The sequence below is a fragment of the Stenotrophomonas indicatrix genome (assembly GCF_002750975.1).
GTDB classification, from domain to species: Bacteria; Pseudomonadota; Gammaproteobacteria; order Xanthomonadales; family Xanthomonadaceae; genus Stenotrophomonas; species Stenotrophomonas indicatrix.
Genome location: NZ_PEJS01000001.1, coordinates 2,553,490 through 2,609,843, shown reverse-complemented (window position 1 = coordinate 2,609,843; position 56,354 = coordinate 2,553,490). Strand labels below are relative to the sequence as shown.

Annotated in this window: 54 protein-coding genes (2 of these 54 only partly in view); 26 read left to right on the top strand and 28 right to left on the bottom strand. The window is 66.8% G+C overall.

Translation table 11 applies throughout. From position 1 onward, the window contains the following. Positions 1–119 carry the 5' end (the start) of a cytochrome ubiquinol oxidase subunit I gene (locus tag CR918_RS12130; protein WP_032978752.1) on the bottom strand. Its footprint begins 1,465 nt before the window's first position, so 119 of the gene's 1,584 nt are visible here — the first part of the coding sequence; its start codon is at positions 117–119; the stop codon falls past the left edge of the window. Positions 120–347: 228 nt separating this feature from the next. Here CR918_RS12130 and cydD point away from each other — a divergent pair, with 228 nt between their 5' ends. Next, a complete protein-coding gene (gene cydD, locus CR918_RS12125) occupies positions 348–2,093 on the top strand; it encodes a thiol reductant ABC exporter subunit CydD (protein WP_099843082.1) in 1,746 nt (581 codons plus the stop codon). Next, positions 2,090–3,769, top strand: coding sequence for a thiol reductant ABC exporter subunit CydC (cydC, locus tag CR918_RS12120; protein ID WP_099843080.1), 1,680 nt, complete (start codon positions 2,090–2,092; stop codon positions 3,767–3,769). The genes cydD and cydC overlap by 4 nt, the downstream gene beginning before the upstream one ends. Positions 3,770–3,819: 50 nt before the next feature. On the opposite strand, the gene CR918_RS12115 is transcribed toward cydC, so the two are convergent. The 11 genes from CR918_RS12115 to ccmA all read right to left on the bottom strand — a co-directional run bounded on the left by CR918_RS12115 (position 3,820) and on the right by ccmA (position 12,264). Beyond that, positions 3,820–4,164, bottom strand: a complete 345-nt coding sequence (locus tag CR918_RS12115; RefSeq protein WP_099843078.1) for a DUF1294 domain-containing protein — start codon at positions 4,162–4,164, stop codon at positions 3,820–3,822. Beyond that, positions 4,164–5,276: a homoserine O-acetyltransferase MetX gene (gene metX, locus CR918_RS12110; RefSeq protein WP_099843077.1), complete on the bottom strand. Its 1,113-nt coding sequence runs from the start codon at positions 5,274–5,276 to the stop codon at positions 4,164–4,166. Before metX ends, CR918_RS12115 begins: the two co-directional genes overlap by 1 nt. A 153-nt stretch (positions 5,277–5,429) precedes the next feature. Next, on the bottom strand, positions 5,430–6,419 hold the full coding sequence (locus tag CR918_RS12105) for a tetratricopeptide repeat protein (RefSeq protein ID WP_099843075.1): 990 nt from the start codon (positions 6,417–6,419) through the stop codon (positions 5,430–5,432). After that, complete coding sequence (locus CR918_RS12100) at positions 6,413–6,871, bottom strand: cytochrome c-type biogenesis protein (RefSeq protein ID WP_025876467.1); 459 nt, start codon at positions 6,869–6,871, stop codon at positions 6,413–6,415. The genes CR918_RS12105 and CR918_RS12100 overlap by 7 nt, the downstream gene beginning before the upstream one ends. A gap of 4 nt (positions 6,872–6,875) precedes the next feature. Further along, complete coding sequence (locus CR918_RS12095) at positions 6,876–7,493, bottom strand: DsbE family thiol:disulfide interchange protein (protein WP_025876469.1); 618 nt, start codon at positions 7,491–7,493, stop codon at positions 6,876–6,878. Between the two features lie 9 nt (positions 7,494–7,502). After that, positions 7,503–9,422 (bottom strand): heme lyase CcmF/NrfE family subunit, encoded by a 1,920-nt coding sequence (locus tag CR918_RS12090; RefSeq protein WP_099843072.1) that lies wholly within the window; start codon positions 9,420–9,422, stop codon positions 7,503–7,505. Then, positions 9,423–9,884: a cytochrome c maturation protein CcmE gene (gene ccmE / locus CR918_RS12085; protein WP_099784807.1), complete on the bottom strand. Its 462-nt coding sequence runs from the start codon at positions 9,882–9,884 to the stop codon at positions 9,423–9,425. Beyond that, on the bottom strand, positions 9,881–10,066 hold the full coding sequence (gene ccmD, locus CR918_RS12080) for a heme exporter protein CcmD (RefSeq protein ID WP_025876476.1): 186 nt from the start codon (positions 10,064–10,066) through the stop codon (positions 9,881–9,883). Before ccmD ends, ccmE begins: the two co-directional genes overlap by 4 nt. Beyond that, positions 10,063–10,827, bottom strand: a complete 765-nt coding sequence (gene ccmC, locus CR918_RS12075) for a heme ABC transporter permease CcmC (RefSeq protein WP_025876477.1) — start codon at positions 10,825–10,827, stop codon at positions 10,063–10,065. The genes ccmD and ccmC overlap by 4 nt, the downstream gene beginning before the upstream one ends. A gap of 43 nt (positions 10,828–10,870) precedes the next feature. Continuing rightward, complete coding sequence (ccmB, locus tag CR918_RS12070; RefSeq protein WP_025876478.1) at positions 10,871–11,566, bottom strand: heme exporter protein CcmB; 696 nt, start codon at positions 11,564–11,566, stop codon at positions 10,871–10,873. Next, positions 11,563–12,264 carry a heme ABC exporter ATP-binding protein CcmA gene (gene ccmA, locus CR918_RS12065; RefSeq protein WP_088101762.1) on the bottom strand — a complete coding sequence of 234 codons (702 nt, stop codon included), beginning with the start codon at positions 12,262–12,264 and terminating at the stop codon, positions 11,563–11,565. The genes ccmB and ccmA overlap by 4 nt, the downstream gene beginning before the upstream one ends. A gap of 143 nt (positions 12,265–12,407) precedes the next feature. Here ccmA and CR918_RS12060 point away from each other — a divergent pair, with 143 nt between their 5' ends. The 3 genes from CR918_RS12060 (at position 12,408) to CR918_RS12050 (ending at position 14,920) form a co-directional block, all read left to right on the top strand. After that, complete coding sequence (locus CR918_RS12060) at positions 12,408–13,556, top strand: pyridoxal phosphate-dependent aminotransferase (protein WP_025876480.1); 1,149 nt, start codon at positions 12,408–12,410, stop codon at positions 13,554–13,556. Between the two features lie 14 nt (positions 13,557–13,570). Next, positions 13,571–14,377, top strand: coding sequence for an amidohydrolase (locus CR918_RS12055; RefSeq protein ID WP_099843070.1), 807 nt, complete (start codon positions 13,571–13,573; stop codon positions 14,375–14,377). Between the two features lie 105 nt (positions 14,378–14,482). Then, positions 14,483–14,920, top strand: a complete 438-nt coding sequence (locus CR918_RS12050) for a hypothetical protein (protein WP_025876484.1) — start codon at positions 14,483–14,485, stop codon at positions 14,918–14,920. Here CR918_RS12050 and CR918_RS12045 read toward each other — a convergent pair. Next, complete coding sequence (locus CR918_RS12045; protein WP_088101761.1) at positions 14,907–15,200, bottom strand: hypothetical protein; 294 nt, start codon at positions 15,198–15,200, stop codon at positions 14,907–14,909. The genes CR918_RS12050 and CR918_RS12045 overlap by 14 nt on opposite strands. Before the next feature lie 95 nt (positions 15,201–15,295). After that, on the bottom strand, positions 15,296–16,423 hold the full coding sequence (locus tag CR918_RS12040) for an MFS transporter (RefSeq protein WP_099784799.1): 1,128 nt from the start codon (positions 16,421–16,423) through the stop codon (positions 15,296–15,298). A gap of 90 nt (positions 16,424–16,513) precedes the next feature. Between CR918_RS12040 and CR918_RS12035 the strand changes: the two genes are divergently transcribed. Continuing rightward, positions 16,514–17,302 carry an AraC family transcriptional regulator gene (locus tag CR918_RS12035; protein WP_099843068.1) on the top strand — a complete coding sequence of 263 codons (789 nt, stop codon included), beginning with the start codon at positions 16,514–16,516 and terminating at the stop codon, positions 17,300–17,302. 64 nt (positions 17,303–17,366) lie between these two features. Here CR918_RS12035 and CR918_RS12030 read toward each other — a convergent pair whose 3' ends face one another. The 4 genes from CR918_RS12030 to CR918_RS12015 are packed head-to-tail and all read right to left on the bottom strand — an operon-like array spanning position 17,367 to position 21,607. Beyond that, the gene (locus CR918_RS12030; RefSeq protein WP_133119351.1) at positions 17,367–18,092 is read right to left on the bottom strand and encodes a hypothetical protein; all 726 of its coding nucleotides are present in this window, start codon (positions 18,090–18,092) and stop codon (positions 17,367–17,369) included. A 27-nt stretch (positions 18,093–18,119) separates the two neighbouring features. Beyond that, positions 18,120–19,823, bottom strand: coding sequence for a pseudouridine synthase (locus tag CR918_RS12025; RefSeq protein ID WP_099843066.1), 1,704 nt, complete (start codon positions 19,821–19,823; stop codon positions 18,120–18,122). Continuing rightward, entirely contained in the window at positions 19,816–20,688 is an 873-nt protein-coding gene (gene scpB / locus CR918_RS12020) for an SMC-Scp complex subunit ScpB (protein ID WP_025876496.1), read from the bottom strand. Before scpB ends, CR918_RS12025 begins: the two co-directional genes overlap by 8 nt. A 13-nt stretch (positions 20,689–20,701) precedes the next feature. Beyond that, positions 20,702–21,607, bottom strand: a complete 906-nt coding sequence (locus CR918_RS12015) for a segregation and condensation protein A (protein WP_025876498.1) — start codon at positions 21,605–21,607, stop codon at positions 20,702–20,704. Between the two features lie 374 nt (positions 21,608–21,981). On the opposite strand from CR918_RS12015, the gene CR918_RS12010 reads away from it, so the two are divergent. The 10 genes from CR918_RS12010 to CR918_RS11965 all read left to right on the top strand — a co-directional run bounded on the left by CR918_RS12010 (position 21,982) and on the right by CR918_RS11965 (position 35,829). Continuing rightward, positions 21,982–22,281, top strand: coding sequence for a YciI family protein (locus tag CR918_RS12010; protein ID WP_099844363.1), 300 nt, complete (start codon positions 21,982–21,984; stop codon positions 22,279–22,281). Further along, a complete protein-coding gene (locus CR918_RS12005; RefSeq protein WP_099843064.1) occupies positions 22,278–22,553 on the top strand; it encodes a BolA family protein in 276 nt (91 codons plus the stop codon). The genes CR918_RS12010 and CR918_RS12005 overlap by 4 nt, the downstream gene beginning before the upstream one ends. 164 nt (positions 22,554–22,717) lie before the next feature. Further along, positions 22,718–23,740, top strand: coding sequence for a LacI family DNA-binding transcriptional regulator (locus tag CR918_RS12000; RefSeq protein ID WP_025876505.1), 1,023 nt, complete (start codon positions 22,718–22,720; stop codon positions 23,738–23,740). Positions 23,741–23,816: 76 nt separating this feature from the next. Further along, positions 23,817–26,873: a TonB-dependent receptor gene (locus CR918_RS11995; RefSeq protein ID WP_059064656.1), complete on the top strand. Its 3,057-nt coding sequence runs from the start codon at positions 23,817–23,819 to the stop codon at positions 26,871–26,873. 244 nt (positions 26,874–27,117) lie between these two features. After that, positions 27,118–28,722, top strand: a complete 1,605-nt coding sequence (locus CR918_RS11990; RefSeq protein ID WP_080148417.1) for a glucoamylase family protein — start codon at positions 27,118–27,120, stop codon at positions 28,720–28,722. A gap of 64 nt (positions 28,723–28,786) precedes the next feature. Further along, positions 28,787–30,067 carry a sugar ABC transporter substrate-binding protein gene (locus tag CR918_RS11985; protein WP_165780919.1) on the top strand — a complete coding sequence of 427 codons (1,281 nt, stop codon included), beginning with the start codon at positions 28,787–28,789 and terminating at the stop codon, positions 30,065–30,067. Next, complete coding sequence (locus tag CR918_RS11980; protein ID WP_025876513.1) at positions 30,064–30,945, top strand: carbohydrate ABC transporter permease; 882 nt, start codon at positions 30,064–30,066, stop codon at positions 30,943–30,945. Before CR918_RS11985 ends, CR918_RS11980 begins: the two co-directional genes overlap by 4 nt. After that, positions 30,942–31,778 carry a carbohydrate ABC transporter permease gene (locus CR918_RS11975; protein WP_025876515.1) on the top strand — a complete coding sequence of 279 codons (837 nt, stop codon included), beginning with the start codon at positions 30,942–30,944 and terminating at the stop codon, positions 31,776–31,778. Before CR918_RS11980 ends, CR918_RS11975 begins: the two co-directional genes overlap by 4 nt. Further along, on the top strand, positions 31,775–34,942 hold the full coding sequence (locus CR918_RS11970) for a discoidin domain-containing protein (protein ID WP_099784790.1): 3,168 nt from the start codon (positions 31,775–31,777) through the stop codon (positions 34,940–34,942). The genes CR918_RS11975 and CR918_RS11970 overlap by 4 nt, the downstream gene beginning before the upstream one ends. Positions 34,943–34,944: 2 nt before the next feature. Beyond that, a complete protein-coding gene (locus CR918_RS11965) occupies positions 34,945–35,829 on the top strand; it encodes an endonuclease/exonuclease/phosphatase family protein (RefSeq protein WP_099843060.1) in 885 nt (294 codons plus the stop codon). 115 nt (positions 35,830–35,944) lie between these two features. Here the strand turns inward: CR918_RS11965 and CR918_RS11960 are convergent, their stop codons facing one another. Then, complete coding sequence (locus tag CR918_RS11960; protein WP_099843059.1) at positions 35,945–39,178, bottom strand: Rne/Rng family ribonuclease; 3,234 nt, start codon at positions 39,176–39,178, stop codon at positions 35,945–35,947. Positions 39,179–39,584: 406 nt separating this feature from the next. Here CR918_RS11960 and CR918_RS11955 point away from each other — a divergent pair, with 406 nt between their 5' ends. Continuing rightward, the gene (locus tag CR918_RS11955; protein WP_025876523.1) at positions 39,585–40,559 is read left to right on the top strand and encodes an RluA family pseudouridine synthase; all 975 of its coding nucleotides are present in this window, start codon (positions 39,585–39,587) and stop codon (positions 40,557–40,559) included. A gap of 545 nt (positions 40,560–41,104) precedes the next feature. Here CR918_RS11955 and zupT read toward each other — a convergent pair. The 3 genes from zupT to CR918_RS11940 form a co-directional block, all read right to left on the bottom strand. Continuing rightward, complete coding sequence (gene zupT / locus CR918_RS11950) at positions 41,105–41,914, bottom strand: zinc transporter ZupT (RefSeq protein ID WP_099843057.1); 810 nt, start codon at positions 41,912–41,914, stop codon at positions 41,105–41,107. Between the two features lie 97 nt (positions 41,915–42,011). After that, positions 42,012–42,428, bottom strand: a complete 417-nt coding sequence (locus tag CR918_RS11945) for an energy transducer TonB (RefSeq protein ID WP_025876723.1) — start codon at positions 42,426–42,428, stop codon at positions 42,012–42,014. After that, entirely contained in the window at positions 42,425–42,775 is a 351-nt protein-coding gene (locus CR918_RS11940) for a 4a-hydroxytetrahydrobiopterin dehydratase (protein WP_025876725.1), read from the bottom strand. The genes CR918_RS11945 and CR918_RS11940 overlap by 4 nt, the downstream gene beginning before the upstream one ends. A 90-nt stretch (positions 42,776–42,865) precedes the next feature. Between CR918_RS11940 and CR918_RS11935 the strand changes: the two genes are divergently transcribed. Both CR918_RS11935 and CR918_RS11930 read left to right on the top strand, forming a co-directional pair. After that, positions 42,866–43,465 (top strand): NfuA family Fe-S biogenesis protein, encoded by a 600-nt coding sequence (locus CR918_RS11935; RefSeq protein ID WP_049466593.1) that lies wholly within the window; start codon positions 42,866–42,868, stop codon positions 43,463–43,465. 10 nt (positions 43,466–43,475) lie between these two features. After that, a complete protein-coding gene (locus CR918_RS11930; RefSeq protein WP_099843056.1) occupies positions 43,476–45,230 on the top strand; it encodes a hypothetical protein in 1,755 nt (584 codons plus the stop codon). A 120-nt stretch (positions 45,231–45,350) separates the two neighbouring features. Here the strand turns inward: CR918_RS11930 and CR918_RS11925 are convergent, their stop codons facing one another. Together CR918_RS11925 and CR918_RS11920 are read right to left on the bottom strand one after the other, a co-directional pair. Beyond that, positions 45,351–45,764 (bottom strand): barstar family protein, encoded by a 414-nt coding sequence (locus CR918_RS11925; protein ID WP_032978803.1) that lies wholly within the window; start codon positions 45,762–45,764, stop codon positions 45,351–45,353. Then, the gene (locus tag CR918_RS11920; RefSeq protein WP_099843055.1) at positions 45,761–46,213 is read right to left on the bottom strand and encodes a guanyl-specific ribonuclease; all 453 of its coding nucleotides are present in this window, start codon (positions 46,211–46,213) and stop codon (positions 45,761–45,763) included. Before CR918_RS11920 ends, CR918_RS11925 begins: the two co-directional genes overlap by 4 nt. Before the next feature lie 220 nt (positions 46,214–46,433). On the opposite strand from CR918_RS11920, the gene CR918_RS11915 reads away from it, so the two are divergent. Further along, positions 46,434–47,045, top strand: a complete 612-nt coding sequence (locus CR918_RS11915; protein WP_005410310.1) for a superoxide dismutase — start codon at positions 46,434–46,436, stop codon at positions 47,043–47,045. A 112-nt stretch (positions 47,046–47,157) separates the two neighbouring features. On the opposite strand, the gene CR918_RS11910 is transcribed toward CR918_RS11915, so the two are convergent. Next, the gene (locus CR918_RS11910) at positions 47,158–47,994 is read right to left on the bottom strand and encodes an endonuclease/exonuclease/phosphatase family protein (protein ID WP_099784780.1); all 837 of its coding nucleotides are present in this window, start codon (positions 47,992–47,994) and stop codon (positions 47,158–47,160) included. Positions 47,995–48,156: 162 nt separating this feature from the next. Here CR918_RS11910 and CR918_RS11905 point away from each other — a divergent pair, with 162 nt between their 5' ends. Continuing rightward, positions 48,157–49,722 carry a POT-type proton-dependent oligopeptide transporter gene (locus tag CR918_RS11905; protein ID WP_099843054.1) on the top strand — a complete coding sequence of 522 codons (1,566 nt, stop codon included), beginning with the start codon at positions 48,157–48,159 and terminating at the stop codon, positions 49,720–49,722. A 7-nt stretch (positions 49,723–49,729) separates the two neighbouring features. Next, positions 49,730–50,356, top strand: a complete 627-nt coding sequence (locus tag CR918_RS11900; RefSeq protein ID WP_025876742.1) for a rhomboid family intramembrane serine protease — start codon at positions 49,730–49,732, stop codon at positions 50,354–50,356. Between the two features lie 58 nt (positions 50,357–50,414). Here CR918_RS11900 and CR918_RS21165 read toward each other — a convergent pair whose 3' ends face one another. Further along, a complete protein-coding gene (locus CR918_RS21165; RefSeq protein WP_162887673.1) occupies positions 50,415–50,576 on the bottom strand; it encodes a hypothetical protein in 162 nt (53 codons plus the stop codon). Between the two features lie 208 nt (positions 50,577–50,784). Between CR918_RS21165 and CR918_RS11895 the strand changes: the two genes are divergently transcribed. The 3 genes from CR918_RS11895 to cfa are packed head-to-tail and all read left to right on the top strand — an operon-like array spanning position 50,785 to position 53,140. Further along, the gene (locus CR918_RS11895; protein WP_025876743.1) at positions 50,785–51,087 is read left to right on the top strand and encodes a GNAT family N-acetyltransferase; all 303 of its coding nucleotides are present in this window, start codon (positions 50,785–50,787) and stop codon (positions 51,085–51,087) included. 36 nt (positions 51,088–51,123) lie between these two features. Then, the gene (locus tag CR918_RS11890; RefSeq protein WP_033832197.1) at positions 51,124–52,005 is read left to right on the top strand and encodes a DUF3298 and DUF4163 domain-containing protein; all 882 of its coding nucleotides are present in this window, start codon (positions 51,124–51,126) and stop codon (positions 52,003–52,005) included. A gap of 19 nt (positions 52,006–52,024) precedes the next feature. Next, complete coding sequence (cfa, locus tag CR918_RS11885) at positions 52,025–53,140, top strand: cyclopropane fatty acyl phospholipid synthase (RefSeq protein ID WP_099843053.1); 1,116 nt, start codon at positions 52,025–52,027, stop codon at positions 53,138–53,140. Positions 53,141–53,281: 141 nt separating this feature from the next. On the opposite strand, the gene CR918_RS11880 is transcribed toward cfa, so the two are convergent. After that, positions 53,282–55,450, bottom strand: a complete 2,169-nt coding sequence (locus CR918_RS11880) for a M3 family metallopeptidase (protein WP_099843052.1) — start codon at positions 55,448–55,450, stop codon at positions 53,282–53,284. Between the two features lie 159 nt (positions 55,451–55,609). On the opposite strand from CR918_RS11880, the gene CR918_RS11875 reads away from it, so the two are divergent. Continuing rightward, entirely contained in the window at positions 55,610–56,089 is a 480-nt protein-coding gene (locus tag CR918_RS11875; protein ID WP_025876749.1) for a glutathione peroxidase, read from the top strand. A 67-nt stretch (positions 56,090–56,156) separates the two neighbouring features. Here CR918_RS11875 and CR918_RS11870 read toward each other — a convergent pair whose 3' ends face one another. Continuing rightward, on the bottom strand, positions 56,157–56,354 hold the final stretch of the coding sequence (locus CR918_RS11870) for a ferredoxin--NADP reductase (RefSeq protein ID WP_049466610.1). Its footprint extends 582 nt past the window's final position; only the last 198 of its 780 coding nucleotides appear in the window; its start codon lies beyond the right edge, outside the window; the stop codon is at positions 56,157–56,159.

The window sequence follows — 56,354 nt, the reverse complement described above, 5'->3', positions numbered from 1 at the left end:
CTTTCCATGATGGCCACCATGAAGGACAGGCCAAGCGTGAGCGGTACGAATAGGAAGTGGTACATCGCGGTCAGAGCGAATTGCAGCCGCGACAGTTCTACGACTGTCTGATCAATCATGGCCTGGCTACCTCGTTGGATAGTGCCGTTGCAGGTGGCGGGAAGGGTGGTCTACGGGGTGAATGATGTGACCGACTACTTCAAACAGCCTTGATCCAGATCAATGTATGAACAGGTATTCAGGAGGATCGTATGCCAACCCGATGAAGACTGCGACCGCCGGCCGCAGGGGAAGGCTGTTGCCTGCGCCTACAATGCCGTCCATCCCCCTGCTGCCTGTGAAGAGCCTTGAGCGCTGCCGAACCGACCGCTGACGCCCCTGATCGGGATGAAGAATCGACCCGCCTGCGGCGTGCGCGTACCGCCTGGCTGGCCGATCTGGCCCGTGCCGCGAAGGGGCGGCAGCGGCTGGCGTCGCTGTGCATCAGCGTGTCCGGTGCGCTGTTGATCGCTCAAGCTGCCGCCATCGCCTGGCTGGTGCAGCAGGTGCTGGTCGAGCAAGTGCCGCTGGCCCAGGGCCTGCCGGTGCTGGCCGCGTTGGCGGTGATCCTTGTCGTGCGCACCCTGCTGGGCAGTGCCACCCAGGCTGCGGCCGGTGACGTTGCCGATGCCGCACGCCTGTCCCTGCGCGAGCGTGTCTTCGCGCGTCTGCTCGGGCACGGCCCATTGTGGCTGCGGCAGCGCCGTACCGGTGAACTGGGCGAGTTGATGCTGCATCACGGCGATGCGATCGAGAACTACTACAGTGGTTTCCTGCCGGTGCGCACCGAAGTGGTGGTGGTGCCGTTGTTGATCCTGGCTGCTGTGGCCTGGGTCGATTGGGTGGTTGCACTGATCCTGCTGCTCACTGCACCGCTGGTGCCTTTTTTCATGATGCTGGTGGGCTGGGGCGCCGAAGCCGCCGGGCGCGCGCAGCTGGGCGAGCTGGCGCGGATGAGCGGGCACTTCGCCGATCGCATCAAGGGCCTGGGCCTGCTGCGCCTGTATGGCCGTGGGGAAGCCGAACTGGCCGGCATCGAGGCCGCGGCCGAAGGTGTGCGCGTGCGCACGATGAAGGTGCTGCGCATCGCCTTCCTGTCGTCCACCGTGCTGGAATTCTTTGCCTCGGTCAGCGTGGCGATGGTCGCGTTGTATCTGGGCCTGAGCTATCTGGGCCTGATGTCGCTGCATGCGACCGTGCCGACGCTGGGGGCGGGCCTGTTCTGCCTGCTGCTGGCACCGGAGTTCTACGCGCCGTTGCGGCGCCTGGCCGCGCACTATCACGACCGTGCCAATGCACTGGCCGCCGCCGCCGAGGTGGAGCGCCTGCTGCAGGCGCTGCCGGAAGAGGAGGCCAGCACAATCGACGGCACTGTGCCGCTGACGCCGGAGCCTGCCGAGGCCGCGTTGCCGCCACTGCAGGCGCACGGTCTGGTATTGCGTCCGTTGGGCGCTGCGCACGATGTGCTGCAGAACCTGGACCTGCAGCTGGAACCGGGCCAGCGTCTGGCCCTGGTCGGCCCCAGTGGCAGCGGCAAGAGCACGTTGCTGGAAGCGCTGGCCGGTTGGCTGCCGCCGCGTGCTGGCCGGGTGCAGCTGCGGCCGGGGCTGCAGGTGGCCTATGCCAGCCAGCGTCCCTATCTGTTCCACGGCACCATCGCCGAGAACCTGCGCCTGGCCGATCCCGGTGCCAGCGACGCGCGCCTGCGCGCCGTTGCCGAAGCCGCCCAGGTGCTGCAGTTCGCACAGCGCCTGCCGCAGGGGCTGGATACGCTGATCGGCGAGCGCGGCTTTGGCCTGTCCGGTGGCGAAGCACGCCGCATCGGCCTGGCGCGCCTGCTGCTGCGCGATCCGCAGGTGCTGCTGCTGGACGAGCCGACCGCGTTTCTCGATGCCGAAACCGAAGCAGCGCTGCTGCGCAGCCTGGCCGCCTATGCGCGCGGACGCAGCGTGGTGGTGGCCACCCACAGCCCGGCGGTGATCGCCTGGGCCGACCGCTGCCTGCTGTTGCCCGAAGGGCGCCTGGTTGAGCCGGCGCAGGCGGTACGCGCATGAGCCGCTCTGCCGATTCGCTGCGCACGGTATTCCTGCGTCATCGCCCGCGCCTGCTGCTGGCAGTGCTGCTGCTGTGGACCACGATGCTGGCCGGCACCGCCCTGCTGGGCCTGTCTGGTGGCTTCCTCACTGCTGCAGCGCTGGCCGGTGCAGCGGGCCTTGGCCAGGGCTTCAATTTCTTCACTCCGTCGGCCGGCATCCGCGGCCTGACCATGGCGCGCATCGCATCGCGCTACTTCGAAAAGCTGGTGGGGCATGACGCCACCCTGCGCATCGCCCGCGACCTGCGCGTATGGTTCTTCCGCCGCGCGCTGCCACTGGCCCCGGCACGGCTGGGTGCAACCCGCACCGGCGATCTGCTGGCGCGGCTGCTGGGTGACATCGGCGAAATCGATGGCCTGCTGGTGCGTGCCATCGGCCCGTTGCTGGCGCTGGGCGCGTTGACGTTGGTGGGCGTGGGCTCGGCAGCGTTGATCCTGCCATCGGCAGCGGTGCTGCTGGCGGTACTGGCGTTGCTGATCGGCATTGGCGTGCCGTGGCTGGGCGTGAGGGGCCATGACAGCGAAGAGGCCGACCGCGCCGCACATCGCGCAGCGTTGCGCACGGCGGCATTCGAGGGGCTGGAGGGGGCGGCTGATCTGGCCGCGCTCAACGCTGGCAATGCCTGGCAGTTGAAGGTGCGGGTGGCGGCCAAGCAGGTGGCCTCGCGCGATCGTCGTCGACGCCTGCGGCTGATCGCTGCATCAACGCTGCATGGTGTGCTGGCCGGGCTCGGCCTGGTGGCGATGCTGGCACTGGCGCTGCATGCGGCCGAACAACAGCGCATCGCGCCGGAAATGGCCGCCGGGCTGGTGTTCCTGACCGTGGCGATGATCGAACTGTGGGCGGGCATGGGCCTGGCCTGGCAGTCGCTGCAATCGGGCCGCATTGCGGCCGCGCGCCTGCAGGGCATCGTCGAGCAGGCACCTTCGGTGCAGGAGCCGGTGTCGCCGCAGCCGCTGGCGCCGGCGGCGACCGTGCATTGGGACGATGTGCACTTCCAGTGGCCGGGCGTCGCACGGCCGGTGCTGCGTGGCCTGCAGCTGACGCTGGCACCGGGCGAGCGCATCGCCATCCGTGGCGACAGCGGCAGCGGCAAGACCACCTTGTCGAGCCTGCTGCTGCGTCTGTGGGATCCGCAGCAAGGGCGGCTGACCTACGGTGGCCAGGACCTGCGCGATGTCGCCCAGGCCGACTGGCACCGGCACCTGGCGTGGCTGCCGCAGAACGCGCCGGTGTTTGCCGGCAGCGTGGCCGCGAACCTGCGGCTGGGCGATCCCGAGGCCAGCGACGAAGCGTTGTGGGCGGTGCTGCAACGGGTACGGCTGGGTGAATGGGCCGAGCGCAACGGCGGCCTGCAGGCGTGGGTGGGCGAGAACGGCGCAACGATGTCGGCCGGCCAGGCACGTCGCCTGGCGCTGGCCCGCGCGCTGCTGCGCAATGCGCCGATCCTGCTGGTGGATGAGCCCACCGAAGGCCTGGACGTGGATACCGCGCGCGCGCTGCTGCAGGACCTGCCAGCACTGCTGGAAGGGCGCAGCCTGCTGATGATCACCCACGATGACCTGCCCGCGGGTGTGGTGGATGTGCAGTACCGGTTGGTGGACGGGGTGCTGGTCCGCGAACCGCTTCGGTAGATGCCGACCTTGGTCGGCATCTACACGCGTGGCGTGGATCTACAGGGCAGCTACCGCGAAAACGCGCGCAGCATCACCGCGATCGAGGCCACGTTGGCCAGCACGCATAACCAGAACACCCCCTGGAACGGCGCCTTGCGATGTTTATGGCGGAACAGCGCCTGGCCGAGCAGCGCGCCGGGCCAGCCGCCGGCAAAGGCCAGCAGCTGCAGCGTGCGTTCGGGCGTCCTCTGCTGTTTTCGCTGCGCGGCGCGCTTGTCGTGCCCATACAGGCCGAACGACACCGCACTGACCAGCACGCACCATGCGCCCAGCCAGAGCGGAAACACGCCGGTTGCGGTCAAGCCGATCAACGAACCGAGCGCGGCCAGTGCGAGGTTGCGCCGCCACGCCACTACAGTTCGTCGAGGAAGCCGCGCACGGCCGGGCCGAAACGTTCGAAGTCGACCAGGAACGCGTCATGACCCTGGGGCGATTCCAGGCCGATGAAACGCGCGTCCGCGCCACCAGCGCGCAGGCCATCGGCGACCTGTTGCTGCTGCTGTACAGGGAACAGGATGTCGGTGTTGGCGCCGATCGCCAGTGCCTTGCCGACGCGGATGCTGGCCAGTCCGGCCAGCACATCACCATCGCCATACTCGGCCAGATCGAACCAGTCCATCGAGCGGCTCAGGTACAGATAGCAGTTCGGATCGAAGAAGCGCACGAACCGGCGTGCATGGCCTTCCAGATAGCTCTCGACCTGGAATTCCAGGCCGAATGGATCATCGTCGGTCTGGTCTGAATCCAGCCGCACGCGACCGAAGCGGCCATCCCATTCCAGCGCCGAGCGGTAGGTGATCACGCCCAGCTTGCGTGCCATGCGCATGCCCGATTCCGGGTATGCCTCATTGTCGTAGTGGCCACCGTTCCAGCGCGGGTCCAGGCGGATCGCTTCGCGCTGCAGCGAACGGATGGCGATCGAGAAAGGCAGGGCCTGCGCGCTGCCGGAAATGTTGATATGGCTGCGGGCGATGCCCGGGTGCAGCAGCAACACCGCCAGCGCCGTCATCCCGCCCATCGAATTGCCGATCACGCAGGCGAGCTGCTCGATGCCCAGTGCGCGCACCACGTCGATTGCTGCGCGTGCGCCGTCTTCGATCGACAGTTCCGGAAAATCCAGGCGATACAGCTCGCCGGTGGCCGGATTGATCGAGGCCGGGCCGGTGGACCCCTTGCAGCTGCCCAGCGAATTCACGCAGACCACGAACCAGCGGTCGGTATCGATCGGTTTGCCGGGGCCGAGCATGGCCTCCCACCAGCCTGGCGCAGGGTTGGCTTCGTTGGCCGCGGCATGCGCATCCGGCGACAGGCCGGTGACGATCAGGATCGCGTTGCTGGCGTCTGCGTCCAGCGCACCCCAGGTCTCATACGCCACACGGGCGCCATGCAGCGCGCCGCCGCGTTTGCATGGGAACGGCGAGGGCAGGGCATGGAAGCGGGTGCCAGGCGGAATGAATTCGGTCATGTGGGCATTCTAGCGGGGCGGCGTGTGCAGCTGACGACACGCTGGTTTCCGTCAACGGGCTGAGCGTGAATCCGCCGGGCATGGCCCGGCGCTACCGGTGGTGCGCGTGGGTAGCGCCGGGCCATGCCCGGCGAGCGCAGCGGTGCGTGTACGTTACGGGAACTGCAGCTCAACCACACCGTCATGCGGCAGGCTGACCTTGACCGGGGCGGTCTGCAGGTCGTCTTCGCTGCGGTTGGCGCTGCCGCTGCGCGAAATGCGCGCCAGTACTTCCACTTCGCGATGTGCCGACAACGGTGCCGTCGGCATCGGGCTGTCGCCGTCGCCGAGGCCGACCGTTGCAGGGAAGCCGGCCAGCGGCAGCTTGCGTGCAGCCACCGGCATCGGCGGGCCGCCCACCGCGCGCGCCAGCACGAAGACCTGGGTGCTGGCAGGCCAGTCACCCGCTTTCAACGATGCGGGCAGCTGCACACGTACCTGCAGCAGCGCGGGGGCGGCGGCCGGTGCGTGCGACGGCTGGCCGGCAGCCTCGCGGGCGATGGCGATCTGCGCCTGCAGCGCCTGTGCGGCACCCGGCTCCAGGCGTGGCAGCAGCGTGCTCCAGAGTTCGGCGGCCTCGGCATTGCGGCCCCGCTGGCGCAGGGCAATGCCAAGCAGCCAGCTTGCGCGTTCGGCGTCGGGCGACAAGGTACGTGCGCGCTGCAGCCATGCCAGCGCGGTGTCATCGAACTGCTTGCCAGGATCGGCCTGGGCGCGTGCCTGCGCGGCCTCGACCAGCACGCCTGGTTCGTCCGGTGCCAGTGCTGCGGCGCGGTTGAAGGCGTCGGCCGCGGCGGCGGCATTGCCAAGCTCGGCCTGCGAACGACCCAGCAGCGCCCAGCCATCGGCGCGTTGCGGGTCACGCTGCAGCGCCTGCTGCAGCGCCTCTACACCATCACGCAACGTGGCGACCGAAGGCGCAGGCTGCACCTGTGCGGCGCGGGGATTGCCGACCAGCAGATACAGGCAGGCACCGGCCACGCCCAGTGCCACCACCCCCAGCACGAAGCTGCGACGGCCATGCTGGCGCAGCGGCCACAGCACCACGGCCGCCAACAGCGCAGCGGCCACTGCGGCGACCATCGGCAACCAGTGCGTCACCAGTCCTCTCCCTCGGTTGGGTCCGCTGCAGCGGATGCATCCATCTGCCGACTACGGCGACGGACGATGCCCATCACCACCAGCGCGCCGCCACCCAGTACCAGCAGCGGGCCGCCCCACAGCAGCCAGGTGCCCGGTTGCAGTGGCGGTTGATAGAGCACGAACTCGCCATAGCGGGCGACCAGGAACTGCTTGATGGCCGCATCGTCGAGGCCCTGCTGCATCAACTGCAGCACTTCACGGCGCAGGTCCTGCGCGATCTGCGCGTTGGAATCGGCCAGTGACTGGTTCTGGCACTGCACGCAGCGCAACTGCGCAGCCAGGTCGTGGAAGCGCGTCTCCTCGGCTGCATCGCGGAACATCAGCGGCCGCGCATCATGCACCGGTTGTTGGGCGAGGCCGGAGTTTGGCAGCGCCAGGGTCATCGCCAGCAGCAGCGGCAGCAGCCAGCGCATGCGCTTACGGCGAGGCGTGCAGGGTATTGCCAGCATCGCCCTGGGCCTTTTCAAGCTTTTCCAGCGCCGGAATCAACTTCTCATCGACCACCTGCTGGGTCATCGCGCCGCTGTACTTCCAGCGCACGATGCCACTGCCGTCGACCAGGAAGGTCTCCGGTGCTGCCGTCACACCCCAGTCGATGGCGGTGCGGCCTTCGATGTCGCTCAGCACGACCATGAACGGGTTGCCCAGCTGTTCCAGCCAGTGCAGCGCGTCGGTCGGTTCATCCTTCCAGTTGTAGCCGATCACGCGTACGCGCTTGCTCTCGGCGAAGCGGGTCAGCACCGGATGTTCTTCACGGCAGGCCGCGCACCAGCTGCCCCAGACGTTGAGCAGGTACGGCGCGCCACGCAGCTCCTCGCTGCGCACGATCATCTGCGGGTCATGCAGCACCGGCAGCGCAAACGCCGGCGCCGGCTTGTCGATCAATGCCGAGGGCAGCACGTCGCGCTGCGGATCGCCCGATTTCATCACCCCGTAGATCATCAGGCCAAGCAGGCCGAAGAAGAACAGGACGCCGATCACGATGGCTACCGGCGGCAGCGGACGGGAAGGGCGTGGGGCGGGTGACTCGGACATGGGGGACTCCTACGGACGACGAAAGCGGCGATCGGCAGCGGTGATGAATCCGCCCAGGGCCATCAACAGCGCGCCCAGCCAGATCCAGCGCACGAAGGGCTTGATGTGCACCCGTACCGCCCATGCATTGTTGCCCAGCGGCTCGCCCAATGCCACGTAGACATCACCGCTGAGTCGTGCATCGATGCCTGCTTCGGTCATCACCTGGCCGCCGCTGGCGTACTGGCGCTTCTCTGGATGCAGCAGGGCCAGCTCGCGACCGTCGCGCAGCACCCGCAGATGGCCGCGATCAGCGATGAAATTGGGGCCTTCGCGGTGGTCCACGCCCTCGAAGCGCACTTCGTGCCCGGCGACCACCACCTGCTGGCCCGGCGACAGCGCCACTTCGCGCTGCACGTTCAATGCTTCCACCAGCAGCGCGCCGGCCAGGAATACCGCGACACCGGCATGGGCGACGATCATGCCAAGCATTTCGGCAGTGAAGCGGCCATTGCCACGCAGGCGCTGCCAGACGAACCGGGCGGTGCCCAGCCCAACCCAGGCCGCAGCCGCAACGCCGATGCCGGCCTTCCAGCCATTCTGCGGCGCCTGCCACCAGGCCCAGGCGCCAAGCAGCACAGCCAGCCCCGCCCATGGCAACAGCAATGCCAGTGCGCGCGAGGGTTGGTCGCGCTGCCACTTCACCAGCGGACCGAACGGCAGCAGCATCACCATCGGTGCCATCAGCAGCAGGAACAGGCTGCCGAAGTACGGTGGGCCCACCGAGATCTTGCCCAGCGACAGCGCATCGGCCAGCAGTGGGTAGAGGGTGCCGAGCAGGACCATCGCGCAGGCGCTGGCCAGCAGCAGGTTGTTGGCCAGCAGCAGGGTTTCCCGCGAGGTCGCGGTGAAGCCACGGCGCGGATCACCGGCATCCACGGCCAGCCGTGGCGCACGCAGCGCATACAGCAGCAGGCTGCCCCCCACCAGCACCGACAGGAAGATCAGGATGAACAGCCCACGCGAGGGATCGGCCGCGAACGAATGCACGCTGGTCAGCACGCCGGAGCGGACCAGGAAGGTGCCCAGCAGCGACAGCGCGAACGCCGCGATGGCCAGTAGCAGCGTCCAGCTGCCGAAGGTGCCACGCTTTTCGGTGACCGCCTGCGAATGGATCAGCGCCGCGCCGACCAGCCAGGGCATGAAGCTTGCGTTCTCGACCGGGTCCCAGAACCACCAGCCGCCCCAGCCCAGCTCGTAGTACGCCCACCAGCTGCCCAGTGCGATGCCCAGCGTGAGGAAGCCCCAGGCTACATTGGTCCAGGGCCGCGTCCAGCGTTGCCAGCGTGCATCGACGCGGCCTTCCAGCAGTGCCGCCACGGCGAAGGCGAACGGCACCGCGAAGCCGACGTAGCCCAGGTACAGCATCGGCGGATGGATGATCAGCCCCGGATCCTGCAGCAACGGGTTGAGGTCACGGCCTTCCAGTGGCGCCGGGTTCAAGCGCAGGAACGGATTGGAGGTGAAGATCAGGAAGGCGAGGAAGCCGACGCTGACCACGCCCATCACCGCCAGCACGCGCGCCTGTACCGGTGCCGGCAGGTGGCGCGAAAACAGCGCCACTGCACCGGTCCACAGCGCCAGCACCAGCGCCCACATCAGCAGCGAGCCTTCGTGCGCCCCCCACACCGCCGAATAGCGGTAGATCAACGGCAGCAGCGAATTGGAATTCTCGGCGACGTAGCGCACCGAGAAATCCTGTTGCACGAAGGCCGCCGTCAGTACGGCGAAGGCGCCGGCCAGCAGCACCAGCTGGGCAAAGGCCGCCGGGCGGGCAACGGCCATCCATGCGTCATTGCCGCGCTGCGCGCCCACCAGCGGCAGCACCGCCTGCAGCAGCGAGGCCAGCAGCGCGCACAGCAGGAGGATCTGACCGAATTCGGGAAGCACTCAGCGCACCTCGGGCGCCGTGACCGGCACATCGTGCTTGCGATGCGCATCGCCCATCTTGTCGGCCACTTCCTTGGGCACGTAGTTCTCATCGTGCTTGGCCAGCACCTCGTCGGCGACGAAGGTACCGTCCTGCAGGCGACCGCTGGCGACCACGGCGGTCCCCTCGCGGAACATGTCCGGCAGGATGCGGTCGGTACTGACCGGGAGCGTCGCATCGCCGTCGGTGACCACGAAGTGGGCCTGCAGCGAGCCGCTGGGTCGATCGAAGGACCCCTTCACCACCATGCCGCCCAGGCGGAAGCGGGACTGCGCATCCACGTCCCCGCGCAGCACTTCCGAAGGCGTGTACAGGTAGGCGATGTTGCGCTGCAGGGCGAAGGCCACCAGCGTGGTGGCCAGCCCGGAGGCCAGCAACAGCAGGAGCACCCAGATCATGCGGCGTCGCTGTACCGGCGTCATCGGCTGAGCTCGGTGGCAAGCGGCGCCGGTGCCGACGCGTTGCCACGCGCCTGCAGCCGCTGCTGGCGGCGTTGCGCCAGCTGTCGGGCGCTGCGCAGGCGCAGCCACGAGCCCAGCGCATCGCAGGCCAGCACCAGCAGGAACACCGCGAAGGCGGCGATGAGGTAGGGCAGGTGGGTCATCGCCGTGCCTCCCCATCCGCGGTGCCGAAGCGCTCGCCGATCCAGGCCTTGCCGGCCTCGCGCGCGATGTTGTCGGCACGCGCCTTGGCCAGCAGCGAGCCGACGAACCACAGCTTGGTGGCGACCACCATCCACCACAGCGGGGCGATCAGTTCCGGCCGCACGGCGTTCTCGCCGAACACGTTGATCGACTGGCGCTGGTGCAGCGCGCCCCACCAGTCCACCGAGTAGCGGATGATCGGCAGCAGGCCCACGCCGACGATGGCCAGCAGGCCGGCCGCGCGTGCGGCACTGCGGCGGTCTTCGATGGCGTGGTACAGGCCGATCACGCCCAGGTACAGGAACAGCAGGATCAGCTCGCTGGTCATGCGCGGGTCCCAGTCCCACCAGGTGCCCCAGGTGCCCTTGCCCCAGATGCTGCCGGTCAGCAGGGTGATCAGGGTGAAGCCAGCGCCCATCGGCGCACAGGCCATCGCCAGGATCTCGCAGATCTTGATGCGCCAGATCAGCGCGATGGCGGCGTAGGCGGCCATCAGCGCAAACACGAACAGGCTCATCCACGCACTGGGTACATGGATGTAGATGATGCGGAAGGCGTCGTGCTGGTTCTGTTCCGGCGGTGCCACGAACAGGCCCTGCCACAGGCCGATCAGCAGCACCGGAACCGCCGCGGCGTAGAACACGCGGGACCAGCGTGCGGCGAAACGATCGAAGGTCGGGGGCGAACCGAGTTGATGGAACCAGCGGACGATCGGATTCATGCGTGGCGGCTATCCAGCAGGGGTGGATTGGCTCTCAGCTCGGTCAACTCAGAGAAATACGGATCGCAGCAGCGGTGGCCAGCGGTGCCAGCACCAGGGCGATCACCAGTCCAGCGCCCAGCATCAGCAGCGCACCGACCGGATCCTGCCCGCGGCTGGCTGCCGCCAGGCTGCCGGCACCGAAGACAAGCACCGGAACGTACAACGGCAACGACAGCAACGCCACGAGAATACCAGAGCGCCGGATGCCGACGGTCAGTGCAGCGACCACGCCACCGATCAGGCTCAACAACGGTGTTCCCAGCAGCAACGATGCCAGCAACATCGGCAGCTGGTCATGCGGCAGATGCAGCATTTCCGCCAGCAACGGGCTCAGCAGGATCAGTGGCAGGGCGGTGGTCGCCCAATGCAGCAGCACCCGCACCAGCACCAGCCACGCCAGTGGCACCGGCGCCAGCAGCCATTGTTCAAGCGAACCGTCTTCGGCGTCGGAGCGGAACAGCGAATCCAGCGCCAGCTGCCCGGCCAGCAGTACCGCCAACCACAGCACCGCACCGGCGGTGGCGGCCAGCGGCTGCGGGTCCCGGCCCTGGGCCAGTGCGAACAGCACTACCACCAGCAGGGCGAACAGCACCGGCTGCAGGGCATCGCCGCGACGCCGCCAGAGCAGGCGCAGGTCGCGCGCAATCAGCGCGCGGGCGGTCTGCCACAGGCCCGGTTCGGTGCCTGGCGCGATCATGCTTCACCCCCCAGATCGAGCTGGCGGGTGCGTACCGGCGGGGCGGCATAGGCGCCATGCGTGGTGACCAGGGCGGCGCCGCCACTGCGCAGGTGTGCGGAAATCATCCGGTTGACCAGGTTGATGCCTTCCAGGTCGAGGTTGGCATAGGGTTCGTCGAGCAGCCACAGCGGTGCCGGCGACAACCAGATGCGGGCCAGCGCAAGCCGCCGCTTCTGTCCGGCCGACAGGTGCCGCACCAGGGTGTCCTCGTAGCCGGCCAGGCCGACGATGGCCAGCGCATTGCCCGGCATCTGCCGTGCGCGGCGGCCGTGCAGGCCGCAGAGGAAATGCAGGTTCTCCAGCGTGTCCAGGTCCGGCTTCAGCGCCGGCAGGTGGCTGAGGTAGGCGACATAGCGCGCACGCTCGGCATTGCTGGCCGGCCTGCCGTCGATCAGCACCTGGCCCGCGCCCGGGCGCGCCAGGCCCGACAGCACGCGCAGCAGGGTGGTCTTGCCGGCACCGTTGCCGCCCTGCACCAGCAGCGCCTCGCCGGCATCCACGTGGAAGTCCAGCGGGCCGAACACCGGCTCGTCATTGCGGGAGAAGCTCAGGCCGCTGGCGGCCAGCAATGCAGGGGTGTTCAAGGCGCAGGGGTCTTCATGCGGGAGTGCGGCAGCAATTGTAGCGGTGAATGTGACCCGGTAGCGCCGGGCCATGCCCGGCGAGCGCGCAGCGCGGCTTGCCATCGGTGCGGCATGTGCAAAGAGCCGCCGGGTATGACCCGGCGCTACCGTCGGCGCCGCAGGCCGGGTCGGGATTTCGTACACTTCCAGCCCTTGTTTCCCCACAGCCCAGGCCGATGCAACCGAACACCAAGCTGCCCAAGGTCGGTACCACGATCTTCACCGTGATGTCCCAGCTCGCCGCCGAACACGGCGCGGTCAACCTCGGCCAGGGGTTCCCGGATTTCTCCGCGCCGCAGCGCCTGATCGACGAGACCAGCAAGGCGATGGCCGCGGGCCTGAACCAGTACCCGCCGATGACCGGCGTGGCACCGCTGCGCCAGGCCATCGCGCAGAAGTCGCTGGACCTGTACGGCGCGACGATCGATCCGGACACCGAGATCACCGTCACCAGCGGCGCCACCGAGGCGATCTTCAACGCCATCCACGCCGTGGTGCGTGCCGGCGAGGAAGTGATCGTGCTCGACCCGGCCTACGACTGCTATGAGCCGGCGATCGAACTGGCCGGCGCCACCGCCGTGCACGTGCCGCTGGACCCGCAGACCTTCGCGGTGGACTGGGACCGCGTGCGCGCGGCGATCACCCCGCGCACCCGCCTGCTGATGGTCAACACCCCGCACAACCCGTCCGGCGCGATGCTGGACGAGGCCGACATGCAGGCGCTGGCCGATGTGCTGCGCGGCACGCAGATCTACCTGATTTCCGATGAGGTGTACGAGCACATCATCTACGACGGCCGTCGCCACGAATCGGCGCTGCGCTACCCGGAACTGCGCGAGCGCACCTTCGTCATCTCCAGCTTCGGCAAGACCTATCACTGCACCGGCTGGAAGATCGGCTATGCGGTGGCGCCGGCGGCGATGACCGCCGAGTTCCGCAAGGTGCACCAGTACAACACCTTCACCAGCTTCGGCCCGGCGCAGTACGGTTTCGCTGCGATGATCCGCGACGAGCCGCAGCATCATCTGGAACTGGGCGCGTTCTATGAAGCCAAGCGCGACCGTTTCCGCGAGCAGCTGGCCGGTACCCGCCTGAAGGCGCTGCCGGTGCCGGGCGGCTACTTCCAGCTGGTCGACTATTCGGCCATCAGTGACCTGCCGGACCATGAGTTCGTGAAGTGGCTGACCATCGAGAAGGGCGTCACCGCCATTCCGCTGTCGCCGTTCTACGAAACCGCGCCGGTCGGCCAGCGCCTGGTGCGGCTGTGCTTCGCCAAGAACGAGGCCACCCTGGACGCGGCGATCGAACGCCTGCGCCTGCTGTGAGCGGAGGAGACAGCATGCAGGACCTGCGCATTTCCCTCGTCCAGGGCGACACCCGCTGGCACGACCCGGCCGGCAATCGCGCTTACTACGGTGCGCTGCTGGCGCCGCTGGCCGGCACCACCGATCTGGTGATCCTGCCGGAAACCTTCACCAGTGGCTTTTCAAACGAAGCCATCGCACAGGCCGAAGGCATGGACGGCCCGACCGTGGCGTGGGTGCGCGCGCAGGCCAAAGCCTTGAATGCGGCAGTGATCGGCAGCGTACAGCTGCGCGATGGCGAGGGCGTTTACAACCGCCTGCTGTTCGCCACCCCCGATGGTGGCCTGCAGTACTACGACAAGCGCCACCTGTTCCGTTACGGCGGCGAGCACGAGCGCTATGCCGCCGGCCGCGACCGGTTGTGCGTGGAATGGAAGGGCTGGCGGATCAATCCGCAGGTCTGCTACGACCTGCGTTTCCCGGTGTTCTGCCGTAACCGCTACAACGTCGAGCGTGCCGGCCAGCTGGACTTCGACCTGCAGATCTTCGTCGCCAACTGGCCTTCTGCGCGCGCCTATGCGTGGAAGACCCTGCTGCGCGCGCGGGCGATCGAGAACCTGTGTTTCGTCGCTGCGGTCAACCGCGTAGGCGTGGATGGCAACCAGCTGCATTACGCTGGCGACAGCGCGGTCATCGACTTCCTCGGCCAGCCGCAGGTGGAGATCCGCGAGCGCGAGCAGGTGGTGACCACCACCATCTCCGCCGAAGCACTGGCCTCGCATCGTGCACGCTTCCCGGCCATGCTCGATGCCGATGCCTTCCATCTGGATGTGCAGGCCTGATACGGCGGCTGAACGCTTCCCGCCCCACCGCGCGCGCCTGCATCCAACGTGCACGCGCGCGCTGCTAGATTCGCCCACATTCCGACCGATGTGGATGTTCTGCCGATGAATACCAAGCCGTTTGCCCTGCTGCTGGCGCTCGCCGCAGCGTCCCTGGCCCCGACCGCGCAGGCCGGTGGCAACCTTGACTGCCAGCTGCGCTACAACCTGTCCGGCTGGTCACTGATCTACAAGACCGCCTCGGGCAACGGCACCATCCACTGCACCAACGGTTCCAGCATGCCGGTGCGGATCCAGCTGAAGGGCGGCGGCCTGACCGTTGGCAAGTCGAAGATCACCGATGGCCGTGGCAGCTTCACCGGCGCCAGCAGCGTCGGCGAGCTGCTGGGCACCTACGCCTCGGTCGGCGCGCATGCCGGTGCGGTGAAGTCCAGCAACGCGCAGGTGATGACCAAGGGCGATATCTCGCTGGCCCTGTCCGGTACCGGCAAGGGCTGGGACCTGGGTGTGGACGGCGCGGCGTTCACCATCAGCCGGCGTTGAGTCGGGAGGGCTCCCCGGCTTCCCAGCTGATGCGGATGTAGTGCTGCTCGGCGTCGCTGGGCAGCCGTTCGACACTGAAGCGGTTCTGCAGCAGCTGCTCGACGACGCCGTCGACGAGGCGCTCGCTGGCCAGCGCCTTGTTGAAGCCGAACACGATGTAACGGCGGCCGTTTTCCGAGCCGACCTGGATCGATTTGTCCAGATCCCTGTAGTACTGCTCGATCGGTCGAATGGCGGCGTCAGCGTTTGCGCGGGCCTGTTCTGCGGTGATGGTGATCATCGGCATCTGCGTGGTTGCGGAGTACACGCACCATAGCCAGCGCTGCCGCGCGGTTTCCGGCAGTGGCGCACAGTGCAGGGCGTTTGCAGCAATTCCTAGGCCAGCGCGCTCCGCGGACGCAGCAACCACAGCGCCAGCAGTGCACAGGCGATGATGGATGGCGCCAGCATCTGCAGTGCGCCGACAACGGCCATCGCCGCGCCGATCAGCAGGTAGTAGAGCAGGCCGAACAGGGCGCCGGCACTGCCCAGGCAGTGTGCATAGCCGCGTAGTGCCTGCCCGAGCACATTGGGGATGGCCAGGCCGAATCCCGCCACGACCGGCAGCATCGCCACCACCATGACCGGTTGCCCGCGCAGCAGCGCGGCCAGGACACCACCGGCCAGTACCAGCGATGCCGCGATGCGGATGCGCGTCAACGCAGGGACGCCGGCACGCAACAGGCGGCCATTGGCCCAGGCGCCCAACGCCGAACCCAGCGCCAGCACCGCACCGCTGGCGCCGAACCAGCTGGCGGGCCAGTGCAGGCGTGCGAACACGAACGGCCCCAGCGCGTACCAGCTGTACATGGCCACGTTGAAGGCCATGACCAGCAGCGCGTGCGACCAGATCCAACGGTCGCCCAGCAGTTGCCGCAGCAGGGGCCGCAGCGGTACGGGCGTGATCTGCGCGGGCTGGCTTTCACGCAGCCCGGTCGTGCAGCCCAGCATCAGCAATGCAGCGATCAGCAGCAGGCCGGCCTGCACGCCGGCATAGCCATCGGCAGCGACCAGCAGCGAGCCCAGTGCCAGCCCGATCGCCGGGCTCAGCGCCAGCGCCATGCCAATCCAGGAGAACGCCTGCGCCAGCGCGGGCCCTTCAAGGTGGTCGCGCAGCACGGTCTGCGTCACCACCGAGGCGGCGGCGGCGCCCAGGGCGGCCAGCATCTGCGCAGCCAGCACCTGGCCGAACGTGCCGGCCGCCAATCCGCCCAGTGCCGCCAGCACGAAAACGCACAGGCCACCCAGCAGGGCGGGGCGACGGCCAACGCGGTCGGCCAGCCTTCCCCACAGCAGGACGCCCAGCGCGAACCCCAGCAGGTACAGGCTCATCGCCTGGCTGGCAGCGCTGGCCGGCAGGGTGAAGCGTTGCGCCAGATCCGCCAGCGCCGGGCTGTACAGGGTCTGCGCCAGCTGCGGAAACATCAGCAGCGCAATGGTGAGGGACAGCAGGCGAGGTGACATCGGCGCGCTCCGGAAACAGGGGCGCGCATTGTCGTGGCCGTGCTGATGGCGCACTCTAGTGATTACGACAGTAGATGGATGAAATCGGACATGGCATGGCTGCAGCCCCACGCTCGCTTCGATGCCGATGCCTGGAGCGCCCCGGTGATCGGTATCGCTGCCACGCTGGCCGAGCATGACTCCGGTTGGCACCAGCACGCACGTTCGCAACTGCTGTACACGCGCGCCGGTTGCACGCGGCTGACGTTCGGCGATCGCATCAGCCTGTTGCCGCCATCGCGCGCGGCGTGGATTCCGGGTGGTCTGCTGCACCGCGCGCAGATGCGACAGGCCGTGGACTATCGGTCGCTGTACTTCGATGCCACGCTGTCGGCGCAGTTGCCGCAGCAGCCAGCAATCATTGGTGTCGGTCCCCTGCTGCAGGCGCTGCTGGAGCCGATCGCGCAGGCGCCGTTCGCACATGACTGGCAAGCGCCGCGAGCGGGGCATCAACTGGCGCTGTGCGTGCTTGAGATTGCCGCTGCGCCGGTGGAGCCGATGGAGCTGCCATTGCCGCGCGACCCGCGCATCGCCCGCTGCCTGCCGGTGGCCGAGCAGCTGCCGCCCGAACTGGGCGAGCTGGCCCAGCGCAGCGGACTGAGCGTGCGTACGATCGGGCGCCTGATGCAACGCGATACCGGCATGGGCTACCAGGCGTGGCGCCAGCAATGGCGGTTGATGCGGGCCATGGAACTGCTGCTGCTCGGCCATCGTGTCGCGCACGTGGCGCTGGAACTTGGATTCTCGGCAGAGAGTCCGTTCATCGCCTTCTTCCGCAGCATGGTCGCGACCACGCCTGCGGCGTTCCAGCGCGCCGAAAGCGCTCGAGCGGCAGGGTGAGCGTGGAGTGGTCGCGGCCGAACGCGGGGAAGCGGGCGCACGGGCCCGGCTTCCGTCGCCGTGTCTATTGCTGGGCCATCAGCCAGGCCAATGTACCGCGATGTGGTTCGGGCACGGTGCTGGACGCGGCATCAAGCAGCATCAGCGATGCCCAGCAGACGTCGGCAGCTGGTGCGGTGTCCATCCGCGGCAGTACTGCCATGGCCCGCGCGCGCGTGCTTTCGTCAGCCATCGAGGCGAGCAGGGCCTCGGTCGCCTCGGCAATCTGCTGTTCAGTGGCAGGGGTTGCGGGTCGCTGTTCGAGCTCGGCGAGGCTGGCCTGGTAGCTCATCTCGAACCAGAAATCGATGTCCTGCGACGGTCGCTTCTCCAGTTCGTTGAACAAGGTCCTGCCTACCTGCGCAATGTCCGACGCCGTGGTGGCGCGGGCGATCAGTGCGCATTTCTCTACCGGCATTCCGCGCAGCATTGCGGCCAGCAGCTGCGCACGCCGCTCCAGCATGGGGCGGGGCAGGCGGCCGATGCCATCCAGTGCAAGCTGTGCACCGGCGACAGCAGCCTTGTCCTTGCTGCCGGCCTGCTTGATGCGGGTGAGATAGCGCTCATCGACAATCAGCCGACGCAGCATGCGGTCGGCCGGATCGTGCAGGGCCGAAGATTTCGGCCAGGGATTCTGCGTGGCGGCGATTTCCTGCTTGAGCCGGTCGGCAGCGCGTTCGCAGCCGCCGACCAGCAACAGAGCCACCAGCACGGCGCCGATGCGGGCGCCGAGGGACAACATCCGTGTCATCGCTGTGTCCTTCATTGAAGGTGGAGATCAGCCGCCGCGCGGGCCGCTGCGACGCGGGCCACCCGGGCCGCGGTTGCCACCCGGGCCGCCGGGACCACGGTTGCCGCCGGGGCCACCCGGGCCGCGATTGCCGCCCGGACCACCCGGACCACGGTTGCCGCCCGGACGTGCATTCGCATTGCCGCCCGGACGACCGTTGCCGGCCGGACGCGAGCTGCCGTACGGACTGAAGCCCGGATTGGCGTGGTCGGACGGGAAGCTGGGGGCATTGCCCGGATGGCCGTACGGGTGCTTGTTGCCCTGGCCCTGCGAGCGGTTGCCCGCACCGGCCGGACGACCCTGGCCGCCTGCGCCACCGGCGCCACCGCGTCCTTCACCACCGTAGCCACCGCGTCCTTCACCACCGTAGCCGCCACGACCCTGGCCGCCACCGGCGCCTGCGCCCGGACCCTTCGGCTTGCCGTACGGACGGCCCTGGCCGCCTGCACCTGCGCCCGGACCACGGGCACCCGGGCCACGAGCGCCTGGACCGGCATTGCGATGCCCGCTCGGGCCGGTGCTCACGCCATCCGGCACGTACCAGGTGCGGAATGCGGCCGGGTTGCCTTCCGGCAGCGAGCGGTCGTTCTTCGGCGCGCGCTGCTTGAACGGGCGCTGCGACTGCTTGGCAGCAGCTTCACCGCTGACGGTCAGGCCGCCCTTGAAACCGCCACCGCCCTTGCCGCCGCGACCGCGGCCGCGGTCTTCGCGCACGTTGTCGAAGCGACGCAGTTCGCGACCTTCATCGGCGGTGTTGTGACCATTGACGTAAGCGTTGCCACGGCCACCTTCGCGCACACGCACGGTGGTCTTGGCAGCGCGACGCTGGCCGATCACCGGCTGCAGGGTCAGGGCCGACGGCGCGCCTTCTTCCAGCTTCAGTTCGGCGCGCAGCGCTTCGACCTGGCTGCCCGGCAGTTCGACGGACTGGCCGCGGGCCAGTTCGCGCGGCAGGCTGACCTTGCCGTAGCGGGTGCGCTTGAGGCGGCTGACCTGGCAGCCCTGCGATTCCCACAGGCGGCGCACTTCGCGGTTGCGGCCTTCCTTCACCACGACGCGGAACCAGTCGTGCGAATCGGTGCCGCCGATGCGTTCGATCTCATCGAACTTGGCCGGGCCATCTTCCAGCGCGACACCACGGGTGAGGCGGTCGACGACGGCATCGGGCACCTTGTCCTCGCCTTCCGGGGCACGCACGCGCACCACGTACTCGCGCTCGACCTCGAAAGAGGGGTGCATCATGGCGTTGGCCAGCTCACCGTCGGTGGTCGCCAGCAGCAGGCCGGTGGTGTTGATGTCCAGGCGGCCGACGGCGATCCAGCGGGCACCCTTCAGCGCCGGCAGGGATTCGAACACGGTCGGGCGACCTTCAGGGTCTTCACGCGTGGTCACTTCGCCTTCCGGCTTGTTGTAGACCAGCACGCGCGACGGCTCGGCCAGCGCAGTGGCGACGAAGCCGCGGCCGTCGAGTTCGATCCTGTCGCCGCTCTTGACCGACATGCCGGTCTGGGCGACTTCACCGTTGACCTTGACCAGGCCTTCGGCAATGCGCTGTTCCAGCGCACGACGCGAGCCGAGGCCGGCCTGGGCCAGGACCTTGTGCAGGCGTTCTTCCAGCTTGAACTGTTCGGACGTGGCTTCGCGCTTGAGCGAAAGCTTGTTCAACGAGGGCTTGCGGGGGGTGTCACTCATCAGTTTTGCTCCGGCCGACGGTTTCGAGGTCGGCCTCTGGTTCGGAATCGGCTTGGTCAACAGCCACGGTCGTCTTCGCGACGGCGTTGTCTTCGCGTTCGTTCACTGTCACCGCGCGCTCGCCCGGCGCGGAATCGGGGTGCCCATCATCGGAGGGCGAAGGTGCTTGCTCATCGTCGGCCGCCGCAGGAAATGCGTCGGCAGAATCGGGGGTGTCGCCAGCGGTGGTGCCGGTGTCGTCATTTGCAGCGGCGTCCGGGTCGGCGCTCACGTCCGGGCCGTCGGCACTGGCGGCGAGGGGTGCGTCGCGATCCAGCGCCAGCTGCGGTTCCAGGTCGCCCAGGTCCTTCAGCTCGGACAGCGGCGGCAGTTCGTCCAGGCGTTTCAGCCCGAAGTAGTCCAGGAAGCCCTTGGTGGTGCCGAACAGGGCGGGCTTGCCAGGCACGTCGCGGTGGCCGACCACGCGGATCCACTCGCGCTCTTCCAGTGCCTGGATGATGTTACTGCTGACCGCCACGCCGCGCACCTGCTCGATCTCGCCACGGGTGATCGGCTGCCGGTAGGCGATCAGGGCCAGTGTTTCCAGGGTGGCGCGGGTATAGCGGGTCTTGCGTTCGGTCCACAGCCGGCTGATCCAGCCATGTACTTCGGCGGTCACCTGGTAGCGGAAGCCCGAAGCCACCTCCACCAGTTCCACGCCACGGTCCTGGCAGCCCTCGCGCAGCCGTTCCAGCGCACGTTCGATGCTGCCCGGTGGTGCCGGCTCATCTTCCGGGAACAGGTCCTTCAGCTGGGCCAGGGTGAGCGGCTGGCTGGAGGCCAGCAGCGCACCTTCGACAATGCGGTTGATCAGCGTTTGATCCATCGGCAGTCAGCGCTCACTCGTTTTCATTGGCGGCGTCGTTGTCGTCGAACTCGCTGCTGAACTGCAGCGGGGCATTGGTATTGCCGGCGGCCAGGGACTTCACGTAGATCGGCGCCAGCGGTTCTTCCTGCACCAGGTCCAGCAGCTGTTCCTTGGCCAGTTCCAGCACTGCCAGGAACGTGACCAGCACGCCCAGCTTGCCTTCTTCGGCGGTGAACAGGTTTTCAAAACGATAGAACCTGCCGTCTTCAAGCCGCCCCAGCACTTCACCCATGCGCTGCCGGACACTCAGCGCCTCGCGCTTGATGGCGTGGCCGGTGAACAGCTCGGCGCGCTTGAGCACGTCGTGCAGCGCCATCAGCATTTCCTTCAGGTCCACCGGCGGCGGCAGCTTCACTGCGGCGCGCTCGGGCATGAAGGCATGTGCCACGGTGGTGTCACGGTCCTGCCGGGGCAGGGCGTCGATATCCTCGGCGGCCTGCTTGAAGCGTTCGTACTCCTGCAGCCGTCGCACCAGCTCCGCACGCGGATCGGCTTCCTCTCCCTCCACGCTGGGGGGGCGGGGCAGCAGCATGCGCGACTTCACTTCCGCCAGGATCGCCGCCATCACCAGGTACTCGGCGGCAAGCTCGAAGCGCAGCTCGCGCATCACGGTGATGTATTCCACGTACTGCCGGGTGATCTCGGCCACGGGAATGTCCAGTACGTCCAGGTTCTGTCGGCGGATCAGGTACAGCAGCAGGTCCAGCGGTCCTTCAAAGGCATCCAGGATGACTTCCAGCGCATCCGGCGGGATGTACAGATCCTGCGGAATCTGCAGGACCGGTTGCCCATGCACCACGGCCAGCGGCATTTCCTGCTGCTGGGGGGCGGGCGGCCGGGTTGGCGTGTTCGCGTCGAGCGCGAGTTCGGAAGTCATCTAATGGAGATCAGGATTGCAACGGACCAGTCGCGGTAGCTGACACACCGGGCAACTGCCACGGACCGCCAGGACACCAGGCGCGCCTGTCTCGGCGCGGTTCCACACATCAAACAACAGGGCGCTCCGCAGGACACGGCAGCGACAGGACTACGGGGAGGTCGTCTACGTGGCCCGGTCGGGTGGACCGGTTCGAAGCAGCGGGTCGGTCGTCGGGGGCTGCGTTTGGCCGCAAAAACCGACGGGCTGCTGCATCCAGCCACGTGCAATGGTCCCTAGGGTAAGCCTTTGCCTCGCCAGTGTCCAGCCGAGGCCGGGCAGGCGGCGGGATTGGCTAGAATCGGCCCACCAGCAACGCAAGCGAGGAAATGCCGGTGTGGTATGTGATTGAAGGATATGACGGCCAGGATGTGCTGGCCCAGCGGCTGCAGGCGCGGCCCGAGCACCTGGCGCGGCTGACCGCGTTGCGCGATGAAGGCCGCCTGCTTCTGGCCGGGCCGTGTCCGGCGATCGACAGCGAAGACCCGGGCCCGGCAGGGTTCAGTGGCTCGGTGGTGATTGCCGGCTTCGACTCGTTGCAGCAGGCCAAGGCCTGGGCCGATGCCGATCCCTATGTTGCCGCAGGCGTCTATGTGCGGGTGCAGGTGCGACCGTTCCGCAAGGTGCTGCCGTGAACGCGGAACGGATCGAGCAGATTCGTGATGCGCTGCAGCAAGCGCTGTCCCCCAGCGTGCTTGAAATCGAAGACGACAGCCATCGCCATGCAGGCCATGCCGGAGCGCGCGATGGTCGCGGCCATTTCAACGTGCACGTGGTCAGTGAGCGCTTCGCGGGAATGGCCCCGCTGGCGCGCCATCGCGCGGTCTACGCGGCCTTGGGCACGTTGATGGAAACCGACATCCACGCGTTGTCCATCCGCGCGCATACCCCGTCAGAACAGGGCTGAGGCCTTGTCCCGCGCTGTCCTGGCAGGTCCGTTGATGGGCCTGCCAGGGACAGGTTTCCGTGTCCGTTTGGGGACATTCGTCTAACGGACTGTTTACAAGCGCAGATGGAAACGCTTACATTCCGCGCCAATGCTGGTAGGTCCAAGCCGTGGAGGGCGGCTTCGTGAACAAGGCAGCCATAACAATCAAAGACGTCGCCCGTGAAGCCAAGGTCTCTGTGGCCACCGTTTCGCGCGCGCTCAACGGGCATGAAAATGTCGCCGAACCGGTCCGCCAGCTTGTGCTGGAGGTGGCCGCACGGCTGCGTTACACCCCGCACGCCGCCGCCCGCAGCCTGAGCAGCCGCCGCACCAATACGGTGGGCGTGGTGCTTCCGGACCTGTACGGCGAATTCTTTTCCGAGTTGATGCGTGGCATCGACAACGTCGCCCGCAGCCGGCGCCAGCACCTGCTGGTGTCGAGCTATCACGGCGACCAGGAGCAGCAGGGTGCAGCCCTGCGTGCCATGCGCGGCCGGGTCGACGGTCTGCTGGTGCTCTCGCCCTATGCCGAGAGCCCCGGGTTCCTGACTGACAACCTGCCGCAGGCATTGCCGACGGTACTCATCAACACCTACCTGCCTGGGCAGGACCATCCGGTGTTGAGCATCGATGACCATGCCGGGGCGATGGCGATGACCCGTCACCTGCTCGATGCTGGCCATCGGCGCATTGCATTCATTTCTGGCCCGGACCTCAACTTCGACGCGCGCGAGCGCCTGCGCGGCTTCCGTGACGCGCTGGCGGCGTTTGGCAGCGGCGCCGAAGGCATCGAGCTGCCCGGTGATTTCGACGAAGCTTCCGGCCATCGCGCCGGTCAGGAGTTGCTGGCAGCCGGCACGCTGCCCGATGCCGTATTCGCCGCCAACGACATGATGGCCCTGGGTTGCCTGTATGCCTTCGCGCAGGCAGGTGTCCATGTCCCGACCGATGTCGCCCTGGCCGGCTTCGATGACATTCCGCTTGCGCGTTTCGTTCACCCGTCGCTGACCACCATGCAGGTCAGCATTGCCGAACTGGGCGATCGGGCGATGTCGCGTTTGTTGCAGTTGATGGACGGCACCTCCACGGAAGGGGCAGGGGACAAGCAGACCCTGGTCCCGCGCCTGATTGTTCGCGATTCCACCACTCCGCCATCCGGCCATTGAAGCCAGAGGCGTTCCTTCTTTTTTGATTGATCGCAGGTGCCGCGCAAGCGGTCACCGCCACCCGGAGATTGAGTTGATGATGCATTCCACTATCCGCACGCCGGCGCGCCGGCTGCTGAGCACCGCACTGGTCAGCTGCCTGATGCTGGCCGCCGCCCCGAACGTCATGGCGCAGTCGGCCAACGCCAGCCTGCGTGGCCAGGTGTCCGGCGCCCAGGCCGGTGCCGAAGTCACCGCCACCAACGTCGCCACCGGCACCGTCCGTCGCGGCACCGTGCGCGCCGACGGCAGCTACTCGCTGATGGGCCTGGATCCGGGCACCTACAACGTGGTCGCCAACGGCCAGACCCAGAAGGTTACCGTCACCGTCGCCTCGACCGCGACGCTGAACTTCAGCGAGGCGGCTGCCGGTGGTACCGGCTCGACCGCCGCCACCAACCTGGACACCGTCAACGTCGTCGCGCCGACCCTGCTGCAGGAAGTGCGTACCTCCGAAGTCGGCAAGACCGTCAGCCTGCAGCAGATCCAGACCACCCCGCAGGTGTCGCGCAACTTCCTGGAGTTCGCCGACGCGGTGCCGGGCCTGATCTTCACCCGTGATGCCAAGGGCAATACCTCGCTGCGCGGCGGTGCCACCAATTCCGACGGTACCAACGTCTACATCGACGGCGTGGGCCAGAAGAGCTACGTCAAGGGCGGCGGCGTGGCCGGCCAGTCCGGCAGCGCCGGCAACCCGTTCCCGCAGTTGGCCATCGGCGAATACAAGGTCATCAGCGGCAACTACAAGGCCGAGTACGGCCAGGTGTCGAGCGCCGCAGTGACCGCTGCCACCAAGTCCGGTACCAATGAATTCAAGGGTGAGGCGTTCTACCGCTACACCGATGAGGACATGCGCGCCAAGACCCCGGCCGAGCGCCAGGGCGGCAAGGACAAGATGGTCTCGGCCGAGAAGGAATACGGCTTCGCCCTGGGCGGCCCGATCATCCAGGACAAGGCCCACTTCTTCGTGACCTACGAAGCCAAGCGCTTCGACCTGCCGGTCACCATTGCGCCGGACGGCGCGGTCACCGGTGCTGCCGGCCTGCTGCCGCCCGCAGGCGCCGCCGGCCTGGGCCCGGCCAGCCAGCCGTTCCAGCAGGATCTGATCTTCGGCAAGATCGACTTCGAGCCGACCGACAACGATCGCATCGAGCTGACCTTCCAGGACCGCGACGAAACCCAGTCGCAGTTCAGTGGCCAGACCTCGCCGGAAGCCGGTCGTGAAGTGGTCAACACCGACCGTCGTTACGCCCTGCGCTGGAACCACAGCGGCGAGCGTTACTACAACGAAATGATGGTCACCCATGAAGATTCGTTCAACAACCCGACCCCGCTGACCTTGGCCAACGGCATCACCTACACCGCACCGGACGGCACCGAAGACCGCACCGTGGTGAAGATCGGTGGCGCATCGGCACTGGATTCGCAGGTGAAGGGCCAGAAGGGCTGGTCGATCGAAGACAACCTGACCCTGGACGGCATCCAGTGGGCCGGCGACCACACCATCAAGATGGGCGTGAAGTACAAGGCGATCGACCTGTACGCCTCCGATGCGGCGCAGATCAACCCGACCTTCACCTACAGCCTGGGCGATCCGGACTTCCCCGATTCCATTCCGTACAAGGCGCAGTTCGTCAAGCCGGTGACCGGCGTGGACGGCGTGTCCGGTGAAGTGCGTTCGAAGTCCAAGCAGTACGGCGTGTTCATCCAGGACGACTGGCAGGTCAACGACCACCTGCAGATCAACCTCGGCCTGCGCTGGGACTACGAAAAGACCCCGTCCTACCTGGACTTCGTCACCCCGCAGGCCGTGGTCGACGCGATCTATTCGCAGGATCCGCGTGCTGCCGCCGGCCAGACCTACGCCGATTCGCTGGCGCTGGGCGGCCTGGACATCAGCGACTACATCAGCAACGGCCACAACCGCAAGGCATTCAAGGATGCATGGCAGCCGCGCCTGGGCTTCTCGTATGACATCAACGCCGACGAGCAGCACGTGATCCACGGTGGTGCCGGCCGTTCGTACGACCGCGACCTGTTCGACAACCTGCAGCTGGAAACCACCAAGCTGGCCCTGCCGCAGCCGACCATCTACTTCCGCAACCCGGCCACCGGCACCTGCATCAACGGCCAGGCCGCCTGCTATGACTGGAACCCGAACCTGCTCAACGGCATCGGCAACCTGCAGAGCCTGGTCGGTGCGACCAGCAATGCCGGCCTGGAAGTGGATCTGCTGAACAACAAGCTGAAGGCTCCGTACTCCGATCAGTTCAGCCTGGGCATGAGCAACCAGATCGGTGACTGGCTGACCGACGCCACCATCGCCCGTACCCTGAGCTACGACGGCTTCGCCTTCACCCTGGGCAACCGTTACCCGACCGGCCAGTTCTTCGATGACCCGCGCCTGTGCGGTGGCACCGAGCCGGGCCTGAGCCAGGCCTGGAGCTGCAACGTGCCGGGCTTCGGCAGCCTGATCATCGGCCAGCAGGGCATCAAGACCCGTGCGACCCAGATCCTGCTGTCGGCGCAGAAGCCGTTCACCCAGGAAAGCGGCTGGGGTACCTCGATCGCCTACACCTGGACGACCGCGCGCCACAACCGCGACATCAACGAGAAGTACGCCTTCGACCGCGGCCTGATCGAGGATTACCCGACCATCCGTTCCAACGGCGCGCCGCGCCACCGCCTGGTGGTCACCGGTTCGTACGCGGGCTTCTGGGGCATCACCTTCGGTGGCAAGATCACCCTGGCTACCCCGACCGCCGTCAATGACTGGTACCCGGTGCCGCAGGCCAGTGGCTACAACCTGCCGACGCCGCAGGCGGCTGTGCCCAACGCCAATGGCAAGTTCCTGGTGGGTGGCAAGATCTTCGGCTACCGTTCGGTCGACCTGCAGGCGACGAAGACGTTCAAGCTGGCGGGCGATACCGAGCTGTACGCGCGTATCGACATCATCAACGTGTTCAACTTCGACAACTTCTCCACCTACAACTACGTCAAGACCAACGGCAAGCTGCAGGCCAGCTACAACGAGACCGGCGACATCATCGGTACTCCGCGTCAGGTCAAGGCCGAAGTGGGCTTCCGCTTCTGATCGCGGGAAGTTGATGCAGTACGGAGCCATCGGTTCGCCGATGGCTCCGGTTTCAACGGCAATGGCCGGCCTCCGGGCCGGTCCATTGCCCACGCCATTGCCGGGCAGGGGGCAATGGCGTGGGCAATGACCGCGGTGTCATCAACCACGTTTTCGTGGTTTTTTAAGACCGCACTTTGTAAACGATTTCAGGTCATTGGACGTTATGCTCTTTCATCGATCAGCCCACCGGAGGAACCGCGCCATGCAGGCACGCCACCTGATGACCGCCGCTGCGATGACCCTGGCCATCGCCGCCTGCAAACCGGCCCAGCAGGAGCCTGCCAAGCCGCGCCCGCCGGTGATCCTGATCGAGGCCGACGCACCGCCGCGGCCGATGAAGCCGGAGCTGCCGCCTCTGTTCGATGACATCGAGCGCCGCACCTTCCAGTTCTTCTGGGATACCACCAACGAGATCAACGGCCTGACCCCGGACCGCTATCCGTCGCGGCCGTTCGCCAGCATCGCCTCGGTCGGCTTCGCCCTGACCGCTTATCCGATCGGCATCGAGAACGGCTGGGTCAGCCGCAACCAGGCGATCGACCGCACCCTGACCACCCTGAAGTTCTTCCGCGACGTGCCGATGGGCCCGCAGCGCACCGGCAAGGCCGGCTACAAGGGCTTCTATTACCACTTCCTGGACATGCAGGAAGGGCGCCGCTACGACAGCTGGGTGGAACTGTCCTCGGTGGACACCGCGCTGCTGATGATGGGCGTGCTGTTCGCCCAGTCGTACTACGACGGCGACGATCCGCGCGAGAAGGAAATCCGGCAGATCGCCGACACCCTGTACAAGCAGGTCGACTGGCCGTGGCTGCAGCAGCGTGCGCCGCTGATCTCGATGGGCTGGTTCCCCGAGAACGGCTTCATCGACCATGACTGGATGGGCTACAACGAGGCGATGATGGTCTACATCCTCGCCCTGGGTTCGCCCAGCCATCCGGTCAGCCCGGATGCGTGGACAGTGTGGACGCGGACCTACGACAACGACTGGGGCGTCTACCAGGGCCAGGAATACCTGTCCTTCGGCCCGCTGTTCGGCCACCAGTACAGCCACGTCTGGATCGATTTCCGCGACATCCAGGATGCCTACATGCGCGAGCGTGGCAGCACCTACTTCCTCAACAGCCGTTCGGCCGCGCTGGCCCAGCGTGAGTACGCCATCGCCAATCCGATGAACTGGAAGGAGTACGGCGAGAACGTGTGGGGCCTGACCGCCAGTGATGGTCCGCAGAACACCACCCAGGAATACCGCGGTGAGCAGCGCCAGTTCCGCCATTACTCGTCGCGCGGCGCAGGCTTGCGCGAGAATTTCGATGACGGCACGATCGCGCCAACCGCAGCGATCTCCTCGGTCGTGTTCGCGCCCGAGGAAGTGATCCCGGCCACGTTGGAGATGCACAAGCGCTACGGCGACTACATCTACTCCAGCTATGGCTTCCTGGATTCGTTCAATCCCAGTTTCAACTACGACATCCCGATCAAGACCGGGCGCGTGGTGCCTGATCGCGGCTGGGTCGCCAGCGACTACATCGCCATCGACCAGGGCCCGATCCTGACCATGATCGCCAACTACCGCAACGACTTCGTCTGGGATGTGATGAAGAAGAACCCTTACATCCGCAAGGGCCTGGAACGGGCGGGCTTCAGTGGTGGCTGGCTGGCGCCGGAAGGCTCCTTCCAGCCGCTGGAGCTGCAGAAGGATGAGAAGGCCGCCGCAGCACGTGCGGTCGGTATCGCCGAATCACGTGCGGCCGCCGCGCAGGAACAGAAAAACAATGCCAACCGCAACACCGGCCAGGGGAAGTAACAAGGTGCACGACTGGAAACACCGCCTGCGACGCTGGGCATTGCCTGCACTGGCCGCGCTGGTCATGGCAGGCTGCGCGCGCCCCGAGCAGGGCACCACCACCGTGCGCTTCTGGGCGATGGGGCGCGAGGCCGAAGTGGTCAGCGAGCTGATCCACGAATTCGAAGCGGAAAACCCCGGCATCAAGGTCGATGTGCAGAACATCCCGTGGACGGCCGCGCACGAAAAGCTGCTGACCGCCTTTGCCGCCGATGGCCTGCCCGACGTGTGCCAGCTTGGCAACACCTGGGTGCCCGAGTTCGCCGAACTCAACGCGCTGACCCCACTGCAGCCGTTCGTGCAGCATTCCACCGTTGTCGATCCGAAGGACTACTTCCAGGGCATCTGGGATACCAACGTGATCCACGACGAGCTGGTCGGGGTGCCGTGGTACGTCGATACCCGCCTGATCTATTACCGCAAGGACCTGCTGGCCAAGGCCGGCTTCGACCATCCGCCGCGTACCTGGGCCGAATGGGACGAGCAGATGGCCGCGATCAAGCGCATGCAGGGCCCGAACCGCTATGCGGTGCTGATGCCGATCAACGAGTTCGAGCAGCAGCTGTCGCTGGCCCTGCAGCAGCCCGATCCGCTGCTGCGCGACGACGACACCCGTGGCAATTTCTCCAGCCCCGGCTTCCGCCGCACGCTGGGGTTCTACGCCAACATGTTCGAGCAGGGCTGGGCGCCGAAGATGTCCGAGACGCAGATCTCCAACGTCTGGGATGAATTCTTCCGCGGCTTCAACGTGTTCTACATTTCCGGCCCCTGGAACATCCGCGAGTTCAAGAAGCTGCAACCGAAGGCACTGGAAGGGCAGTGGGGCACGGCCGCGCTGCCGGGTCCGGACGGTCCGGGCGCCGGCATCGCCGGTGGTACCAGCCTGGTGATCTTCCGCAAGTCGCAGCAGAAGGAAGCGTCCTGGAAGCTGATCGAGTTCCTGTCGCGGCCGGCAATCCAGGCGCGCTTCCACGCGATCATCGGCGACCTGCCGCCGCGTCGCAGCACCTGGAATGCGCCGTCGCTGGCCAACGATCCACTTGCCGCCGCCTTCCGAGACCAGCTGGAGCGGGTCAAGCCGACCCCGAAGGTGCTCGAATGGGAGCGCATCGTGCAGGAAATGCGCATCGTCACCGAACAGGTGGTGCGTGGCGGCCTGCCGCAGGACAAGGCCGTGGCCGAACTGGACCAGCGCGTGGACAAGGTGCTGGCCAAGCGTCGCTGGATGCATGAACAACAACGCCTGCAGCGCAGCGCACCCCCCTCGGGTTCGACCAGTGCAGTCGCGGCCGGGAGCCCGCAATGAAACGTACTTCGCTTGCCGGCTGGATCTTCGCCGGCCCCTCGCTGATCGTGCTTGGTGTGTTCTTCGGCCTGCCGGTGGCTTCGGCGCTGGCGCTGAGCGTGACCGACTTCGACCTGTATGCGCTGGCCGACAGCAGCAACCTGCGCTTCGTGGGTCTTGGCAACTACATCGACCTGCTGCAGACCCCGATGTTCTGGAAGTCGCTGTGGAACACCACCTATTTCGTGGTGATCGGCGTGCCGTTGTCGATCGGTGTATCGCTGGGCGCGGCGATGCTGCTCAATGCCCCGGCCGCGCGCTTCAAGGCGCTGTTCCGCACCGCGCTGTTCGCCCCGGTGGTGACCACGCTGGTGGCGGTGGCGGTGATCTGGCGCTACCTGTTCCACACCAGCTATGGCCTGGTGAACTACGGCCTGGGCCATCTTGGCATCAGCCCGATCGACTGGCTGGGCGATCCCAACTGGGCGATGCCGACCATCATGCTGTTCGCGGTGTGGAAGAACTTCGGCTACAACATGGTGATCTTCCTGGCCGGCCTGCAGGCGATCCCGCATGACCTGTACGAGGCCGCGCGCATCGACGGCGCCTCGCGCTGGAAGCAGTTCCTGCACATCACCCTGCCGATGCTCGGACCGGTGCTGCTGGTGGTCGGGGTGATCACTGTCTCCGGGTACTTCCAGCTGTTCGCCGAACCGTACGTGATGACCCGCGGCGACCCACTGCAGAGCACCGTCAGCGTGCTGTATTTCATGTTCGAGGAAGGCTTCAAGTGGTGGAACCTGGGACGCGCCTCGGCTGTGGCGTTCCTGCTGTTCCTGATCATCCTGGCGGTGACCACCGTGATGCTGCGCTTTGGCCGCAAGAGGCAGTTGGTATGAGTCGTGAAATCGGCCAGTCACGCTGGCACCCGTGGATGATCAATGGCGCGCTGCTGGTGCTGGCCCTGGTCAGCCTGGCACCGTTGCTGTGGATGCTGTCGGTGTCGTTCATGCCGCAGGGCGAGGCCACCCATTTCCCGCCGCCGCTGCTGCCGTCCAGCATCACCACGCACAATTACACCGAGCTGTTCGCGCGCACCGGGATGGGCGGCAACTTCGCCAACAGCCTGCTGGTGTCGCTGGCGATCACCCTCGGTTCGCTGCTGCTCAACACGATGGCCGGCTACGCTTTCGCCAAGCTGCAGTTCGCCGGTCGTGAGCGGCTGTTCCAGGTGCTGATGGCGGCGCTGGTGATCCCGGCACAGGTGGCGATGCTGCCGCTGTTCCTGTTGATGAAGCAGCTGGGCCTGGTCAACAGTTTCGGCGGCGTGATCGTGCCGGCGCTGGCCAGCGTGTTCGGCATCTTCCTGGTGCGCCAGTACGCCCGCTCGATTCCCGATGAGCTGCTGGAAGCGGCGCGCATCGACGGGGCAGGGGAACTGCGGATCTTCTTCCAGATCGTGCTGCCGATGCTGAAGCCGGTGCTGGTGACGCTGGCGATCTTCACCTTCATGGGCGCCTGGAACGATTTCATGTGGCCCTTGATCGTGTTGACCGACCAGGAGCACTACACTTTGCCGGTGGCCTTGGCCACCCTCTCGCGCGAACACATCATGGACGTGGAAATGATGATGGCCGGCGCAGTGGTCACCGTGGTTCCGGTGCTGGCGCTGTTCCTGGTGCTGCAGCGGTACTACATCCAAGGATTGTTGCTGGGGAGTGTGAAGGGATGATGCGTGCGATCGCCGTTGGACTGGGCCTGTTGTGGTCTTCCCTGGCGATCGCCGCACCACCGGCGCTGCCCGCGCCGAAGGTGCTGGATGATTTCGACGACATCAGCGCCTGGAAGCTGGTGTTGTCCGACCAGGTCAGCGGCTCGCTGCGGCCGGTCAGTGGCGCTGGCGGTGGCCGCGCGCTGTGCCTGGATTACGACTTCCATGAGGTCTCCGGTTACGTCGGCATCCGTCGTCCACTGAACATCGAGTACCCGGCCAACTATCGTTTCGGCTTCCAGCTGCGCGGTGATTCGCCGTCAAATGACCTGCAGTTCAAGCTGATCGACGCCAGCGGCGACAACGTGTGGTGGGTCAACCGCCCCGGCTATGCCTTCCCCAAGGCGTGGACGCCGGTGGAATACCGCCGCCGGCAGATCGACAAGGCCTGGGGGCCATCGCCAGAGAAGGACATGGCGCGCAGCGCGTCGATGGAATTCACGATCTACAGCAAGGTCGGCGGTCGCGGTACCGTGTGCTTCGACAAGCTGACCCTGCAGGGGCTGCCCGCGCAGGATGATTCGGCGCTGCGGCCCTCGGTGATCGCCGATACCGCAACCGCGCTGCAGGACCGGATGATCGACGGCAAGTCCGATACCTTCTGGATCAGTGGCGGGGTCAAGCAGCAGACCATCAGCCTGGACCTGCACAAGAGCCGCGAGATCGGCGGTGCGGTGATCGACTGGCTGCCCGACCTGGAAGCGAACCGCTACACCGTGCGTATCTCCGAGGATGGCCGTGACTGGCGTACCGTGCGCGAAGTGACCGCAGGCGCCGGAGGCCGGGACTGGCTGGCACTGCCCGACACCGATGCGCGCTACCTGCGTTTCGATCTGCAGGGCGGGCCGAACTGGCGCTACGGCATCCGTGACATCACCCTGAAGCCGCTGGCGTTCGCCGCGACTCCCAACGCCTTCCTGTCCTCGGTGGCGGCCGACCTGCCGCGTGGCGCATTGCCGCGCGCCTACGTTGGCGAGCAGCCGTACTGGACCCTGCTTGGCCTGGACGGTGGCCAGGAGCAGGCGTTGATCAGCGAGGACGGCGCACTGGAGCCGGCCAAGGGCAGCTTCAGCATCGAGCCGTTCATCCGCCTCGACGGCAAGCTGCTTGACTGGTCGAACGTTGCCATCAGCCAGTCACTGCAGGATCGTTACCTGCCGATCGCCACGGTCGACTGGGTGCACGAGAAGGCCGGCCTGTCGGTGACCAGCTTCGTGCAGGGCACGCCCGAACGCGCCCAGCTGATCGGGCGCTACCGCTTGAGCAATCCGGACAAGGTCGCGCACGAATACACCCTGGCCCTGGCGATCCGCCCGTGGCAGGTCAATCCACCCACCCAGTTCCTCAACACCGTGGGCGGCTTCAGCCGCATCGACAGCCTGGACGTGGGCGAGCAGCTGGTGCGCATCAATGGCGAACCGCGGCTGTATCCCCTGCAGGTACCGGATGCGCGCTTTGCCAGCAGCTTCGACGGCAAACTGGATGCGATGCACCTGGCCAGCGGCAAGCTGCCCGGCACTACTGCGGTGAAGGACGCGACCGGCATGGCGTCCGGCGCACTGCTGTACACGATCAAGCTCGAACCCGGGCAGAGCCGCGAGGTGGCGATCGTGCTGCCGCAGACCGGCAGCTGGGCGCCGCAGGCGCTGGACGTGGCCAAGGCACAGCAGCAGGTCGCGACGATGTGGCGCGACAAGCTGGGCGTGGTGACCCTGCAGGTGCCCGCCGCCGGCCAACCGCTGGTGGAAACCCTGCGCACCGCAGTGGCGCACATGCTGATCTCGCGGGTCGGCCCGCGCCTGCAGCCGGGTACGCGCTCCTATGCACGCAGCTGGATCCGCGATGGCGCGATGATCTCCGAAGGCCTGCTGCGGATGGGTCGCAGCGATGCCGTGCGTGACTACGTGACCTGGTATGCGCCCTATCAGTTTGAAAACGGCAAGGTGCCGTGCTGCGTCGATGCGCGTGGCAGCGACCCGGTGCCGGAGAACGACAGCCACGGCGAACTGATCTACAACATCGCCGAGTACGGCCGCTATACCGGCGACACGGCCTTCCTCGAGCAGATGTGGCCGCATGTGCTGGGCGCCTACAGCTACATGGAGCAGCTGCGGGGCAGCGAGCGCACCGAGGAGAACCGCGCGCGCAATCCTGCCTTCTACGGGATGATGCCGGCCTCGATCAGCCACGAGGGCTATTCGGCCAAGCCGATGCATTCGTACTGGGACAACTTCTGGGCGCTGCGTGGTTACAAGGACGCCGCGCAACTGGCGGCGCAGCTGGGCAAGGTCGAGGCGATGCAGATCAGCGAGTCGCGCGATCAGTTCCGTGATGACCTGCAGGCCTCGCTGCTGGCGGCCATGCAGCAGCACCGCATTGATTACCTGCCGGGCTCGGCCGAGCTGGGTGACTTCGACGCCACCTCCACCACGATTGCGTTGGCGCCCGGCGGCGAGCAGGGGCGGTTGCCGCAGCAGGCGCTGGACGCGACCTTCCAGCGTTACTGGAACGAATTCGTCGCACGCCGCGATGGCAAGCGCGAATGGAAGGACTACACGCCGTACGAATGGCGCAACGTCGCCGCGTTCGTGCGCCTGGGATGGCGTGATCGTGCCTGGCAGGCCACCGAGTTCTTCTTCAAGGATCGTGCGCCGCAGGCCTGGAACCAGTGGGCCGAGGTCGTCTCGCGCACGCCGCGCAAGCCGTTCTTCGTGGGAGACCTGCCGCATGCCTGGGTAGCCTCGGACTTCGTCCGCTCGGCCCTGGACATGTTCGGCTACAACCGCGATGCGGATGAGGCGCTGGTGCTGGCCGCCGGTATCCCGGTGGCGTGGCTGCAGGGCGAGGGCATTGCCGTGCAGGGCCTGCGCACGCCGCAGGGGCAGCTCAACTATCGCCTGCAGCGCAGCGACAAGCAGCTGGTGCTGGAAGTGCAGCCCGGGCTGGTGCCGCCGGCCGGTGGCGTGGTGCTGCCATGGCCGTATGCAGGCGAGCCGGGCCAGGCGACGGTCAACGGCGAGGCGGCGGAATGGGTCAACAACGAGCTGCATGTGCACCAGTTGCCGGCACGCGTCGAGATCGATGTGCCCAGCGCAGTGCGCCGCGCCGAACGCAAGGAAAAGTAAGCATGCGAGGTCCGCTCGGAATCGGTCGCGGTTTCTGCGCGCTGGGGCTGGCGATCGCGCTGGCCCTGCCCGGGCTGGCGCCAGCCGCTGAGCCGGCCAGCGCGGCTGACGCGGCCACAGCGGTCGGCGAACCCGGCATGAGCATGGTCACATTCAACCTGCACCACGACCGCGAGGACTGGCCCAGCCGTCGTCGCACGATCGTGGCCGAGCTCAAGCGCCTGCAGCCCGATGCCATCGCGCTGCAGGAGGTGATCCAGAAGCGCAGCGTGCGCAACCAGGCGCAGTGGCTGGCCAGCCAGCTCGGCTACCGGTACGTATTCGTGTCCACCGATCCGGTGGGTGCACCCAAGCGTTATGGCAATGCGCTGCTGACCCGGCGCCCGATCCTGGCGCATGGCGAGCACCTGCTGCTGCCGCTGGATGACTACCGCACCGTGGCTCATCTGCGCATCGACGTGGACGGCAGGCCGGTCAATGTCTATGCCACCCATCTCAACGAGCGCAGTGACGACGCCGGCCAGCGCATCCGCCGCAGCCAGGTCGAGGATCTGCTGCGTTTCATCGCCGGCAGTTCTGCGGGGGCACCGGTGGTGATTGCCGGCGACTTCAACGCCCTGGTCGATGCCGGCGATCTGAGCGAACTGCGCAGCCACTACGGCGACAGCTACGGCAGCGTGCATGTCAACACCGACCTGGCAGGTGTGAGTACGCTCAACCGCCATTACTACCAGGCGCCGTCGCGGATCGACCACATCTTCTTCCAGCAGGACGAGATGGTCGCGCGCGAAGCGAAGATCCTGTTCGACCAGCCTGATGACGGCGGCCGCTGGGCCTCCGATCACTACGGGGTGTGGACCCGGCTGCAGTTCGCGCCGAAGCCCTGATAACGGCATCGCGTGGCGACGCGGCAGGCGTTCGCTACGGCATCTGATACGTCACAAACAGAAACGGCGGGGATCATCGATCCCCGCCGTTTCGTTGTTGCCGATCAAGGATCGATCAGGCGACCGGTGGCGTGCGCTTGCCGGCGTCTTCGTCTTCTTCCGACGCCTGCGCGTCAGCGGCCTGTGCGGCAGCGTCGGCATGGCCACCGGCGATCGGGTCGACCTGCGCCGGCACGACCGCATCGGCGACCGGCGCAGCGGCGTCCACCGGTGCGGCTTCGACAGCCACTGGGGCTGCCGGCTGCTCGGCAACCGGGGCGACTTCAACCTCGGCCTTCGGTTCGACTGCCGGAGCAGCTTCAACCACCGGCGCAACATCGGCCACCATCGGCTTCGGCTCGGCCACCGGTGCGGCTTCGACCACCGCGGTCGGTTCAGCGACCGGAGCGGCTTCGATCGCAGCAGCGGTCTCGACCACCGGCGGCTTTGCCTCGATCACCGGAGCCACTTCAGGCGCCGGCTGCACCGGCGTCGCTGCATCGATGGCATCCAGCATGCTGGTCTGCACCGGCGACGGGGCCGGTTCGACCTTGGCGACTGCTTCCACCGGAGCCGGAGTCTGCACTGCGGCGGCCACTGGAGCGGCTGCCTCGACCACGGCACTGCTTACGGCAGCAACCGGGGCAACCGCGGCAGCCACTGCAGCCGGCGCACGTGCCGGCTTGCCGGCATCAGCGGCGGCCGGCTCGACTTCGTCATCGAAATCAAATTCCGGCTGCGAACGCGACGGCTGCACGGCGGCTGCCGGTGCGCCGACCGAAGCCGGGGCGGTCTGCTCGACCGAATCGCCGTCGTTGTCCTCGCCTTCGGCATCATCGCCGTCGTCCAGGTCATCACCCAGTACGTCACTACCTGCAGCGTTCTCGGCGCCACCACGACGACGACGACGACCACCGCGACGGCCACGGCGGCGGCGGGTTGCGCCTTCGCCGGTCTGATCGCCTGCGGCATCGGCCGCAGCATCCTCGGCAGCCCCGGTCGCAACCACGACCTCGGCATCGGTCGTTGCGGCGGTGTCCACGGCCGCGACGGTGTCGACCACGTTTTCAGTGGCGACGGCCGGTGCCAGTGCCTTTTCTTCCTGCACCGCAACCGTGGCCGCAACCGCAGTCGTGGTAGCCACGGCAGCAGCAGCGGTCACGACATCGGCCGGGGCTTCGGCAGCGGCACGCTGCGGCTTCTCGGCCGGCTTGTCGCCGTCCTGCGGGCGCGGCTGCCTCGGCTGCTTCAGCTTCGGCTGCTGCTGCCCCTGGCCCTGTTCGTTGCGCGGCTTGTTCTGCTGCTGCGGCTGCTGGGCATCCTTCGGCTTGCCCTGCTGCTGCGGCTGCTGCTGGCCATTGCCATTGGCCTGGCTGCCGCCGTTGCGGCCATCCTTGCGCTGCTCACCGCGGTCCTTGCGGTTGCCGCCGTCCTTCTGCTGCTGCGCATTGCCATTGCCGCCGTTGCCACGGCTGTCCTCGCGACGGTCCTTGCGGTCCTTGTTGCGATCCTTGTTGCGGTCACGGCGGCCGCCATCCTGCTGCGGCTGGCGTGCGGTCGGTGCCGGTGCGGGGGCCGGTGCCGGCTCGCCGCCAAAGATGCGCTTGAGCCAGCCGACGACGCCACCACTGGCGGCGGCTGCCGGGGCCGCTGCGGCCACCGGTGCCGGTGCCGGGGCGGCGACCGGTTCCACTTCCTCGCGCACCGGGGCGGGGGAGTTGTGCTTGACCTGGGTCACCATCGGCGGCGGGATGTTCAGCTGGCCCTTGGTCAGCGCATGCACCGGCAGCTTGCGCGGGGTACCGCGCTGGTAGCTCGGCTTGCCGCTTTCCTCGCCCAGCTCGTTGTCGCGCAGGCGGGTGACGGTGTAATGCGGGGTGTGCAGCTGTTCGTCGGCAACGATCACGATCGGCGCCTCGTGGCGCTTCTCGATTTCGCCCAGCGCGCCGCGCTTTTCATTCAGCAGGTAATTGGCGATCTCCACCGGGGCCTGTACCAGCACCTGCCCGGTGTTCTCCTTCATCGCATGCTCTTCGGCGACGCGGATGATCGACAGCGACAGCGACTCGACGCTGCGCATGCGGCCATGGCCGTCGCAACGCGGGCAGACGATCTGGCTGGATTCGCCCAGGCTCGGGCGCAGGCGCTGGCGGCTCATTTCCAGCAGGCCGAAGCGCGAGATGCGGCCAACCTGCACGCGCGCACGGTCGTACTTGAGTGCGTTGGCCAGGCGGTTCTCGACCTCACGCTGGTGCTTGTTGGAGGCCATGTCGATGAAGTCGATCACCACCAGGCCACCGAGGTCGCGCAGGCGCAGCTGGCGGGCCACTTCCTCGGCCGCTTCCAGGTTGGTCTGGAACGCGGTGTCTTCGATGTCGCTGCCCTTGGTGGCGCGCGAGGAGTTGACGTCGACGGCAGTCAGCGCTTCGGTCTGGTCGACCACGATCGAGCCACCCGACGGCAGGCGCACGTTGCGCTCGTAGGCGCCTTCGATCTGCGATTCGATCTGGAAGCGGTTGAACAGCGGGATGTCGTCCTTGTAATGCTTGAGCTTGCGCAGGGTCTGCGGCATCACCTGCTGCATGAACTCCTTGGCGTGCTCGTACATTTCCTCGGTGTCCACCAGGATCTCGCCGATGTCGGCGCGCAGGTAGTCACGCAGGGCGCGCACGATCAGGCGCGATTCCTGGTAGATCAGGAACGGGGCCGGCTTGCTCAGGGCGGCTTCGGCGATGGCGCGCCAGACGTTCAGCAGGTAATCCAGATCCCACTGCAGCTCTTCCGCATCGCGGCCGACGCCGGCGGTACGGATGATGACGCCCATTTCGTCGGGGATGTTCAGCTTGTCCAGAGCGTCCTTCAGGGCCGCCCGGTCTTCACCCTCGATGCGACGGGAAACACCGCCGGCACTGGGGGAGTTGGGCATCAGCACCATGTAACGGCCGGCCAGGGAGATGAACGTGGTCAGGGCGGCGCCCTTGTTGCCACGTTCTTCCTTGTCCACCTGGACGACGATTTCCTGGCCTTCCCTCAGCAGCTCGCGGATGCCGGCCTTGTTGTGGTCGACACCGGCCTGGAAGTAATCGCGGGAGATTTCCTTCAGCGGCAGGAAGCCATGGCGGCCACCACCGTATTCAACGAAGGCCGCTTCCAGCGAGGGCTCGATGCGGAAGATCCGGCCCTTGTAGATGTTGGACTTCTTCTGTTCCTTGGACGGCTGCTCGATGTCGATGTCATACAACGACTGGCCATCCACGATGGCAACACGCAGCTCTTCAGCCTGCGTGGCGTTGATCAGCATTCGCTTCATTGTTGCGTTCCTCGCAAGCGGCTACCGCGCGGAACGCCATGGAGTTTCGCCTCTGGACACGGCTCGCCGCCCATTCGCGCAAGCGCGGGGAGGGCGGCTTGGGTTTCCAGCGCTACGACACCACGGCAGGCCGCGGGAGCGCTTCAATTTTCTGGTTTTGGGTGTTGCAGGGCCGGAGGCAGCTGTCAGCCAGGCTGGAGCGCCGCACGGGACATGTTCAGCGCGACTGCGTGTCAGGCAATCGGCGATGGCCGGGAACGCCGGTGAGCCGCTAACATGGCCGCCCCGCGGGCGGTGGTCGCGCACTGTGCCGGATTCGTCGGAAGCGGGGCTTCTGGCCCTGAGTAACTTCCAACGAAATCAATCCCTTATCTCGCCCCCCGAGTGTAACAGAATAAACAGGCTGATGACTGCACAAGACCCCACCAAGCCGGCCGGCGACAAGCCTTCCGTGCGCATGATCACCGTTCCGGCCGACCGCGCCGGCCAGCGCCTGGACAATTTCCTGCTCGGCCAGCTCAAGGGTGCCCCGCGCAGCCTGGTCTACAAGCTGGTCCGCAGCGGCCAGGTGCGCGTCAATGGCGGCCGCGCCAAGGCCGAGCGCAAGCTGGAGGCCGGCGACGAAGTGCGGATACCGCCGGTTCGTCTCAGCGAAGAGGGAGACAAGGCGGGGCCGCCCGAGGCGTTCATGCGTCGGCTGGAGCAGGCCATCGTCTTCGAAGATGCCCGGCTGCTGGCGCTGAACAAGCCGACGGGCGTCGCCAGCCATGGTGGCAGCGGCATCAGCTTCGGCGCCATCGAGACCCTGCGCGCTCTGCGCCCCGGGCAGACCCTCGAACTGGTCCACCGGCTGGACCGTGACACCTCGGGCCTGTTGATCGTGGCCAAGAAGCGTTCGGCACTGAGCGAGCTGCAGGCACTGCTGCGTGAAGACCACGGCGCCGGTATCCGCAAGCGCTACCTGACCCTGTTGGCCGGGCGCATGCCGGACGGGGTGATGACGGTCGACGCGCCGTTGCACGTGGGCCTGCGCCAGGGCGGCGAGCGTCATGTGCAGGTCAACGCGATCGGCAAGGAATCCATCAGCCATTTCCGGGTGCTGGAGCGCAAGGGCGGCCATTCCTATTGCGAGGTGCGCATCGAAACCGGCCGCACCCACCAGATCCGCGTGCACGCCCAGCATCTGGGGCATCCGGTCGCCGGTGACGACAAATACGGCGATCCTGCGGTCAACAAGCGGCTTCGTGAGCAGATCGGGCTGAAGCGCCTGTTCCTGCATGCCGCGTCGCTGGAGTTCGCGCTGGACGACGGCAAGAGCCCGTATGTGCTGAACGCGCCGCTGGCCGATGAGCTGGTCGAGGCGCTGGATCGACTTCGCTAAGGGCGGTTCGGCGGCGCCGGGCGTTTGGCTGGAGCCGTCGTTTCCCTGCGATAAGTGGGCTTGTCACTTTCTTTGCTCGTGCAAAGAAAGTAACCAAAGAAACACGCCGCCATCCGCGAGCCAGCGCTGCGCGCCGGTGCCCTGTGCTCCTCGGTCCGCCGAGGGGCGGCGCGGAACTCGCTGCGCTCAAACACCCGCGCCTCTTCGCCCTCGCCGGACCTGCGGTGCTCGGCTCGCTACAAGGCGGACCCGACAGCCGCAGCGTAGACCCCAGGCTGCACGCAGCCTTTGTAGAGTCGAGCAACGCTCGACTCACGCGCGCAGCGCGGGCTTCGCTTTTAATCCTTTCATCGCGCGGCTGGCACGCGCGGAAAAATGAGGGGCACGGGCGGGGTCAGTTCGCGGGGTGTCCGCGGCATGGATGCCGCGGCCAAGCCTCCAGGGACGGATTAACGGCGTCCCCCGCGAACTGACCCCGCCCGGGACCATTCAGAAAGGTTCGGGTGCCAGCCGCGAGGGGGCTCAGCCCGTTGGCCGGAAATCCCTCACCACTTGAACAGCACCAGGCTGATCGCCAGCGTACCCATGCCGGCCACCAGGCCATACACGGTTTCGTGGCCCTTGGCGTAGCGCTTGGCCGCCGGCAGCAGCTCGTCCAGCGCCAGGAACACCATCACACCGGCAATCAGGCCGAACACCCAGCCGAACGTGGCGTGGGACAGCGAGCCGGAAAGCAGTACATAGCCGATCGCCGCGCCCACAGGCTCGGCCAGGCCTGACAGCAGGCTGGCGGCGAACGCGTAGAACTTGTTCTGCGTGGCGAAGTACACCGGCACCGCAATGGCGATGCCCTCGGGAATGTTGTGGATGGCGATGGCGAAGGCCAGCGGCATGCCCACCGACGGGCTCTCCAGCGTCGCGAAGAACGTCGCCAGCCCCTCCGGGAAGTTGTGCGCGGTGATCGCCACCGACGTCAGCAGGGCGACCCGCTTCAGGTATTCGCGGCTGTTCTCGCGGAAGGCCGGGTCCTGCTTGTCCAGGCTGTCATGCGGGTTGGGAATGAAGTGGTCGATCAGCACGATCACCACCACGCCCAGCAGGAAGGCGAGGGTGCCGTAGGTGAAGCCGGTGCGCTCACCATAGGCCAGCGCGAACGAGGCGATGGATTTGTTGAGGATCTCCGACAGCGAGACGTACACCATCGCGCCGCCGGCAAAGGCCAGGCCGAAGGCCAGCAGGCGTGGATTGGGGCGACGCGAGAACAGCACCAGCAGGCTGCCGATGGCGGTGGCAAGGCCCGCAGCGAGGGTGACCGCCAGGGCGATCCAGATGTTTTCGTGGGGAATCTGCAGCATGTACCGACGCGTTCCTTGTCATCAAGCAATCGCCCCGGCACGGGCCGGGGCGGCAAAGGCGAGGCGGGCGTCGGCTGGCCTCGTCACCGGCAGGCGATCAGCCGCCGCGGCGCAGGCTTTCTTCGATGGCGAAGCACTGGTCCGGCTTTGGCTGCGGCGGGTTGAAGCTGACCGGCACCTGGATCGTGGCCGGCACGGCCTCGCCATTGCGGGTGGCTGCCTTGAACTGCCAGCCCTGCACGGCGGTCTTGGCCAGATCGTCCAGCTGCGGGTTGCCCGCGCCGGTCAGCAGGGTGACCTCGCTGGGTTTGCCGTCGGTGCCGATCACCACCTTGAATGTGCTGGTGCCGCCGACGCCGGTGCAGGCCAGTTCCAGCGGGTATTGCGGCGGCGGGGTTTTCACCGCAGCCACTTCGGTGGGTGCGGCAGCCGGTGCTGCCGGCGGTTCGGAGGTGCCGCAGCCGGCCAGGCCGGTCACGGCAAGCAGGGACAGGCTCAGCAATCGCACGTTCATTTCAGTTGCTCCGTCAGGGCCGAAGTCTTCGCTGCGCAGATGAAGTCGTTCTCGCTCAGGCCGCCCACGTCGTGGGTGGAATAGCGGACGACGGCACGGTCGTAGTGGACGCCGAGGTCCGGGTGATGGTCCTCGCCGTGAGCGATCCAGGCCAGCGCGTTCACGAAGGCCATGGTGGCGTAGTAATCCTTGAAGCGGAACGTGCGCACCAGCGCCTGGCCGGCCTCGGCCAGCTCCCAGCCGGGAACCTGCGGCAGCAGTTCGGCCAGCCGGGCCTCGCCCAGCTTGTGGTCGCTGCCTTTGCGCGGCACGCAACGGGCCTGTGCCAGCGGAATCAGGTCGGCCATGGGTTCCTCCACCTCGTGTTGACTGAACAATGCGCCGGCCGGTGTATAAATCGAATGAGCGGCTGACGCTTACTTGGCTAGAATAGCCTGATGATCCAGATCTCCGACACTGCCCAGACCCATTTCCGCAAGCTGATCGAACGCGAGGGCGTGCCCGGCATGGGCGTGCGCTTGAGTGCGGTCGATCCTGGCACCCCGCGTGCCGACGCCCGGCTGGAGTTCGCCGAGCCGACCGATCTGCTCGGCGACGAGTGGGCGGTGGACTGCGATGGCTTCACCCTCTATGTGGACGCCACCAGCGTTGGCTGGCTCGATGGCGCGGAGATCGACATCGTGCCCGGTACCGCTGGTACCCAGCAGCTGACGATCAAGGCGCCGCGGATCAAGGGCGAAGCGCCCGGCGATGCCGCCTCGCTGGTCGAGCGCGTGCATTGGGTGGTGGAAAACGAAGTCAATCCGCAGCTCGCGTCGCACGGTGGCAAGGTCGCCGTGCAGGAAGTCTCGGCCGACGGCGTGGTGCTGCTGCGCTTCGGCGGTGGCTGCCAGGGCTGCGGCATGGCCGACGTCACCCTCAAGCAGGGCATCGAGAAGACCTTGATGGGTCGTGTGCCTGGGGTGACTGCGGTGCGTGACGCTACCGATCACGACAGCGGCCACGCTCCGTATATTCCGCGCGGCAACGCCGCCTGATCGCCAACGCGTGCCTCTGCCCAGAGCCGAGCAACTCATCGACCTGCTGCTGGCGCGCCAGCAGCGACCGCCCATCCTCGAGAAGAGCACCGGCCTGCCGTACGGCTGGGCGATCTGGCTGCGGACGCTGACGCCGCTGCCGCGTCCGTTCCACGCGCGCGAGGTGATCGCAGTGCTGCTGCCGCGGCCGCTGCCCGGGCCTCCGGGGCGCTTGCCGGGGCTGGGGCCATGGGCGTCCCTGCGCCGCCTGTTCTGGCAGGACTGGGATCCGGCGCCGCGTGACCAGCGCTGGATGCGCTGGACCTCGGCACTGCTCAGCGCGTTGCTGCATCTGTTGTTCTTCCTGCTGCTGCTCTGGGTGGCGGTGATCCGCACGTCTTCGCCGGACGAGCAGGGCAGCGAGGGTGAGCGCGTGCAGATTGAATTCGTCGGCCGTGCTGCACAGGAAGGCGGCGGCGACCAGCCCGGTGCCGAGGCGGCTGCCGCTGCGGAGGCCGGTGCTGTAGCCGCAGGCCAGGATGCCGGAGCGGCGACAGCGCCCCGGCCGCAACCGTCTGCACCTACGCCGTCTTCCACTGCCGCTGCCACGGCACCGACCGCCAGCGTGCCGCCGCCGCCCGAGGTGGAGCCGGCGCCGGTGGCCGCACCGCCGCCCTCACCGGTACAGGCCACCGAAGTTGCAGAGGCGACCGCCGAATTCGTGGTGCCGCCGGTCGCACTGCCGCGCACCGAGGTCAGCATCGTGCCTCGCGACACCATTCCGACCGTGCGCGAGCGCAGCGTGCAGCCGGTACAGGCTGCGCCGATAGCAACGCCGGTACGCACGCCCGAGGTGGCAGTGCAGGCTCCCCGCGTGCGCGATGTACAGGTGCAGGAGCGCGAAATCAGCACGGTTGAAGCGCCGGTGGCGCCGCAGCCGATGCGCACCACCGACATCCAGGTACGCGTGCCGCAGCGCGACGTGCAGGTGCGCGAGCGCGAAGTGCAGGCGATGACCGATCCGCAGGTGCGCATGGCCACCGTCGCAGGGCGCGAGCCCACGGTGCGTGCGCCTGCCGGGCGCGAGGTGCAGGTGCGCGAACGGGAGGTTGCTGCCGCTCCGCAACCTGCCGCGTCGACTGCGGCAGGCAACGCGACCACGCCGACGCCGGCACCCGCCGGCAGTTCGGCCCAGAACAGCGCCAGCGTGGCGCGCCCTGCGACGACCAGTACCGCCGCCGCACAGGCGGGCGCCCGTCCGGCACCGGCCCCGGGCAACTGGGCAACGCCCGCCCGCGGTGACGACTGGGGCGCCTCCAGCCGCAATCGCGACGGTGCCAACCAAGGCGCCGCGCAAACCAGTGCGGGCAAGGGCGATGGTCTGTTCAACGCTGACGGCAGCGTACGCGTGGCCGGCCAGGACGGGGCCGGCAAGGCCGAGCGTGGCGCACCCGGTGGGGCCAACGACGGCTGGAGCAAGGAGCGCATCGCCGAGTCCGGCAAATGGTTGAAGCGGCCGCCGTACGACTACACGCCTACCTCGTTCGACAAGTATTGGGTGCCGCAGGAATCGCTGCTCGCCGAATGGGTGCGCAAGGGTGTCAAGGCAATGGAGATTCCGTTGCCCGGTACCAGCACGAAGATTTCCTGCGTGATCTCGATCCTGCAGGCCGGTGGCGGCTGTGGCCTCACCGATCCGAACATGCAGGACCAGCCGGCAGTGGCGCGCCCGCCGCCGGATATCCCGTTCAAGAAAGAGCTGCAGGAAGATAACGGCAGCCGGTAGGGTGCCGCATCCACGCATGGCGTGGATCTACCGTGCATCCAGCTGCGCCGGGTAGATCCACGCCATGCGTGGATGATCCATGGGCTTCACGTGCATGCCGACCGGCCGGCCTCTACCAGGTCATTCGCTCTGTGACAGGAACACCCAGAACGGGACGTCGCGACCTACCCAGTCACGGCTGGCTTCGTCCAGGATGTCCAGCAGCGTGTCGAACTCCTTGCCTGCACCGGCGCGCAGGGCATCGACGTCGGCCAGGAACAGCGCATAGCCATGGGCCGGCAGCCATTGCAGGTCGCGCAGGTTGTCAGACAGGGCATCCCAGTTGCCGCCGAAGCCGGCAGGGAAATCAAGCTGGGCAGCCAGCCGCGCCAGCAGGGTGCGCTTGTCGCCCACGCCCTCCAGGTCGATCCGGATCACCTTCAGGTCGGCATCGCGCATCGCTGCCGACAGCGCGCTGATATCGGAGCTGTCGATCGCGTAGACGCCGGCATTGTTGATGTCATGCAGGCCGAGGCCGAAATCATCGTGGCTCATGGGCGTTCTCCGGAGGGCGGTACGGTGAAGCTGCGGAACGATTCGTAGTGATCATCGGTGTAGTACCAGGCATCGGGCGGGTTGCCACCGGTGACGATGCGCCGCGCGCCGCGGTTGCCGGCACCGGGCGTGTCGACGGTGTACTCGCGGTAGTAGCCACGCGGGCGCTGTGGCAGCTGTTGTTCGCGGTTGCCGAAGGTGCTGCCGTCCTGCCGATGCGGGAACGGGCCGCCGCGCTGGATCAGCGCGATGGTCTGGCGGGCCTCGGCCGGAAGGAAGCCGGGCAGGCCGCTGTCGCTGTTGCTGCGCAGCGCCGGTGCGTTGGCCGCCGGAGTGCCCTGCAGGTCGGGCGCGAACTGCGGCGGCGGCGGCCGTTGCAGGAAATGATTGACGACCAGGCCGAGCAGCAGCAGGACGATGGCAGTGATCAACAGCCGGGGGTTGCGCATGGGCAGGAGCAGGCGAGGGTGGTGCGCCCACTGTAGCGCCTGCGCGCTGCACCCTGCATGAGGGCGCGCGCCGCGTCACCGCTGCGTAACAATTGCCGGCATGCTCACCCGCAGGACGCAATTTCCTTTACATCCCCCTTGGTAATCTGGCGGTCTGTCCCCATCATTCACCGCGCAACGCCCGACACCGTCGGGTGCCCTCGCAATCAGGAGATGCATCATGGCCTACACCCTGCCCAAGCTGTCCTACGCCTACGACGCGCTGGAACCGCATATCGATGCGGCGACGATGGAAATCCATCACACCAAGCATCACCAGACCTACATCAACAACGTCAACGCGGCGCTGGAAGGCACCGAGTACGCCGACCTGCCGGTCGAAGAACTGGTGAAGAAGCTGAAGTCGCTGCCGGAGAACCTGCAGGGTCCGGTGCGCAACAACGGTGGCGGCCATGCCAACCACTCGCTGTTCTGGACCGTGATGGCTCCGAATGCTGGCGGCAACCCGGTGGGCGACGTGGCCAAGGCCATCGACAAGGACCTGGGCGGCTTCGACAAGTTCAAGGACGCCTTCACCAAGGCTGCGCTGACCCGTTTCGGCAGCGGCTGGGCATGGCTGAGCGTGACCCCGGACAAGAAGGTCGTGGTCGAGAGCACCGGCAACCAGGACAGCCCGCTGATGGAAGGCAACACCCCCATCCTCGGCCTGGACGTGTGGGAACACGCGTACTACCTGAAGTACCAGAACCGTCGTCCGGAATACATCGGCGCGTTCTTCAACGTCATCGACTGGAACGAAGTCGAGCGCCGTTACCAGGAAGCGATCGCCTGAGAACGGTAGCGCCGGGCCATGCCCGGCGGCTTCAACAGAAGGCCGGGGGAGACCCCGGCCTTTTTTTTTGCGCATCGGTAATGCCGGCCGCTGGCCGGCAACCTCATCGTTCTCATTCGGTGGTGGCAGCCACGTCCTGCAGCCGCAGCGTCGCCATCACGCCCAGGCGCAGGCCGGGCAGGTCGCCATCGGCGGGCAGCATGATCGCCTGCTGGCGGATGCCGCCGAAATGCTTGACCTGGAACAGCACATCCAGCCCATGGCCACTGGCGCCGCCGCCGCTGGCCGCCGGTGCGCCGGGATTGCGCCGGGCCGGCTGGAAGCCGGGGGTGCTGCGCACCAGCTCGACGGTGCTTGCGGAAAAATCCCCGGCGATCAGGCTTGGCATGCCCTCGGCCGTGGCGCCGATCCAGGTCATCAGGTCGCTGGTCTGATGCTGTCGGGCCGTGGCCTCATCCGGCTCCGGCCGCAGGCGCGCGACGTAGACGTTGACGTCGTTGTCGCCCAGCCGCAGGCGCATCATGCCGGCGGCACTGAAGGTGCCCGGCGGATGCAGCAGGGTGACGCCGTCCTCGCTGACCGGCAGCCGGCTGAGCATCGCGTTGCCATGCCGGACCGGCTGGCTCGGCGGGTCTGCGGTGACGAAATCGCAGCTGTATCGCAGCCGGCTGGCCAACCAGCAGGCCGGGTTGCGCCCTTGCTGCTGCAGGACCTGCTGCACCGAGATCACATCCGGCTGCAGATCGGTCAGCAGCTGCAGCACCTGTTCGCGGCGCTGCTTCCATTGCCCTTCATCACGGCTGGGCAGTTCCAGCGCGGCGACGGTCAATTGCCGCACCTCCGTGGCAACGCCGGCGGCCGGCGGCGCCTGCGGTCGCGCCAATGCAGGCACGGCCAGCATGAGGGCAAGGCAGCTGGACAGGATGCGGGCAAAGGGGAGGGGGCGCATAACGATAAGTTTACGCTTTTGCCGTGCAGGTTCCGTGACTTCCGGCAGGGCCGCCCATGCCTGCCATGCTTTGGCGCGCCTGTCATGCAGCCCTGCAGCGTGCTTCGCACGCACAGGTTCCGGTACTCTTGCGCCTTTCGTTTTGCAGGAATGCCTTACAGGATGAGCCACGACGCAGTCGCCCCCATCGCCGGCCAGGGAAAGATGCCGCGCCAGATCCCGTACATCATCGGCAATGAGGCCTGCGAGCGGTTCAGTTTCTACGGGATGCGCAACATCCTGGTGCAGTTCCTGATCACCTCCCTGCTGCTGCAGGAAATCACGGCCGAAGGCCGTGCCGGTGAAGCCAAGGACATCATGCACAGCTTCATGATCGGCGTGTATTTCTTCCCGCTGCTCGGTGGCTGGCTGGCCGACAAGTTCTTCGGCAAGTACCACACCATCCTGTGGTTCAGCCTGGTCTACTGCATGGGCCATCTGTGCCTTGCGCTGTTCGAGGGCAGCCGTGGCGGCTTCTTCCTCGGCCTGGGCCTGATCGCGCTGGGCGCCGGTGGCATCAAGCCGCTGGTGGCCTCGTTCATGGGCGACCAGTTCGACCAGAGCAACAAGCACCTGGCCAAGATCGTCTTCGACGCCTTCTACTGGATCATCAATTTCGGCTCGTTGTTCGCCTCGCTGCTGATCCCGCTGGTGCTGAAGAACTGGGGCCCGCAGTGGGCGTTCGGTATTCCGGGCATCCTGATGTTCATCGCCACCTTCGTGTTCTGGCTGGGCCGCAAGCGCTACGTGCTGGTGCCGTTGCCGCCGAAGGACCCGCATTCGTTCGCCAATGTGGTGCGCACCGCGCTGACCACGCGGGTGGCCGACCAGGGCCGTCCGGGCCTGGTGATCGCCGTGCTCGGCCTGGTGCTGGCGGTGGCCTCGTTCGGCCTGGTCGGCTCGCTCGGCATCGTGATCTGCCTGTGCCTGGCGCTGGTCTCGATCCTGGCAGGCATCGGTGGTGGCACCTGGCTGCAGCTGGACCGCGCGCGCGGCCAGCATCCGGCCGAAGCCGTGGAAGGCGTGCGCTCGGTGCTGCGCGTGCTGGTGATCTTCGCCCTGACCACGCCGTTCTTCTCGCTGTTCGACCAGAAAGCCTCGACCTGGGTGCTGCAGGGCCAGCAGATGCAGATGCCGAGCTGGTTCACCGCCTCGCAGATGCAGGCGCTGAACCCGTTGCTGGTGATGATCCTGATTCCGTTCAACAACCTGGTGCTGTACCCGGCCCTGCGCCGCTTCGGTTTCGAGCCCACCGCGCTGCGCCGGATGACCGCCGGCATCGCTTTCAGCGGCCTGGCCTGGATCGTGGTGGGTGGCATCCAGGTGGTGATGGATGGCGGCAATGCGATGTCGATCTTCTGGCAGATGCTGCCTTATGCGCTGCTGACCTTCGGTGAGGTGCTGGTCTCGGCCACCGGCCTGGAGTTCGCCTACAGCCAGGCCCCGCAGGCGATGAAGGGCGTGGTGATGAGCTTCTGGAACCTGACCACCACCATCGGCAACCTGTGGGTGCTGCTGTCCAATGCGGCCGTACGCAACGAGACGGTGACCCACCAGATCGCGGGGACCGGGTTGAGCGAGGCGGCATTCCTGATGTTCTTCTTCGCCGGCTTCGCCTTCATCGCGGCGTTGGCCTTTGGTTGGTATGCACGACGCTATCGTATGGTCGACAACTACCGCACCGCCTGAGCCTGACATGACCCCCGTCAATCTGCTGTTGATCGCCATCACCGCCATCCTGTCGTGGATGGCGTTCAACAACCGCAAGCTGGCCGACCGCCTGATCCTGTGGCCGCCGGCGGTGGATCGCCACCGCCAGTACGACCGCCTGATCACCTACGGCTTCATCCATGCCGACTGGTCGCACCTGATCTTCAACATGATCACCCTGTTCTTCTTCGGGGGGTTCATCGAGAGCGTGATGGTGCAGCTGACCGGCAGCTACCTGGTCTATCCGGCGTTCTACGTCGGTGCGTTGCTGGTCTCGATCCTGCCCAGCTACCTGAAGAACCAGAAGAACCCGAACTACCTCAGCCTCGGTGCGTCCGGGGCGGTGTCGGCGGTGCTGTTCGCCTTCATCCTGATCAAGCCGTGGTCGATCATCCTGGTGTTCTTCATCCCGGCGCCGGCGATCGTCTATGCCGCGTTCTACGTCGGCTACAGCATCTGGATGGACAAGCGCGGTGGCGATCGCATCAACCACAGCGCGCACCTGGCCGGTGCGGCGTTCGGCGTGATCTTCATGCTGGCCATGCAGCCGAGCATCTTCAGTCACTTCCTGCGCGAACTGTCCAACCCGACCTTCCGCCTCGGCGGCGGCTGAGGGTGGCCGGGGTCGGATCCACTGGATCCGACCCCCGGGGCCGCGGCCCCGCTCCGGGTCAGGCCCGGGTCTGCTGACCGTAGGTATCGAGCAGGCGGGAGAACACTTCCTCGCCGATGCTCTGGAACGCCTGGTCTTCGGTCTGTCCCTCCACGGCCAGTTGCAGCAGGCCCTCCAGCAGGGCGTGATCGGTATCGGATTGGGAATCGCTGGGGTGCATCACGGGCCTCCACGGCAGATCGCTTGGTCAACTGTCGCAAGGGGCATGCCAGGCTGGCGCACCCCTGCAGAGGGGTTAGCGGCCGGTTGGCCTGAAGCTTGAGGGCAACAACTGACGCAACGGGCGCAGACTTGTCCCTGTTCAGACTTCACGCGATCATGGCGCCCGCGTGCGCACCATCCACGCAGTCGCCGCAGGAGACAGTCCCATGGCTTCGGTCACGCCCCCCGGTCTGGCTTACGAGGTCGAACACGATCAGGTCAACCACCGTTTCACCGCCCGTGTGCGTGGGCAGGTGGCACTGTTGGAGTACCAGATCAAGCGCAGGCGGATGGTCATCACCCATACCGAAGTGCCCGAGCCGATCGCCGGCCGCGGCATTGCCGGTGAGCTGACCCGGGTCGCACTGCGTTTCGCCCGTGAGCAGAAGTACAAGGTGGTGCCGGCATGTGCCTATGCCGAGGCCTTCCTGCAGCGGCACGAGGAGTACCACGATCTGCTTGTGGGCTGAATCCAGCGGGCCACCCTTCAGCCAGGGCAGGCGATGATGCATGAACATGAACAGGGGATCCCGATGAAGATTGGAAACAACCGGCCACTGCACGCCAGCGTGCTGGCCGGCGCTATGGGCGTGCTGTTGCTGGCCGGTTGCCAGCGCGAGAACGAGGCGGCTCCGGCCACCGATGCCGCACCTGCGGCCGAAGCCACCGGCACCGCCGAGGCACCCGCGGCGGAAGCGCCGTTGGATCTGCGCGATGTGATCGAGAACAACGAACGTGAAGTGGTCGGCATCAGCTACCCGGCGGGCATCGATCGTTATCCGGGCTTGGCACGCGCGCTGCAGGCCTATGCCACCTCCGCCCGCAGCGATCTGCAGCAGGCGCTGGACGGGCTGGGCAACGACAAGCCGACCATGCCCTATGAGCTGTCGCTGAGCTTCGAGAAGCTGCTGGAGACGCCGCAGCTGGTGGTGGTCAGTGCCGACGGCAGCCGCTACACCGGCGGCGCCCATGGCGAACCGCTGGTTGCTCGTTTCGTGTGGCTGCCGGCGCAGCAGCAGATGCTGAGCGCCGACAAGCTGGTGGCCGATGCCAAGGGATGGAAAGCGATCAGCGATTTCGTCGCCGACCAGCTGCGCGAGCGTGTGGCCACCCGCCTCAGCGGCGAGGACATGGACCCGTCGCAGCTGCAGGAATCGCTGCGCAATGCCTCGCGGATGATCGCCGACGGCACCGGTCCGCAGGCCGACAACTTCAGCCAGTTCCAGCCGCTGACCGACGACAAGGGACAGATCACCGCGCTGCGCTTCGTGTTCCCGCCCTACCAGGTGGGTCCATACTCGGACGGCACCCAGACCGCCGATGTGCCGGCCTCGGTGTTGTTGCCACACGTGGCCAAGGACTACGTGGAGCTGTTCGCACGCGGGTAACCGTAGACGAGGAGGTGACGTGGATACAGGGTTGCAGGAGCGGGTCACCGGCCTGCTCCACGAGGCCGGGGTCCAGATCGATGGAACCCGGCCGCAGGATATCCAGGTGCATGACCCGCGCTTCTTCGCGCGGGTCATCGCGCACGGGTCACTCGGCCTGGGCGAGAGCTACATGGACGGCTGGTGGGATGCCAACGTCCTCGACGAGTTCCTGTACCACCTGATGCAGGCGCACCTGGACGAACGGGTGCACGGCTGGCGCGAGGTGGGCGATGCCTTGAAGGCGCGCCTGTTCAACCTGCAGTCCGGGGCGGGCAGCTACGAAGTCGGCCGCCGCCACTATGACCTTGGCAATGACCTTTACCAGGCGATGCTCGGCCAGCGCCTGGTCTACAGCTGTGGTTACTGGCGCAATGCCGACGATCTGGATGGCGCGCAGGAAGCCAAGCTGGACCTGGTGTGCCGCAAGCTGGGGCTGCGTCCCGGGCAACGCGTGCTCGACATCGGCTGCGGTTGGGGCGAGGCGCTGAAGTTCGCCGCCGAACGATACGGTGTCAGTGGCGTGGGCATCACCATCTCGCAGGAGCAGGCCGACTTCGCCCGCAAGCTGTGCGCTGGCCTGCCGATCGAGATCCGGCTGCAGGACTATCGCGAACTTGACGAGCCTTTCGATGCGATCTTCTCGATCGGCATGTTCGAACACGTGGGCGACAAGAACTACCGCAGCTTCTTCGACGTGGCCCGGCGCTGCCTTTCGCCGCGTGGACTGTTGCTGTTGCATACCATCGGCAGCAACATTTCGCGCCACCGCACCGATCCGTGGATCGCCCGCTACATCTTCCCCAATTCAATGCTGCCGTCGGCGGTGCAGATCAGCCGGGCGTTCGAAGGGCGCTTCGTGCTGGAGGACTGGCACAACTTCGGTACCGACTACGACCTGACGCTGCAGGCCTGGCGGCGCAACGTGGAAGCGGCGTGGCCACGGCTGGACGCACGTTATGACGAGCATTTCCGGCGCATGTGGCGCTTCTATCTGGCCGGATCGATGGCCAGCTTCCGCTGCCGGCATGCGCAGCTGTGGCAGCTGGTGCTGTCGCCGGAGGGCGTGCCCGGGGGATATGTGGCGCCGCGGTGATCGCCAGGAATATCCATGCATGGCGTGGATCTACTGGGATCACGCAACCCTGCGGTAGATCCACGCCATGCGTGGATGGCGTACAAAAAAACCGCCCGGTCTCCCGGGCGGTTTTCGTTTCACGCTATGCGGTGCCGTCGATCAGTTGCCGGTGCCGGTCAGGCCACGCTTTTCCAGCAGCGGTTCGATCTGCGGCTCGTGGCCGGCAAAATCGCGGAACAGCTGCATCGCATCCACGCTGCCACCCTTGGACAGCAGGGTCGCGCGGAAGTGGTCGCCGTTCTTGCGGCTCAGGCCGCCGTTGTCGCGGAACCACTTCTGGGTGTTGGCGTCGAGCACTTCCGACCAGATGTAGGCGTAGTAGCCGGCCGAGTAGCCGCCCATGATGTGGCTGAAATACGGGGTCTTGTAGCGCGGCGGCACCGGCGCGTAGTAGATGCCGTCCTTCTCCAGCGCGGCGCGCTCGAAGGCCATCACGTCCTTGGCGGCCGGCACCTGGTCCGGGCCGATCTGGTGCCAGCGCTGGTCGAGCATGGCGGCACCGAGGTACTCGGTGGTGGCAAAGCCCTGGTTGAACTTGGCCGCGGCCAGCACCTTGTCCAGCAGTGCCTGCGGCATCACCGAGCCATTCTGGTAGTGCTTGGCGTAGTTCTTCAGGATGACCGGGTTGTCGGCCCACATCTCGTTGACCTGCGAGGGGAACTCGACGAAGTCGCGCGGCACCGCGGTGCCCGAGAAGTACGGGTACTTCACATTCGAGAACATGCCATGCAGGGCATGGCCGAACTCGTGGAAGGTGGTGCTCACTTCATCCCAGGTCAGCAGGGTCGGCTGGCCGGCCGGCGGCTTGGGAATGTTCAGGTGGTTGGCCACCACCGGCTTGAAGCCGGTCAGCTTGGACTGCGAGACGTACGAGTTCATCCACGCACCGCCGCGCTTGGAGGCGCGTGCGTACGGGTCGAAGATGAAGATCGCCAGCTGGCTGCCATCGGCATCGAACACGTCATAGACGGTGACGTCATCGTGGTAGACCGGCAGGTCGGTGCGCTGCTTGAAGGTCAGGCCGAATTCCTGGTTGGCGGCGAAGAAAACGCCGTTCTCCAGCACGTTCTTCATCTCGAAGTACGGCTTCAGCTGCGATTCGTCGAAGTTGTACTTGGCCTGGCGCACCTTCTCGCTGTAGAAGGCCCAGTCCCACGGCTCCAGCTTGAAGGTCGGCTTGCCGGCGGCCTTCTGTTCCTGGTCGATCATTGCCTGCAGGTCGGCGGCTTCGCGCTTGGCGTTGGCCACCGCTGCCGGGGCCAGCTTGCCGAGCATCGCATTGACCGCTTCAGGGGTCTTGGCGGTCTGGTTGGTCAGGTTGTAGGCGGCGAAGTTGGCAAAGCCCATCAGCTTGGCCTTGTCGGCGCGCAGCTGCATGATGCGCGCGACCAGCGCGGTGTTGTCGAACTCACCGCCGCGGCTGCCGCGGGTGGTGGACGCTTCGTAGATCTTCTGGCGCAGGGCACGGTTGGCCAGGTTGGTCAGCGGCGGCTGGCCGGTGGTGTTGAGCAGGGTGATCACGTACTTGCCCTCCAGGCCACGGGCCTTGGCGGCTTCGGCGGCAGCGGCGATCTGCTCCTTGGACAGGCCGTCCAGTTCCTTGACGTCGTTGACGGTGATCGCCGAAGCGTTCACTTCCGACTGCACGTTCTGGCTGAACTTGGTGCCGAGGTTGGCCAGCTCGGCGTTCATTTCCTTCAGCTTGGTCTTGTCGGCCTCGGACAGCTTGGCGCCGGCGCGCACGTAGTTGTCGTAGTACTTCTCGACCAGGCGAACGCCTTCAGCGTCCAGGCCCAGGGTGGTGCGGCTGTCATACAGCGCCTGGATGCGCGCGAACAGCTTGCCGTTCAGCGCGATCGCATCGCTGTGCGCGGCGAACTTCGCCGAATAGTCGGCCTGCAGCTTCTTGCGGGTGTCGTTGGTGTCGGCGCCGACCAGGCTGAAGAACACGGTGGTCGCGCGATCCAGGGTGTCACCGCTCTTTTCCAGGGCGATGATGGTGTTGTCGAAGGTCGGCTTGGCCTTGGTGTTGGCGATCGCCTCCACTTCCTTCAGCTGCTGTGCCATGCCGGCGTCGAAGGCCGGGGCGAAGTCGCTGTCCTTGATCTTGTCGAACTGCGGGAAATGCAGCGGCAGCGGACTGTCGGCGAAGAACGGATTGGCCTGCTGGGCATTGGCAGCGGCGGCCGGGGCGGCGGCGCTGGCCGAATAGGCGGGCAGGGCAAGGCCGAGGGTCATGGCCACGGCAAGGGCAAGGCGGGTGGTCAAGGTCGATACTCCGGTAAGGCAAACAAGGGCCCGAGGGTAACCCGGCCCGGCGCGCCCGCACTTGTGTCAAAAGGCATGTTGGCAAAGCCGCCCCGCAGCCGGGCCACCCCCTGGGTGGCTGCCCGGGTACCATGCAATCACCGCCCACGGCCATCCGCCATGACCACTGCCTACGATTTCAGCTTCCGCGACCTTGAAGGCCAGCCGCAGGCGTTGGCGCAGTACCAGGGCCGTCCGCTGCTGCTGGTGAACGTGGCCAGCCGCTGTGGCTTCACCCCGCAGTACACCGGGTTGGAACAGCTGTGGCAGGACTATCGTGATCGCGGCCTGGTGGTGATCGGATTTCCCTGCAACCAGTTCGGTGCGCAGGAGCCGGGCGATGCCGCGCAGATCCGCCAGTTCTGTTCGATCGATTACCCGGTCAGCTTCCCGCTGTCGCAGAAGATCGAGGTCAATGGCGAGGGTGCCGACCCGCTGTGGGCATGGCTGTCTCATGAGAAGCGCGGGTTGCTGGGCATCGCCCGCATCAAGTGGAACTTCAGCAAGTTCCTGGTCGATCGCCAGGGCCAGGTGGTGGATCGCTATGCGCCGACCACCAAGCCGGAGCAACTGCGCGGCGGCATCGAGGCGCTGCTTTGACCGGTAGCGCCGGGCCATGCCCGGCGACCGATATCCGCCGGGCATGGCCCGGCGCTAACGAGGCGGCTTATTTCTCGACGAACGCGCGCTCGAACACGTAGTGCCCGGGCGTACCGATGCGCGGCGAAGTCTGGAAGCCACGGCTGTCCAGCACGGTGCGCAGGTCGGCCAGCATCTGCGGGCTGCCGCAGATCATCGCGCGGTCGTTTTCCGGGCTCAGCTCGGGCAGGCCGAGCGTGCGCTGCATCTCGCCGCTTTCCATCAG

Excerpts from the sequence above, each read along its gene's own strand:
- cydC (WP_099843080.1), top strand. The coding sequence starts at position 2,090 with ATGAGCCGCTCTGCCGATTCGCTGCGCACGGTATTCCTGCGTCATCGC.
- metX (WP_099843077.1), bottom strand. The coding sequence starts at position 5,276 with ATGACCGAATTCATTCCGCCTGGCACCCGCTTCCATGCCCTGCCCTCG.
- CR918_RS12100 (WP_025876467.1), bottom strand. The coding sequence starts at position 6,871 with ATGCGCTGGCTGCTGCCGCTGCTGCTGGCGATGACCCTGGCGCTGCCA.
- CR918_RS12095 (WP_025876469.1), bottom strand. The coding sequence starts at position 7,493 with ATGTCCGAGTCACCCGCCCCACGCCCTTCCCGTCCGCTGCCGCCGGTA.
- ccmE (WP_099784807.1), bottom strand. The coding sequence starts at position 9,884 with ATGACGCCGGTACAGCGACGCCGCATGATCTGGGTGCTCCTGCTGTTG.
- ccmD (WP_025876476.1), bottom strand. The coding sequence starts at position 10,066 with ATGACCCACCTGCCCTACCTCATCGCCGCCTTCGCGGTGTTCCTGCTG.
- ccmC (WP_025876477.1), bottom strand. The coding sequence starts at position 10,827 with ATGAATCCGATCGTCCGCTGGTTCCATCAACTCGGTTCGCCCCCGACC.
- ccmB (WP_025876478.1), bottom strand. The coding sequence starts at position 11,566 with ATGATCGCGCCAGGCACCGAACCGGGCCTGTGGCAGACCGCCCGCGCG.
- ccmA (WP_088101762.1), bottom strand. The coding sequence starts at position 12,264 with ATGGCCCGGCGCTACCGGGTCACATTCACCGCTACAATTGCTGCCGCA.
- CR918_RS12060 (WP_025876480.1), top strand. The coding sequence starts at position 12,408 with ATGCAACCGAACACCAAGCTGCCCAAGGTCGGTACCACGATCTTCACC.
- CR918_RS12055 (WP_099843070.1), top strand. The coding sequence starts at position 13,571 with ATGCAGGACCTGCGCATTTCCCTCGTCCAGGGCGACACCCGCTGGCAC.
- CR918_RS12050 (WP_025876484.1), top strand. The coding sequence starts at position 14,483 with ATGAATACCAAGCCGTTTGCCCTGCTGCTGGCGCTCGCCGCAGCGTCC.
- CR918_RS12045 (WP_088101761.1), bottom strand. The coding sequence starts at position 15,200 with ATGATCACCATCACCGCAGAACAGGCCCGCGCAAACGCTGACGCCGCC.
- CR918_RS12040 (WP_099784799.1), bottom strand. The coding sequence starts at position 16,423 with ATGTCACCTCGCCTGCTGTCCCTCACCATTGCGCTGCTGATGTTTCCG.
- CR918_RS12035 (WP_099843068.1), top strand. The coding sequence starts at position 16,514 with ATGGCATGGCTGCAGCCCCACGCTCGCTTCGATGCCGATGCCTGGAGC.
- CR918_RS12030 (WP_133119351.1), bottom strand. The coding sequence starts at position 18,092 with ATGACACGGATGTTGTCCCTCGGCGCCCGCATCGGCGCCGTGCTGGTG.
- CR918_RS12025 (WP_099843066.1), bottom strand. The coding sequence starts at position 19,823 with ATGAGTGACACCCCCCGCAAGCCCTCGTTGAACAAGCTTTCGCTCAAG.
- scpB (WP_025876496.1), bottom strand. The coding sequence starts at position 20,688 with ATGGATCAAACGCTGATCAACCGCATTGTCGAAGGTGCGCTGCTGGCC.
- CR918_RS12015 (WP_025876498.1), bottom strand. The coding sequence starts at position 21,607 with ATGACTTCCGAACTCGCGCTCGACGCGAACACGCCAACCCGGCCGCCC.
- CR918_RS11995 (WP_059064656.1), top strand. The coding sequence starts at position 23,817 with ATGATGCATTCCACTATCCGCACGCCGGCGCGCCGGCTGCTGAGCACC.
- CR918_RS11990 (WP_080148417.1), top strand. The coding sequence starts at position 27,118 with ATGCAGGCACGCCACCTGATGACCGCCGCTGCGATGACCCTGGCCATC.
- CR918_RS11985 (WP_165780919.1), top strand. The coding sequence starts at position 28,787 with ATGGCAGGCTGCGCGCGCCCCGAGCAGGGCACCACCACCGTGCGCTTC.
- CR918_RS11980 (WP_025876513.1), top strand. The coding sequence starts at position 30,064 with ATGAAACGTACTTCGCTTGCCGGCTGGATCTTCGCCGGCCCCTCGCTG.
- CR918_RS11975 (WP_025876515.1), top strand. The coding sequence starts at position 30,942 with ATGAGTCGTGAAATCGGCCAGTCACGCTGGCACCCGTGGATGATCAAT.
- CR918_RS11970 (WP_099784790.1), top strand. The coding sequence starts at position 31,775 with ATGATGCGTGCGATCGCCGTTGGACTGGGCCTGTTGTGGTCTTCCCTG.
- CR918_RS11965 (WP_099843060.1), top strand. The coding sequence starts at position 34,945 with ATGCGAGGTCCGCTCGGAATCGGTCGCGGTTTCTGCGCGCTGGGGCTG.
- CR918_RS11960 (WP_099843059.1), bottom strand. The coding sequence starts at position 39,178 with ATGAAGCGAATGCTGATCAACGCCACGCAGGCTGAAGAGCTGCGTGTT.
- CR918_RS11955 (WP_025876523.1), top strand. The coding sequence starts at position 39,585 with ATGACTGCACAAGACCCCACCAAGCCGGCCGGCGACAAGCCTTCCGTG.
- zupT (WP_099843057.1), bottom strand. The coding sequence starts at position 41,914 with ATGCTGCAGATTCCCCACGAAAACATCTGGATCGCCCTGGCGGTCACC.
- CR918_RS11945 (WP_025876723.1), bottom strand. The coding sequence starts at position 42,428 with ATGAACGTGCGATTGCTGAGCCTGTCCCTGCTTGCCGTGACCGGCCTG.
- CR918_RS11940 (WP_025876725.1), bottom strand. The coding sequence starts at position 42,775 with ATGGCCGACCTGATTCCGCTGGCACAGGCCCGTTGCGTGCCGCGCAAA.
- CR918_RS11935 (WP_049466593.1), top strand. The coding sequence starts at position 42,866 with ATGATCCAGATCTCCGACACTGCCCAGACCCATTTCCGCAAGCTGATC.
- CR918_RS11925 (WP_032978803.1), bottom strand. The coding sequence starts at position 45,764 with ATGAGCCACGATGATTTCGGCCTCGGCCTGCATGACATCAACAATGCC.
- CR918_RS11920 (WP_099843055.1), bottom strand. The coding sequence starts at position 46,213 with ATGCGCAACCCCCGGCTGTTGATCACTGCCATCGTCCTGCTGCTGCTC.
- CR918_RS11915 (WP_005410310.1), top strand. The coding sequence starts at position 46,434 with ATGGCCTACACCCTGCCCAAGCTGTCCTACGCCTACGACGCGCTGGAA.
- CR918_RS11910 (WP_099784780.1), bottom strand. The coding sequence starts at position 47,994 with ATGCGCCCCCTCCCCTTTGCCCGCATCCTGTCCAGCTGCCTTGCCCTC.
- CR918_RS11905 (WP_099843054.1), top strand. The coding sequence starts at position 48,157 with ATGAGCCACGACGCAGTCGCCCCCATCGCCGGCCAGGGAAAGATGCCG.
- CR918_RS11900 (WP_025876742.1), top strand. The coding sequence starts at position 49,730 with ATGACCCCCGTCAATCTGCTGTTGATCGCCATCACCGCCATCCTGTCG.
- CR918_RS21165 (WP_162887673.1), bottom strand. The coding sequence starts at position 50,576 with ATGCACCCCAGCGATTCCCAATCCGATACCGATCACGCCCTGCTGGAG.
- CR918_RS11895 (WP_025876743.1), top strand. The coding sequence starts at position 50,785 with ATGGCTTCGGTCACGCCCCCCGGTCTGGCTTACGAGGTCGAACACGAT.
- CR918_RS11890 (WP_033832197.1), top strand. The coding sequence starts at position 51,124 with ATGCATGAACATGAACAGGGGATCCCGATGAAGATTGGAAACAACCGG.
- CR918_RS11875 (WP_025876749.1), top strand. The coding sequence starts at position 55,610 with ATGACCACTGCCTACGATTTCAGCTTCCGCGACCTTGAAGGCCAGCCG.